The sequence below is a fragment of the Bradyrhizobium sp. 153 genome (assembly GCF_023073835.1).
Classification (GTDB): Bacteria; Pseudomonadota; Alphaproteobacteria; order Rhizobiales; family Xanthobacteraceae; genus Bradyrhizobium.
The window spans coordinates 110,462-167,866 of sequence record NZ_JADPKH010000097.1 but is presented as its reverse complement, the minus strand read 5'-3'; the positions used below and the strand labels follow the sequence as shown (position 1 = coordinate 167,866).

Annotated in this window: 49 protein-coding genes (2 of these 49 only partly in view); 38 read left to right on the top strand and 11 right to left on the bottom strand. The window is 65.3% G+C overall.

The genetic code is table 11. From position 1 onward, the window contains the following. From rimI to trmB, 11 genes are all read left to right on the top strand, one after another. Positions 1 to 313 carry the 3' portion of a ribosomal protein S18-alanine N-acetyltransferase gene (gene rimI, locus IVA91_RS25340; protein WP_247276469.1) on the top strand. 173 nt of this gene lie to the left of the window's left edge, so the window shows 313 of its 486 coding nt (coding positions 174-486); its start codon lies off the left edge, out of view; it ends in the stop codon at positions 311 to 313. Positions 314 to 350: 37 nt separating this feature from the next. Beyond that, on the top strand, positions 351 to 806 hold the full coding sequence (locus IVA91_RS25335; protein ID WP_247276470.1) for a Fur family transcriptional regulator: 456 nt from the start codon (positions 351 to 353) through the stop codon (positions 804 to 806). 4 nt (positions 807 to 810) lie between these two features. After that, positions 811 to 1,491 carry an HAD family hydrolase gene (locus tag IVA91_RS25330; protein WP_247276471.1) on the top strand — a complete coding sequence of 227 codons (681 nt, stop codon included), beginning with the start codon at positions 811 to 813 and terminating at the stop codon, positions 1,489 to 1,491. Between the two features lie 188 nt (positions 1,492 to 1,679). Next, positions 1,680 to 3,074: a tRNA (N6-isopentenyl adenosine(37)-C2)-methylthiotransferase MiaB gene (gene miaB / locus IVA91_RS25325; protein WP_247276472.1), complete on the top strand. Its 1,395-nt coding sequence runs from the start codon at positions 1,680 to 1,682 to the stop codon at positions 3,072 to 3,074. A 64-nt stretch (positions 3,075 to 3,138) separates the two neighbouring features. Next, a complete protein-coding gene (locus IVA91_RS25320; RefSeq protein ID WP_247276473.1) occupies positions 3,139 to 4,134 on the top strand; it encodes a PhoH family protein in 996 nt (331 codons plus the stop codon). Between the two features lie 58 nt (positions 4,135 to 4,192). Further along, entirely contained in the window at positions 4,193 to 4,702 is a 510-nt protein-coding gene (gene ybeY, locus IVA91_RS25315) for an rRNA maturation RNase YbeY (RefSeq protein ID WP_247276474.1), read from the top strand. 1 nt (position 4,703) lies between these two features. Then, on the top strand, positions 4,704 to 5,822 hold the full coding sequence (locus IVA91_RS25310) for a hemolysin family protein (RefSeq protein WP_247459399.1): 1,119 nt from the start codon (positions 4,704 to 4,706) through the stop codon (positions 5,820 to 5,822). Then, positions 5,819 to 7,432, top strand: a complete 1,614-nt coding sequence (gene lnt / locus IVA91_RS25305) for an apolipoprotein N-acyltransferase (RefSeq protein WP_247276476.1) — start codon at positions 5,819 to 5,821, stop codon at positions 7,430 to 7,432. Before IVA91_RS25310 ends, lnt begins: the two co-directional genes overlap by 4 nt. 217 nt (positions 7,433 to 7,649) lie before the next feature. Next, complete coding sequence (locus tag IVA91_RS25300; protein WP_018319423.1) at positions 7,650 to 8,063, top strand: helix-turn-helix transcriptional regulator; 414 nt, start codon at positions 7,650 to 7,652, stop codon at positions 8,061 to 8,063. A gap of 89 nt (positions 8,064 to 8,152) precedes the next feature. Beyond that, complete coding sequence (locus tag IVA91_RS25295) at positions 8,153 to 9,310, top strand: M20 family metallopeptidase (RefSeq protein ID WP_247276477.1); 1,158 nt, start codon at positions 8,153 to 8,155, stop codon at positions 9,308 to 9,310. Then, positions 9,307 to 10,017: a tRNA (guanosine(46)-N7)-methyltransferase TrmB gene (gene trmB / locus IVA91_RS25290; RefSeq protein WP_247276478.1), complete on the top strand. Its 711-nt coding sequence runs from the start codon at positions 9,307 to 9,309 to the stop codon at positions 10,015 to 10,017. The genes IVA91_RS25295 and trmB overlap by 4 nt, the downstream gene beginning before the upstream one ends. An 85-nt stretch (positions 10,018 to 10,102) precedes the next feature. On the opposite strand, the gene IVA91_RS25285 is transcribed toward trmB, so the two are convergent. Further along, positions 10,103 to 11,185: a DUF2336 domain-containing protein gene (locus IVA91_RS25285; protein WP_247276479.1), complete on the bottom strand. Its 1,083-nt coding sequence runs from the start codon at positions 11,183 to 11,185 to the stop codon at positions 10,103 to 10,105. A gap of 358 nt (positions 11,186 to 11,543) precedes the next feature. Between IVA91_RS25285 and rimP the strand changes: the two genes are divergently transcribed. From rimP to pnp, 8 genes are all read left to right on the top strand, one after another. Then, complete coding sequence (gene rimP, locus IVA91_RS25280; RefSeq protein WP_247276480.1) at positions 11,544 to 12,299, top strand: ribosome maturation factor RimP; 756 nt, start codon at positions 11,544 to 11,546, stop codon at positions 12,297 to 12,299. 2 nt (positions 12,300 to 12,301) lie between these two features. Next, a complete protein-coding gene (nusA, locus tag IVA91_RS25275) occupies positions 12,302 to 13,912 on the top strand; it encodes a transcription termination factor NusA (RefSeq protein ID WP_247276481.1) in 1,611 nt (536 codons plus the stop codon). Positions 13,913 to 13,935: 23 nt separating this feature from the next. Next, positions 13,936 to 14,619, top strand: coding sequence for an RNA-binding protein (locus tag IVA91_RS25270; RefSeq protein ID WP_247276482.1), 684 nt, complete (start codon positions 13,936 to 13,938; stop codon positions 14,617 to 14,619). A gap of 69 nt (positions 14,620 to 14,688) precedes the next feature. Continuing rightward, positions 14,689 to 17,373: a translation initiation factor IF-2 gene (gene infB, locus IVA91_RS25265; protein ID WP_247276483.1), complete on the top strand. Its 2,685-nt coding sequence runs from the start codon at positions 14,689 to 14,691 to the stop codon at positions 17,371 to 17,373. Positions 17,374 to 17,527: 154 nt separating this feature from the next. Then, positions 17,528 to 17,962: a 30S ribosome-binding factor RbfA gene (gene rbfA / locus IVA91_RS25260; RefSeq protein WP_247276484.1), complete on the top strand. Its 435-nt coding sequence runs from the start codon at positions 17,528 to 17,530 to the stop codon at positions 17,960 to 17,962. Next, positions 17,959 to 19,080: a tRNA pseudouridine(55) synthase TruB gene (truB, locus tag IVA91_RS25255; protein ID WP_247276485.1), complete on the top strand. Its 1,122-nt coding sequence runs from the start codon at positions 17,959 to 17,961 to the stop codon at positions 19,078 to 19,080. Before rbfA ends, truB begins: the two co-directional genes overlap by 4 nt. 2 nt (positions 19,081 to 19,082) lie before the next feature. Next, positions 19,083 to 19,352 (top strand): 30S ribosomal protein S15, encoded by a 270-nt coding sequence (gene rpsO, locus IVA91_RS25250; protein WP_008540131.1) that lies wholly within the window; start codon positions 19,083 to 19,085, stop codon positions 19,350 to 19,352. 376 nt (positions 19,353 to 19,728) lie between these two features. Further along, a complete protein-coding gene (pnp, locus tag IVA91_RS25245) occupies positions 19,729 to 21,891 on the top strand; it encodes a polyribonucleotide nucleotidyltransferase (RefSeq protein ID WP_247276486.1) in 2,163 nt (720 codons plus the stop codon). Between the two features lie 112 nt (positions 21,892 to 22,003). On the opposite strand, the gene katG is transcribed toward pnp, so the two are convergent. Next, positions 22,004 to 24,172 carry a catalase/peroxidase HPI gene (katG, locus tag IVA91_RS25240; protein ID WP_247448988.1) on the bottom strand — a complete coding sequence of 723 codons (2,169 nt, stop codon included), beginning with the start codon at positions 24,170 to 24,172 and terminating at the stop codon, positions 22,004 to 22,006. Positions 24,173 to 24,286: 114 nt separating this feature from the next. Here katG and IVA91_RS25235 point away from each other — a divergent pair, with 114 nt between their 5' ends. The 3 genes from IVA91_RS25235 to IVA91_RS25225 are packed head-to-tail and all read left to right on the top strand — an operon-like array spanning position 24,287 to position 26,279. Then, positions 24,287 to 25,213: a hydrogen peroxide-inducible genes activator gene (locus IVA91_RS25235; protein WP_247276488.1), complete on the top strand. Its 927-nt coding sequence runs from the start codon at positions 24,287 to 24,289 to the stop codon at positions 25,211 to 25,213. An 8-nt stretch (positions 25,214 to 25,221) separates the two neighbouring features. Further along, entirely contained in the window at positions 25,222 to 25,686 is a 465-nt protein-coding gene (locus tag IVA91_RS25230; RefSeq protein ID WP_247276489.1) for a GNAT family N-acetyltransferase, read from the top strand. Then, on the top strand, positions 25,683 to 26,279 hold the full coding sequence (locus IVA91_RS25225; RefSeq protein ID WP_247276490.1) for a glutathione S-transferase family protein: 597 nt from the start codon (positions 25,683 to 25,685) through the stop codon (positions 26,277 to 26,279). Before IVA91_RS25230 ends, IVA91_RS25225 begins: the two co-directional genes overlap by 4 nt. Here the strand turns inward: IVA91_RS25225 and fabI are convergent. The 3 genes from fabI to fabA all read right to left on the bottom strand — a co-directional run bounded on the left by fabI (position 26,276) and on the right by fabA (position 28,998). After that, complete coding sequence (fabI, locus tag IVA91_RS25220) at positions 26,276 to 27,076, bottom strand: enoyl-ACP reductase FabI (protein ID WP_247276491.1); 801 nt, start codon at positions 27,074 to 27,076, stop codon at positions 26,276 to 26,278. The genes IVA91_RS25225 and fabI overlap by 4 nt on opposite strands. Positions 27,077 to 27,213: 137 nt before the next feature. Next, the gene (gene fabB, locus IVA91_RS25215) at positions 27,214 to 28,437 is read right to left on the bottom strand and encodes a beta-ketoacyl-ACP synthase I (RefSeq protein WP_247276492.1); all 1,224 of its coding nucleotides are present in this window, start codon (positions 28,435 to 28,437) and stop codon (positions 27,214 to 27,216) included. A 39-nt stretch (positions 28,438 to 28,476) separates the two neighbouring features. Beyond that, positions 28,477 to 28,998, bottom strand: coding sequence for a bifunctional 3-hydroxydecanoyl-ACP dehydratase/trans-2-decenoyl-ACP isomerase (fabA, locus tag IVA91_RS25210; protein ID WP_247276493.1), 522 nt, complete (start codon positions 28,996 to 28,998; stop codon positions 28,477 to 28,479). Between the two features lie 353 nt (positions 28,999 to 29,351). Between fabA and irrA the strand changes: the two genes are divergently transcribed. Further along, a complete protein-coding gene (irrA, locus tag IVA91_RS25205) occupies positions 29,352 to 29,843 on the top strand; it encodes an iron response transcriptional regulator IrrA (protein WP_247276494.1) in 492 nt (163 codons plus the stop codon). A 90-nt stretch (positions 29,844 to 29,933) separates the two neighbouring features. On the opposite strand, the gene IVA91_RS25200 is transcribed toward irrA, so the two are convergent. After that, on the bottom strand, positions 29,934 to 30,464 hold the full coding sequence (locus IVA91_RS25200) for an SH3 domain-containing protein (protein ID WP_247276495.1): 531 nt from the start codon (positions 30,462 to 30,464) through the stop codon (positions 29,934 to 29,936). 339 nt (positions 30,465 to 30,803) lie between these two features. Here IVA91_RS25200 and IVA91_RS25195 point away from each other — a divergent pair, with 339 nt between their 5' ends. Beyond that, positions 30,804 to 31,805: a D-glycerate dehydrogenase gene (locus IVA91_RS25195; RefSeq protein WP_247419807.1), complete on the top strand. Its 1,002-nt coding sequence runs from the start codon at positions 30,804 to 30,806 to the stop codon at positions 31,803 to 31,805. Here IVA91_RS25195 and IVA91_RS25190 read toward each other — a convergent pair. After that, positions 31,802 to 32,713, bottom strand: a complete 912-nt coding sequence (locus IVA91_RS25190) for a LysR family transcriptional regulator (RefSeq protein WP_247276497.1) — start codon at positions 32,711 to 32,713, stop codon at positions 31,802 to 31,804. The genes IVA91_RS25195 and IVA91_RS25190 overlap by 4 nt on opposite strands. Positions 32,714 to 32,834: 121 nt before the next feature. On the opposite strand from IVA91_RS25190, the gene IVA91_RS25185 reads away from it, so the two are divergent. Then, entirely contained in the window at positions 32,835 to 33,842 is a 1,008-nt protein-coding gene (locus IVA91_RS25185; protein ID WP_247276498.1) for an aldo/keto reductase, read from the top strand. 6 nt (positions 33,843 to 33,848) lie between these two features. On the opposite strand, the gene moeB is transcribed toward IVA91_RS25185, so the two are convergent. Continuing rightward, positions 33,849 to 34,652 carry a molybdopterin-synthase adenylyltransferase MoeB gene (gene moeB, locus IVA91_RS25180; RefSeq protein WP_247276499.1) on the bottom strand — a complete coding sequence of 268 codons (804 nt, stop codon included), beginning with the start codon at positions 34,650 to 34,652 and terminating at the stop codon, positions 33,849 to 33,851. A gap of 249 nt (positions 34,653 to 34,901) precedes the next feature. On the opposite strand from moeB, the gene IVA91_RS25175 reads away from it, so the two are divergent. Further along, the gene (locus tag IVA91_RS25175) at positions 34,902 to 36,260 is read left to right on the top strand and encodes a serine protease (protein WP_247276500.1); all 1,359 of its coding nucleotides are present in this window, start codon (positions 34,902 to 34,904) and stop codon (positions 36,258 to 36,260) included. Positions 36,261 to 36,398: 138 nt separating this feature from the next. Here IVA91_RS25175 and mutM read toward each other — a convergent pair whose 3' ends face one another. Beyond that, positions 36,399 to 37,280, bottom strand: a complete 882-nt coding sequence (gene mutM, locus IVA91_RS25170) for a bifunctional DNA-formamidopyrimidine glycosylase/DNA-(apurinic or apyrimidinic site) lyase (protein ID WP_247276501.1) — start codon at positions 37,278 to 37,280, stop codon at positions 36,399 to 36,401. An 80-nt stretch (positions 37,281 to 37,360) separates the two neighbouring features. On the opposite strand from mutM, the gene ubiE reads away from it, so the two are divergent. The 12 genes from ubiE to IVA91_RS25110 all read left to right on the top strand — a co-directional run bounded on the left by ubiE (position 37,361) and on the right by IVA91_RS25110 (position 55,555). Further along, positions 37,361 to 38,122, top strand: coding sequence for a bifunctional demethylmenaquinone methyltransferase/2-methoxy-6-polyprenyl-1,4-benzoquinol methylase UbiE (gene ubiE, locus IVA91_RS25165; RefSeq protein ID WP_247276502.1), 762 nt, complete (start codon positions 37,361 to 37,363; stop codon positions 38,120 to 38,122). Beyond that, the gene (ubiB, locus tag IVA91_RS25160) at positions 38,119 to 39,693 is read left to right on the top strand and encodes a 2-polyprenylphenol 6-hydroxylase (RefSeq protein ID WP_247459396.1); all 1,575 of its coding nucleotides are present in this window, start codon (positions 38,119 to 38,121) and stop codon (positions 39,691 to 39,693) included. The genes ubiE and ubiB overlap by 4 nt, the downstream gene beginning before the upstream one ends. Before the next feature lie 56 nt (positions 39,694 to 39,749). Further along, on the top strand, positions 39,750 to 41,204 hold the full coding sequence (gene coaBC / locus IVA91_RS25155) for a bifunctional phosphopantothenoylcysteine decarboxylase/phosphopantothenate--cysteine ligase CoaBC (protein WP_247276504.1): 1,455 nt from the start codon (positions 39,750 to 39,752) through the stop codon (positions 41,202 to 41,204). After that, entirely contained in the window at positions 41,201 to 41,659 is a 459-nt protein-coding gene (gene dut / locus IVA91_RS25150) for a dUTP diphosphatase (protein WP_247276505.1), read from the top strand. Before coaBC ends, dut begins: the two co-directional genes overlap by 4 nt. Before the next feature lie 190 nt (positions 41,660 to 41,849). After that, the gene (locus IVA91_RS25145) at positions 41,850 to 44,354 is read left to right on the top strand and encodes a PAS domain-containing sensor histidine kinase (protein WP_247459394.1); all 2,505 of its coding nucleotides are present in this window, start codon (positions 41,850 to 41,852) and stop codon (positions 44,352 to 44,354) included. Next, entirely contained in the window at positions 44,351 to 45,871 is a 1,521-nt protein-coding gene (tsaE, locus tag IVA91_RS25140) for a tRNA (adenosine(37)-N6)-threonylcarbamoyltransferase complex ATPase subunit type 1 TsaE (RefSeq protein WP_247276507.1), read from the top strand. The genes IVA91_RS25145 and tsaE overlap by 4 nt, the downstream gene beginning before the upstream one ends. Positions 45,872 to 45,958: 87 nt before the next feature. Beyond that, positions 45,959 to 46,276, top strand: coding sequence for a PilZ domain-containing protein (locus IVA91_RS25135; protein WP_247276508.1), 318 nt, complete (start codon positions 45,959 to 45,961; stop codon positions 46,274 to 46,276). 123 nt (positions 46,277 to 46,399) lie between these two features. After that, positions 46,400 to 47,122 carry a nucleotidyltransferase family protein gene (locus tag IVA91_RS25130; RefSeq protein ID WP_247276509.1) on the top strand — a complete coding sequence of 241 codons (723 nt, stop codon included), beginning with the start codon at positions 46,400 to 46,402 and terminating at the stop codon, positions 47,120 to 47,122. 242 nt (positions 47,123 to 47,364) lie between these two features. Continuing rightward, the gene (gene addB / locus IVA91_RS25125; protein ID WP_247459392.1) at positions 47,365 to 50,511 is read left to right on the top strand and encodes a double-strand break repair protein AddB; all 3,147 of its coding nucleotides are present in this window, start codon (positions 47,365 to 47,367) and stop codon (positions 50,509 to 50,511) included. After that, positions 50,505 to 54,014 (top strand): double-strand break repair helicase AddA, encoded by a 3,510-nt coding sequence (addA, locus tag IVA91_RS25120; RefSeq protein ID WP_247276511.1) that lies wholly within the window; start codon positions 50,505 to 50,507, stop codon positions 54,012 to 54,014. The genes addB and addA overlap by 7 nt, the downstream gene beginning before the upstream one ends. 67 nt (positions 54,015 to 54,081) lie before the next feature. Then, positions 54,082 to 54,402, top strand: a complete 321-nt coding sequence (gene trxA, locus IVA91_RS25115; RefSeq protein ID WP_074121876.1) for a thioredoxin — start codon at positions 54,082 to 54,084, stop codon at positions 54,400 to 54,402. Between the two features lie 145 nt (positions 54,403 to 54,547). Further along, positions 54,548 to 55,555 (top strand): ATP-dependent DNA ligase, encoded by a 1,008-nt coding sequence (locus IVA91_RS25110; RefSeq protein WP_247419829.1) that lies wholly within the window; start codon positions 54,548 to 54,550, stop codon positions 55,553 to 55,555. A 12-nt stretch (positions 55,556 to 55,567) separates the two neighbouring features. Here the strand turns inward: IVA91_RS25110 and IVA91_RS25105 are convergent, their stop codons facing one another. Further along, positions 55,568 to 56,308 carry a metallophosphoesterase family protein gene (locus IVA91_RS25105; protein ID WP_247276512.1) on the bottom strand — a complete coding sequence of 247 codons (741 nt, stop codon included), beginning with the start codon at positions 56,306 to 56,308 and terminating at the stop codon, positions 55,568 to 55,570. 17 nt (positions 56,309 to 56,325) lie between these two features. Continuing rightward, a protein-coding gene (locus IVA91_RS25100; protein ID WP_247276513.1) for a folylpolyglutamate synthase/dihydrofolate synthase family protein crosses the window boundary here: on the bottom strand, positions 56,326 to 57,405 show its 3' portion. Its footprint extends 264 nt past the window's final position; only the last 1,080 of its 1,344 coding nucleotides appear in the window; the start codon falls outside the window, past its right edge — the gene reads right to left on this strand; it ends in the stop codon at positions 56,326 to 56,328.

The window sequence follows — 57,405 nt, the reverse complement described above, 5'->3', positions numbered from 1 at the left end:
GCGTCTCGGCCGCAAGACGATCGGCTTTGCGGTGTCGCGGATCGGCGCGGACGAAGCGGAAATCCTCTCGATCGCGGTCGATCAGGCTCATCGCGACCGGGGTCTCTCCCGCACGCTGCTGATGACCCATCTCGGCCATCTCGCGGGACGCGGCGTGCGCACAATATTTCTCGAAGTCGAGGAAAATAACCAACCGGCGCGCCGACTCTACGATCGGGCCGGATTCACGGTGGTCGGACGGCGCGAACGCTACTATAAGCAGCCGACCGGGGAACAGCTGAACGCCCTTCTGATGCGACGTGACTTGGCGTAACATTGATGGCAGAAAGCGCCCCGTCAGGCAGACAATCATGACCGCACTGAAAACTTCTTCCGCATCCAAGGCGTCCGGCATCGAGGCACGGTGCGCCGCCACCGGCATGCGCATGACCGAGCAGCGCCGCGTCATCGCCCGCGTGCTCGCGGAATCGGTCGATCATCCTGACGTCGAGGAACTGTACCGGCGCTGCGTCGCCGTCGACGACAAGATCTCGATCTCGACGGTCTACCGAACGGTGAAGCTGTTCGAGGATGCGGGCATCATCGAACGCCACGATTTCCGCGAGGGCCGCGCGCGCTATGAGACGATGCGCGACAGCCATCACGACCACCTCATCAACCTGCGCGACGGCAAGGTGATCGAGTTCACCTCGGAGGAGATCGAGAAGCTCCAGGCCGAGATCGCCCGCAAGCTCGGCTACAAGCTGGTCGATCACCGGCTCGAGCTCTATTGCGTCCCGCTCGACGACGACAAGCCGACGTCTTAGTTTAGTGCCTATCGATCTCATCATCTTCGACTGCGACGGCGTGCTCGTGGACAGCGAGGTGATCTCCTGTCGTGCGCATGCGGATGTGCTGACCAGGCACGGCTATCCGATCACGTCGGATCAGGTGTTCGAGCGCTTCCTCGGCCGCTCGACGCGGCAGGCCAATCTCGAGATTGAGACCGAGCTCGGTCGCAAGCTGCCCGAGGCCTATCACGGCGATCTGCAGGACGAGCTATTCCGCTCCTTCGAGGCCGACCTCGAAGCGATCCGCGGCATCCATGATGCGCTCGATATCGTTACCCAGCACGTCTGCGTCGCCTCGAGCGGCTCGCACCAGCGCATGCGCGTGAGCCTGGGGAGCACGGGCCTCTACGAACGCCTCGCGCCGAACATCTTCTCGGCCTCGCAGGTGAAGAACGGCAAGCCGGCGCCGGACCTGTTCCTGTTCGCGGCAAAGCAGATGGGCGTGCCGCCGGGGCGCTGTGTCGTGATCGAGGACAGCCTGGCCGGGATTGCCGGCGCCCGGGCGGCCGGGATGGCGGTGTTCGGCTTTTACGGTGGCAGCCATTGCCGCGACGGCTACGCCGAAACGCTGCGCCAAGCCGGCGCCGACCTGCTCTTTGCCGACATGCATCGGCTGCCGGAGCTGATCCGGCGGGCCGAGGCGAAGGCCCTGGCGGGCTGATTTTCGGTCTCTGACCGCCATCCGGGTCGGCGCGAGGCGCGTGAACCCGGAATCGCGCCAAAACCTCTGGATTCCGGACTTTGCGACTGCGTCGCGCCGGAATGACGGCCCAAGGGGGCGCCATTCGCTGGATTTTCGCCGCTCCAGCCTATATCTGAGGGCCGTCCTCCACCTCAATTCCGGGTTCCATGACGCCGCCGCGCAAGCTGCACATCAAATCATATGGCTGCCAGATGAATGTCTACGATGCGCAGCGCATGGTGGACACGTTGGCTCCGGAAGGATTCGTGGAGACGGCCAGCGTTGATGACGCCGACCTCGTTATCCTCAACACCTGCCATATCCGCGAGAAGGCCTCGGAAAAAGTCTATTCCGAACTCGGCCGGCTGCGCGTGGCCAAGGACGAGGCGGCGCGGGGCGGCCGCGCGATGCAGATTGCGGTCGCGGGCTGCGTGGCACAGGCCGAGGGCGAAGAAATCGTGCGCCGCGCGCCCGTCGTCGACGTCGTGGTCGGACCACAGAGCTATCATCATCTGCCCGAGCTGTTGAAGCGCGCGAGCGACGAGGGTCGCGCGATCGAGACCGAATTTCCCGCTCAGGACAAGTTCGGCTTCCTGGCGCAGCCGAAGCCCGACGCGATTCGCGCGCGCGGCATCTCCGCCTTCGTCACTGTGCAGGAAGGCTGCGACAAGTTCTGCACGTTCTGCGTCGTGCCGTATACGCGCGGCGCCGAAGTTTCCCGTCCGGTGGCAAAGATCGTGGAGGACGTGAAGCGGCTCGCCGACAACGGCGTGCGCGAGCTGACGCTGATCGGGCAGAACGTCAACGCCTATCACGGCGAGGGGCCGGACGGAAAAACCTGGCCGCTCGGCCGGTTGCTCGAGCATCTGGCGCAAATCCCGGGCATCGCGCGGCTGCGCTATTCGACCAGCCATCCCCGCGACGTCGATGACAGTTTGATTGCGGCCCATCGCGATCTCGGCCCGCTGATGCCGTTCGTGCACCTGCCGGTGCAGTCGGGCTCGGACCGGATTCTGGCCGCCATGAACCGCAAACATACCGCCGATGATTACCGGCGGGTCATCGATCGTTTCCGCACCGCACGCCAAGACATTGCTTTTTCATCAGATTTTATCGTCGGCTTCCCCGGCGAGAGCGAGCAAGATTTTCTCGCCACTCTCGCGCTCGTCACGCAAATCGGCTACGCTGCGGCTTATTCGTTCAAATACTCCGCCCGGCCGGGAACGCCGGCCGCGGATATGCAGGAGACGGTGTCCCCCGCCGAGATGGACCAGCGATTGGAGCGGCTCCAGGAACTGATCGACAGCCAGCAATCGGCCTTCAACAAGGCTGCGATTGGCTCAACGGTGGACGTGCTGTTCGAGCGTCCAGCCCGCAAGGAAGGCCAGATCGTCGGCCGCACCGCTTACCTCCAGCCCGCGCATGTGATGGCCTCGGCCGACATCATCGGACAGATCCTGTCGGTCCGGATCGACAGCCTCGAACGCTACAGCTTTCTCGGCGAGCTCGTGACGCCGCGCAACGCGCGCGAGCCCGCTTTATCGCAAGCCACTGGAGCCTGAACCCTTGCCAAAAAGCGCATCGGATTCGCCTTCGTTCGCTCCCAGCCGCAAATTTGACCGCGACATGCAAGTTCCGCCCGAGACCCAGGTCGTCATCGACTTCGACGACAACCGTGCCGCTTCCGCGCTGGTCGGCCCCTACGGCCAGCATCTCGCGCAGATCGAGCGGCGCCTCGGCGTGGTCGTGGACTCCAAGGGCAACCACATCACCATCGGCGGCACGCGCGACGGCTGCGATGCCGCACGCCGCGTGCTGGAGACGCTCTACGCGCAAGCCGTGAAGGGACAGGATCTCGACCAGGGCGAGGTCGACGGCGCGATCCGGGCCGTGATCGCCCAGGGCTCGCTCTTCGAGTTCGACGCCAAATCGGCCAAATCGACCTTCGACAGCATCAATTTGCGCAAGCGCCCGGTGCGCGCGCGCACGGCCGCGCAGGATTCCTACATTCGCGCGCTGAAGCGCCACGAGCTGGTGTTCGGCATCGGTCCCGCCGGCACCGGCAAGACCTGGCTCGCGGTCGCGCATGCCGCGCAGCTGTTCGAGCGCAAGGAGGTCGACAAGATCATCCTGTCGCGTCCGGCGGTGGAAGCCGGCGAGCGGCTCGGCTTTTTGCCCGGCGATCTTCGCGAGAAGGTCGATCCCTATCTGCGGCCGATCTACGACGCGCTCTACGATCTCATGGATGCGCGCATCGTCGAGCGGGCGCTCCAGACCGGCGAGATCGAGATCGCACCGCTCGCCTTCATGCGCGGCCGCACGCTCACCAACGCCGCCATCATCCTGGACGAGGCGCAGAACACCACGTCGATGCAGATGAAGATGTTCCTGACCCGCCTTGGCGAGAACAGCCGCATGATCGTGACGGGTGATCCCTCTCAGATCGACCTGCCGAACGGCCAGACCTCGGGACTGGCGGAAGCAACCCGGCTCCTGAACGGGGTCGAGGGGATTGCGCAAGTGCATTTCAAAGCCGAGGACGTGATCCGCCACGAGCTCGTGGCGCGGATCGTCGCCGCCTACGAAGGGTCGCCGCAGCGGCCGGCCACCGGTCAATCCTGACGAGACAACAGCCGGACCAAGCGGGCGCGGACGGCGCCTTTTCGTCCCAGACAGCACAATGTCCCATCCCAACCTTCCCATCACCGAGGTCCTCGTCGTCGCCGATTGCTGGCAGAGCGAGCCCGATTCCGAGACCGTGATCCAGCGCGCGCTTGCGGCAGCCGCCGAGAGCGTCGACGAAGACGTCGCCGACGCGGAAGTGGCTGTGATGCTGACCGATGACGCCGGCATCCGCACCCTCAACGGCAACTGGCGCGGCATCGATAAGCCAACTAATGTGCTGTCATTCCCCGCGCTCCAGCCCGAGGGCGAATGGAAGCCGGGCGATGCGCCGCGCATGCTTGGCGACATCGCGATCGCCTACGAGACCATGCGGCGCGAGGCGGACGAGGAACACAAGCCATTCGATCATCATTTGAGCCATCTCGCCGTGCACGGTTTCCTGCATCTGATCGGCTACGACCACGAGGACGACGACGACGCGGAGGAGATGGAAGCGCTGGAGACGCAGATCCTGGCGCATCTCGGCATCCCCGACCCCTATGCTGACCGCCCGGGGACGAACTGAGATGCCGGATTCCGATCCAATCCAGGACAACCCGCGCAACACGCGCAATTTGCCCGCCGTCGTGACCCAAGGTGAGGTGATGCGGCCGACCGCGGAAGGCTGGCTGCTGCGCGCCATCCGGACGCTGTTCGGCTGGAAGGCGGGATCGGTGCGCGACGATCTCCAGGTCGTGCTCAACGCGGCCACCCCTGACGACACCGGCTTCTCCGCGGTCGAGCGCACCATGCTGCGCAACATCCTCGGCCTGCACGAGCGCCGCATCGCCGACGTCATGGTCCATCGCGCCGACATCATCGCGGTGAAGCGCGACATCCCGCTCGGCGAATTGATGGACCGCTTCGAGAGCGCCGGCCATTCGCGTCTCGTCGTCTACAACGAGACGCTGGACGATCCCATCGGCATCGTCCACATCCGCGACCTGCTCGCCTTCATGACCGCCCGTGCGCGCGTGTCGGAGGCCACCAAGACCAAGCGCAAGAAACCGCTGCCGGCCGGGCTCGATTTGCGCGCCGTCGATCTCGCGCTGCCGCTTCACGATGCGCGCATCATCCGCAAGCTGCTGTACGTGCCGCCCTCGATGCGGGCGATCGACCTGCTCGCGCAGATGCAGGCCACGCGCATCCACCTCGCGCTGGTGGTCGACGAATATGGCGGCAGCGACGGGCTGGTCTCGCTCGAGGACATCGTCGAGCAGATCGTCGGCGAGATCGACGACGAGCACGACAGCGACGAGCCGCCCTCGATCGTGCGCCTGCCGGACAACGCCTTCATCGCCGATGCCCGCGCCAGCCTCGACGATGTCCGCTCGGTGATCGGCGAGGATTTCGTCACCGGCGAGGCCGGCGAGGAAGTGGAGACGCTGGGCGGCTATCTGGTCAGCTTCGTCGGGCGCCTGCCGGTGCGCGGCGAAGTGATCTCGGGCCCCGGCACGTACGAGGTCGAGGTGCTCGATGCCGATCCGCGCCGCGTCAAGCGGCTGCGCATCTCGACGCGGAAGGAACGTCCCGCGCCCCGCACCCAGCGCGAGAGCCGACGCCGCGAGGCTGCGCCGGAGAGCGGCCAACCACCGGCCAGTGACACGCCCACCCCGCCGCCAAGCGACGGGACCGGTCCGCAGTGAGCCCATTAGAACGATTTTGGCAGATTGCGCTTGCCGTCATCCTCACCTGGGGATGGAAGCGCGCCGTCATCGCCATGGCGGCCGGGGCACTGTCGGTGCTGGCGCTGGCACCGTTCAACCTGTTTCCGGTGCTGTTCCTCACCTTCCCGGTGCTGGTCTGGTTGATCGACGGCGCCGGCGCCGGACGATATGGCGGCGTTCCGGCCGCCGCGCTGACCGGCTACTGGTTCGGGCTCGGCTATTTCGTCCCCGGTCTCTACTGGATCGGCTACGCATTCTTCGTCGACGCCGACGTGTTCGCCTGGCTCACACCATTCGCCGTGCTGGGCCTGCCGGCCTATCTCTCGATCTTCACGGCAATGGGCTTTGCGCTGGCGCGCCTGCTCTGGACCAAGAACGCCACGCGCGTGCTGGCGCTCGCAGCAAGCCTCACCATCAGCGAATGGCTGCGCGGCCACGCGCTGACCGGGTTTCCCTGGAACGCGTTCGGCTACGCGCTGTCCGAGCCGCTGCCGCTGGCGCAGACGGCATCGCTGATCGGCCTGTGGGGCATGACGTTCCTGACCGTCGCGATCTTCGCGAGCCCTGCGACGCTGATCGATCGCGCGCCCGATCGCCGCCTGCAATGGCGCGCACCGGCCGCCGCAATCGCGCTTCTGATCGTCATGAGCATCTTCGGCGCGATCCGCCTGTCGCTGCATCCGACCACGATGGTTGCTGGCGCCAAGCTGCGCCTGATGCAGCCGAACCTGCAGCAGGACGCGAAATTCAACTACGCCGCCAAGGCGGAGGTGATGAAGAAATATCTGGCGCTGTCAGACCGCGCCTCTGGTCCGCAATCGACCGGCGTTCGCGATGCCACCATCCTGATCTGGCCGGAATCCGCCTTTCCCTTCTTCCTGACCCGCGAAGCCGACGCGATGGCGCAAATCGCCGATCTGCTGCCGAAGGGCACTGTGCTGATCACGGGGTCGGTCCGCGCGCCGGACCTGCCGCGGGGCACACCGATCACGCGCGCCTATAATTCGATCTACGTGATCGACCACGATGGCAGCGTGCTCGCAATGTACGATAAGCTGCATTTGGTGCCGTTCGGCGAATTTCTTCCCTATCAGGAGCTGATGGAGAAGCTCGGTTTCGAGCAGCTGACGCGCGTGCGCGGTGGCTTCATTGCCGGCACCGTGCGACATGCGCTGCCGGTCGCCAGCGCGCCGCCCGCGCTGCCGCTGATCTGTTATGAAGTCATTTTCCCCGGTGAGGTGGCTGCACGCAGCGAACCTCCGGGCTGGATCGTGAACCTCACCAATGACGGCTGGTTCGGCATCTCGACCGGCCCCTATCAGCATCTCGAGCAGGCGCGGATGCGCGCGATCGAACTCGGCCTGCCGCTGGTCCGCTCCGCCAACACCGGCATCTCCGCAGTGATCGATCCGATGGGACGCACCATCGCCAGCCTCGGTCTCGGAATCGAAGGCATTTTGGATGCAAACCTGCCCGCCGCGATCCCATCGACTGTCTATGCGCGCGTCGGCGACGTGCCCGCGGCCATGCTCGTCGCGCTCGCGGTGATTGTGGCGGTCCGCCGGCGTGTCGCCAAACGGCACCCCTGATCGCCTCGCCGCGGACGTGGCTGTATCCTTGACAACCGTAGTCCCACGGTTGACAGACTGCAGGCGGGCTCCTCAATCTGCGCCGGCTGCGAAAGACAGCGGTACATTGCTAAATTTCTCCGCAATGTTTCCCAATAAGAGGGTTCGATTTGACGGTGCTGGCACCCGAGGCAGGCCTGATGATTGCGCCGAGGGTGATGTTTGGAGGGCTGAGGAAATGTCGAAAGCGCCCAACCCTGTTGACAAATATGTCGGCAGTCGCGTGCGTATGCGCCGCATCATGTTGGGCATGAGCCAGGAAAAGCTCGGTGAAGCTTTGGGCCTGACCTTTCAGCAGATCCAGAAATACGAGAAGGGCACCAACCGGGTCGGCGCGAGCCGCATTCAGCAGATCGCCGAGATTCTCCAGGTACCTGTGTCGTTCCTGTTCGAGGGCGGGCCGAGCGGTGTGCCGGGCCCGGATGGCTTCAGCGAAGGCGCCTCGCCCTCTTACGTCTCTGACTTCCTCGCGACATCAGAGGGACTCGCCTTGACCAAGGCGTTCACCCGAATCACCGATTCCAAGATGCGCCGCTCCATCGTCGATCTCGTCGAGCAGATCGCCGCGCGCGAAGGCCCCGACAAGCGCTGACGTGCCCATCGCAATTGGCGATTTGAGACTGCGCCAAATCTGGCCTATGTCGTCATTTCCGACCGCGCCCTCGATGCGCGTTCTCTCCGATGATGCAGTTCAAGGGCATAGATGCGTTCATGGCCAGCTCCAATTGGTTCGATTCCCAAACCATTCTCGATGGCATCCGCCGCTGGGTTGAGATCGAGACGCCGACGGAAGCGCCCGAGCAGGTCAACAAGCTGATCTCCGTGGTCGCCGAGCAATACCGCGGGTTGCCCGCCACGCTCGAGCGCGTCGCTGGGGTCAATGGCTGCGGCGATCATCTCGTGGCGCGCTCGACCTGGGGCCAGGACCGGCCGGGCATCCTGGTGCTGAGCCACCTCGATACCGTTCATCCCCTGGGCTTCATCGAGCGCCTGCCCTTCAAGGTCGAAGGCGACAGCGCGTTCGGTCCCGGCATCTACGACATGAAGGGCGGCGCCTACATCGCCTACCATGCCTTTCGCGCGCTCTGCGCCGCCGGCGACCGTTCGCCGCTCGGCATCACCCACATGTTCACCTCCGACGAGGAGATCGGCAGCCCGACCTCACGTGCGCTGATCGAGCAGGAAGGTCGCCTGGCCAAATACGTGCTGGTGACGGAGCCGGCGCGCGACGGGGGCAGGATCGTCACCGGACGCAAGGGCGTCGGACGCTTCCAGGTCCTCATCAAAGGCGTGCCCGCGCATGCGGGCTCCCGGCCGGAGGACGGCCGCAGCGCCGTCCGCGAGCTCGCCAACGTGATCCTGGCGCTGGAAGGGATGAACGACCTCAAGCGTGGCGTCACCGTCAATGTCGGCGTGGTGCGCGGCGGCACGCGCCCCAACGTGACGCCGGAAGAGGCCTATGCCGAAGTCGATCTGCGCGTGTTGAGCCTCAAGGATGCGGACGAGTTCGTCGGCAAGATCCTCGCGCTCACGTCGAAGACCGACGGCGTCACCGTTGCGGTCGCCGGCGAGCTCAATCGCCCGCCTTACGAGAAGAGCAATGCCGGCGCGGCGCTCTACGAGCATGCGAAGACGCTTGCCGCCGAGATCGGCTTCGAGCTGATCGACACCCACACCGGCGGCGGCTCGGACGGCAACTTTACCGCTGCGCACACCGCGACGCTCGACGGGCTCGGCGTCGACGGCAAGGGCGCACACACGCATTATGAGCAGCTCTACGTCTCCTCGCTCGCGCCGCGCGCGCGGCTGCTCCATCGCCTGTACCAGACGCTGCGATGAGCGAGCGCAAATCAGATCCCGCGCGCGATGACAGCGAGCGCGCCTTCTTCGGACGCCGCAAGGGTCACAAGCTCAGGCAGCACCAGGCCGGGCTGATCGATCAGCTGCTGCCGCATCTTGCGCTCGACATCGCGAGCGAGGCACCGGCGAATGCCGGCGAGATCTTCGACCCCGCGGCGAGCGAGGTGCGGCTCGAGATCGGCTTCGGTGGCGGCGAGCATCTGGCGGCCGAGGCGCAAAGCTTTCCCGCTACCGGCTTCATCGGCTGCGAGCCCTATGTCAACGGCATGGCCAAAATCCTCGCGCAGATCGAGGCGGCCAACATCGGCAACATCCGCCTGTTCGCCGGAGATGCCGCCGAGCTCTTGGCCTGGCTTCCGCAGGCCTCGTTGTCGCGGATCGACCTGATCCATCCCGATCCCTGGCCGAAACGGCGGCACTGGAAGCGGCGCTTCGTCCAGGACAGGACCATTGCCGCAATGGCGCGCGTGCTGAAGCCTGGCGGCGAATTCCGTTTCGTCTGCGACATCGACGATTACTGCGCCTGGACGCTGTCGCATCTTGCCCGCTCTTCGGATTTCGTTTGGCTTGCCGAACGCGCCGACGATTTCCGGCAGCCATGGGTGGGCTACACCATGACCCGCTACGGCCGGAAGGCCGCGCGCGAAGGACGTAAGGCGGCCTATCTGCGGTTCAGGAGAGTGTAGTCCTCATTCCCGGGCGCGCGCAGCGCGAACCCGGATCTCGAGGTTGCGGGTTCGATGCTGCGCACCGCCCGGGGACGATAGGACCTCAAATCGTCTGCCGGTTGCGCCAGAAATTCACGACGCGCTCGGCGGTCGTCGGCATGAGGCGCGTGAAGTTCATGCGCGCGGCCTCGATGTCGGCATCGGCCGGGGTGCGATGCGGCCCGTACCACAGCAGGATGAGCGCGCGCACCGTGGGCCAGCCGAGATTGAGCACGCGCCCCAGGATCAGAATCGGATCGTAGCGATCGCCCGCGATCAGGCGGTCGAGAATCGCGAGGCGGACGCCGGTCATCGCCGAGAGCGAGGCGATCGATTCCTCGTATTTGAGTGCCTTGGCGAAACCGAGCAGCGCGCTCTCACCGAGATGGCCCTCGCGATGCAGGGCCGTCACCGTTCGCTGTGCCGCCGAGAAGTCACGGCGCGGCCCCGGCGGCCGCGCCGCCTCCTCGATGGCCTCCATCGCGCGCTTGATCTCGACCTGGCGCGCGGGATTGACCACGCTGGAGAGGCGGCGGCGGATGACGTCGAGCGTGCCGTTGAGAAGCTCCTTCAGGTGCTCGCCGGAGAGATCGTTGCGCTGACCGATCTTGAGCGTCAGCACGCCGTCCTGCGCGGCTCGCTTGATCAGCTCGGAATAGCTGCCGGGCGAGAAGACAGCACCTGCATTGCCGGCTGCGCGACGCACCACGTCGCGATCACCCCGCTCGACCAGCACGTCGGTGACGACGGCCGGCAAGGTGGGGCGCTCCGTTATTGCCAGCAGATGGCCCTGACCCTTCAGCCGCGCGATCTCGACCAGGGCGCCCTCGTCGAGCACGGGCGAGCGGCGCAGCACGGGGCCGGCCACCGTGATCTCGTTTTCGCGTGCGAACTGGTTCACCAGATGCGGCGGCGCGTTGCCGAGGCGCGAGAAGCGCTCGGCGAGATCGGCGCGCGAAGCGAGTTCGGCATGCGGGACGAGATCGATCAGGAGATTGTCGAACAGATCGATCAGCTCGGGACGGAGTTTTTCGGCATCCCGGAAAAATAATGCGGAGATGGCCCGCGCGATCTCGCCGCGACGTCGGGGGTCGCCGCGTTTGACGATATCGTCCAATCCAGGAATCAGCGAGGTGGCAACGGTCATGGAACGCAACTCGGGGATCTGGCACGCCGTGGGCGCGCCATAGCTCAAGCCGCCCCACAATCGGGGAATCTAGGCCTGCTTGATGAAGGAAGCGTTGCGGGGCGAGCCGCCCAAAGGACGCAAAAAGCGTCCTCTGCCCTGCAATGGGCCTTGTCCGGGAGGGGCGAAAGGGCTATATCAGCGGCAATTCATCTTCTCATACGATCCGCGTAGTGAGAGTGGGCCCGAAAGGACCCGCTCTTTTTTATTACCTGAACGCGGCTTGGCGGAGGATGCGGCCCGACGCGTTGTCGGGAGAGTTCCGAAGCGGGCTTTGACATTAACCCAGCCTTAACCAATCGAGCGCCTGACCCCTGCTATGACCGAACCGAACTCTGGTTCCACGGATGCCGAATTGCTGTCCGAGCCGCGGCTCGTGGTCGAGCCGGGCGTCGCGGCCCGGGTGTCCGCGGTCGCAGCTCCCGTGCTCCAGGGCATGGGCTATCGCCTGGTGCGTATCCGTATCTCCGGAGAGGCCGGCTGCACGGTGCAGATCATGGCCGAGCGGCCGGACGGCTCGATGCAGATTGAGGATTGCGAGGCGATCTCGCGGGCGCTGTCGCCTGTGCTCGACGTCGCCGACCCCATCGATCGCGCGTACCGGCTGGAAATCTCCTCGCCGGGAATCGACCGGCCGCTGGTGCGCCGCTCCGATTTCGAGCGCTATGCTGGACATCTGGTGAAGGTCGAGATGGCGGTCGCCCATGAGGGGCGGAAGCGGTTCCGCGGCACGCTCGGTGCTGTCGAAGGCGATCGCGTGCATCTGCATCGCGACGACGTCAAGGCTGGCGATGACGCCGACGTTCTCCTGACCATGGAGGATATTGGCGAGGCGCGGCTGGTGCTGACTGACGAGCTGATTGCGGAGTCCATGCGCCGCGGCAAGGCCGAGGCGCGCGAGATGCGTCGCAATCTTGGCCTCGAGCCGCCTCCGGCGCCGCACGCCCAGATTAGCGAGAAGATCACCAAGAACACCAAGCCGAAAAAAAAGCCGGCACCGACCAATACAAAGAAACATCGCCTGGCCGCCGAACGCGCGCGACGGGGCGAGATCGAGCCTGACGAAGGAGACTAGCCATGGCAGTCAGCGCCAATCGACTTGAATTGCTCCAGATCGCGGACGCCGTTGCGCGCGAGAAATCGATCGACCGCGGCATCGTCATCGCCGCGATGGAGGACGCCATCGCCAAGGCGGCGCGGGCCCGTTACGGCAGCGAGACTGACGTTCACGCCGAGATCGACCCGAAGAAGGGCGAGCTGCGGCTGTCGCGCCACATGCTTGTGGTCGAGAAGGTCGAAAACCCTTCAAACCAGATCTCGCTGGTGGATGCACAGCGCGCCAATCCCGGTGCCCAGGTCGGCGACACTATCGCCGACACGCTGCCGCCGCTGGAATATGGCCGCATCGCCGCCCAGTCGGCCAAGCAGGTGATCGTGCAGAAGGTGCGCGAGGCCGAGCGCGACCGGCAATATCAGGAATTCAAAGACCGCATCGGCGACATCGTCAACGGCGTCGTCAAGCGCGTCGAATATGGCAGCGTGATCGTCGATCTCGGCCGTGGTGAAGCCATCATCCGTCGCGACGAGATGCTGCCGCGCGAAGTCTTCCGCAACGGCGACCGTGTCCGCGCCTATATCTTCGACGTCCGCCGCGAGACGAGAGGCCCGCAGATCTTCCTCTCCCGCACCCATCCTCAATTCATGGCGAAGCTGTTCGCGCAGGAGGTGCCGGAGATCTATGATGGCATCGTCGAGATCAAGGCGGTCGCCCGCGATCCCGGCTCGCGCGCGAAAATCGGCGTGATTTCCCGAGATTCCTCGGTCGATCCGGTCGGCGCCTGCGTCGGCATGCGCGGCTCGCGCGTGCAGGCGGTGGTGAACGAATTGCAGGGCGAGAAGATCGACATCATTCCCTGGTCGCCCGACATCGCGACCTTCGTGGTCAACGCGCTGGCACCGGCCGAAGTCTCGAAGGTCGTCATCGACGAAGACCGCGAGCGCATCGAGGTCGTCGTGCCCGACACCAACAACCAGCTCTCGCTGGCGATCGGCCGCCGCGGCCAGAACGTGCGTCTGGCTTCGCAGCTCACCGGCTGGGACATCGACATCCTGACCGAGCAGGAGGAATCGGAGCGTCGCCAGGCCGACTTTGAAAACTCCACCCGCGTCTTCATGGAATCGCTCAACGTCGACGAGGTTGTCGGCCAGTTGCTGGCGTCCGAAGGCTTCACCTCGGTCGAGGAACTCGCGATGGTGGACGTCAAGGAACTCGCCAGCATCGAGGGCTTCGACGAGGAGACCGCGCAGGAGCTGCAGAACCGCGCCCGCGAATATCTTGAGCAGCAGGAAGCCGAGCTCGAGGCCAAACGCAAGGAACTCGGCGTCGAGGACGCCCTCAAGGACGTGCCCGGCGTGACCTCGAAAATGCTGGTGAAGTTCGGCGAGAACGACATCAAGACCGTCGACGATCTCGCCGGCTGCGCCACCGACGATCTGGTCGGCTGGACCGAGCGCAAGGAAGGCAGCGAGCCAACCAAGCACGCTGGTGCGCTCGACGGCATCGACATCTCCCGCGACGATGCCGAAGCGATGATCATGCAGGCCCGCGTCAAGGCCGGCTGGATCACCGAGGCCGATCTTGCCAAGCCCGCTGAGGAGGCTGAGGCGACCGAAGATCAGCCGGCTTAAGGGCGAAGGAGAATGTCACCCGGATGCTCGCCAGCACTGACAGCGAACTCGACCATGGGCCGCGGACCGAAAGGTCCGCGACCATGCGCATGTGCGCGGTCAGCCGCAAGGTCCGGCCGATCGACGAGCTGATCCGCTTCGTCGTCTCGCCGCAAGGCGACATAGTTCCCGACCTCAAGCGCAAGCTGCCCGGACGCGGCATGTGGATCACCGCCTCGCGGCAGGTGGTTGCGGAAGCCGTGCGGCGTCACCAATTTAACAAGGCCTTCAAGCGCGAGCTGCGCGCCCCTCAGACGCTTCCCGCCGACATCGAAGCGCTCCTGGTTCGGAGCGTGACGGAAGCCCTTGGGATCGCCGCCAAGGCGGGCCAGGTCGTGGCCGGCTTCGGCAAGGTCGAGAGCGCCCTTCGGGAAGGTACGGTCGAGGTCCTGATCCACGCCAGCGACGGGGCCGCGGACGGAATCCGCAAATTGGACATGCTGGCGCGTCAAAATGCCGGAAATCGCGGCGCCAAGCCGCAGATTCCCGTCGTCACCGCGCTGAAATCGATAGAATTGGATTTGGCACTGACCCGGTCAAATGTGATACATGCTGCGCTGCTCGCGGGCCCGGCGAGCAGGTCATTCCTGTCACGTAGCCAGATGCTGGTCCGATACCGGATGGCGGACGATGACAAGACGGCCGAAAAACACGGCCAGGATTTCTGAGAGACAAGACGAACCGATATGACGGTGCGGCAACGCACAACGACAACAGATCAGGATTAGGACTGCTGAATGGTTGATACCAAGACCCCTGGCGACAAGAAGCTGAGCGTTCCGAGCAAGACGCTATCGCTCAAGCCGCGCGTCGAAACGGGCACCGTGCGCCAGAGCTTCAGCCACGGCCGGAGCAAGCAGGTCGTGGTCGAGAAGCGCGGCAAGCGCCGCATTGGCGACGGCCCCGAGCCGCACACGCCTGAGGTGACGGCGAAACCGGCCCCGGCCGCACCCGCGCCGTCGCGCCCTGCCCCGCCGCCCGCCCCACCGCGCAACGCCGGTTCCGGGGTGGTGCTGCGTACCCTGACCGAAGACGAGCGTTCGGCCCGCGCCAGCGCGCTGGCCGATGCCAAGCTGCGCGAGGTCGAGGAACGCCGTCAGGCCGAGGAAGAGGCGCAGCGCCGCGCTGCCCGCGAGGCTGCCGAACGCGCCGAGCGCGAAGCCGCCGAAGCCCGTCGCAAGGCCGAGGATGAGCGTCATCGCCACGAGGACGAAGCCAAGCGGAAGGCCGAGACCGAGGCCAAGAAGCGTTTTGGCGAAGGCGAACAGCCTTCTGCCGCACGTCCCGCAACGGCAGCTCCGGCGACTAGCGCTCCCCGCTCCGCGCCAGGTACGGCGCGACCTGCGGCGACCACCACTGCGCGCCCGACAACGACCACTCAGCGGCCGGCCGGCCCGGCGGGGCGCGCTCCCGCGGTTGCGGCCGGACCCGACGAGGACGATGGTCCGCGCCAGATCCGTCGCGGTCCCGGCGGTGTTGCGCGTCCTGCGGCCGCCCCCAAGACCACCCACAAGCCCGGTCCACAGAAGGAGCGCGGCCGCCTCACCGTCGTCACCGCGCTCAATGCCGATGAGGTGCGCGAGCGTTCGATCGCCTCGTTCCGCCGCCGCACCCAGCGCCTCAAGGGCCACGCCTCGAACGAGCCCAAGGAAAAGCTCGTCCGCGAGGTGACGATTCCGGAAGCGATCACCATCCAGGAGCTCGCCAACCGCATGTCCGAGCGCGCGGTCGACGTCATCCGCATGCTGATGAAGCAGGGCGCGATGCACAAGATCACCGACGTGATCGACGCCGACACCGCGCAGCTGATCGCGGAAGAGCTCGGCCACACCGTCAAGCGCGTTGCCGCCTCGGACGTGGAAGAGGGCCTGTTCGACCAGGTCGACGATTCCACCGACACCGAACCGCGTTCGCCTGTCGTGACCGTGATGGGTCACGTCGACCACGGCAAGACCTCGCTGCTCGATGCGCTGCGCCATGCCAACGTGGTTTCCGGCGAAGCCGGCGGCATCACCCAGCATATCGGCGCCTATCAGGTGCTGTCGCCGGAGAGCGGCAAGAAGATCACCTTCATCGACACGCCCGGCCACGCTGCGTTCACTGCGATGCGCGCCCGCGGCGCCAAGGTCACCGACATCGTCGTGCTGGTGGTCGCGGCCGATGACGGCGTGATGCCGCAAACGGTCGAAGCCATCAACCACGCCAAGGCGGCAGGCGTGCCGATCATCGTTGCCATCAACAAGATCGACAAGCCTGATGCCAAGCCCGAGCGCGTCCGCACCGAGCTGCTCCAGCACGAGGTTCAGGTCGAATCCTTCGGCGGCGAAGTCGTCGACGTCGAGGTGTCCGCCAAGAACAAGACCAATCTCGACAAGCTGCTCGAGATGATCGCGCTGCAGGCCGAAATCCTCGACCTCAAGACCAATTCGGAGCGTCCGGCCGAAGGCACCGTGATCGAGGCCAAGCTCGATCGCGGCCGTGGTCCGGTCGCGACCGTGCTGGTCCAGCGCGGCACGCTCCGTGTCGGTGATATCATCGTCGCAGGCGCCGAGATGGGCCGCGTCCGCGCGCTGATCTCCGATCAGGGCGAGACGGTGCAGGAGGCCGGTCCTTCGGTGCCGGTCGAGGTGCTCGGCTTCAACGGTCCGCCGGAAGCCGGCGATCGTCTCGCGGTGGTCGAGAACGAAGCCCGCGCCCGCCAGATCACCAGCTACCGCGCGCATCAGAAGCGCGAGAACGCGGCTGCCTCGATCTCCGGCATGCGCGGCTCGCTCGAGCAGATGATGTCCCAATTGAAGACCGCGGGCCGCAAGGAATTCCCGCTGATCATCAAGGCCGACGTGCAGGGCTCGCTGGAAGCGATCCTCGGCTCACTGGAGAAGCTCGGCACCGACGAAGTCGCAGCCCGCATCCTGCATGCCGGCGTCGGCGGCATTTCGGAATCCGACGTGACGCTCGCGGAAGGCTTCAACGCCGCGATCATCGGCTTCTCGGTTCGAGCCAACAAGGAAGCGGCCGCGGCGGCCAAGCGCAACGGCATCGAGATCCGCTACTACAACATCATCTACGACCTCGTGGACGACGTGAAGAAGGCGATGAGCGGCCTGCTCGCGCCGACCTTGCGCGAAACCATGCTGGGCAATGCCGCGATCCTGGAGATCTTCAACATCTCCAAGGTCGGCAAGGTCGCCGGCTGCCGGGTCACCGACGGCACCGTGGAACGCGGCGCCAATGTGCGCCTGATCCGCGACAACGTGGTCGTGCACGAAGGCAAGCTCTCGACGCTGAAGCGCTTCAAGGACGAAGTGAAGGAAGTCCAGTCGGGCCAGGAATGCGGCATGGCCTTCGAGAACTATCACGACATGCGAGCCGGTGACGTAATCGAGTGTTATCGCGTGGAGACGATCCAGCGCTCCCTGTAAGTCCAAATCTTACCGAAGCGTTCGGATCTTTTTGAACTGAGATTGCGGGAGTGCGATGGCCGGATTTTTCCGGCCCTCCACCCCTCTTCGTTTCAACAAGACAAACGACAATGCCCGTGTCCCAAACACGGGCATGACGAGGTGATTTTCGAGAATGCCACGCCATCATCAGAAGAAGAGTTCCGCGCCCGGCGGAGGCTCGCAACGCCAGTTGCGCGTCGGCGAGCAGGTTCGCCATGCGATGGCCGAGATTCTGGCGCAAGGCAACGTGCATGATGCGGATCTCGAAGGTCACAACATCACCGTGCCGGAGGTGCGGATGTCGCCCGACCTGAAGCTCGCAACGATCTACGTGATGCCGCTCGGTGGCCGCGACACCGAGATCGTCATCAGCGCACTCGAGCGCAACAAGAAGTTCCTGCGTGGCGAAGTCGCGCGGCGCGTTAACCTGAAATTTGCACCTGACATTCGCTTCCGCGTCGATGAGCGATTCGATGAAGCGGAACGGATCGAGAAGCTTTTGCGAACACCTGCGGTGCAGAAGGACCTGGAACAGGATCCGGATTCGGATCGGGAAGAAGAACGATGACGATGGACCCGGCTCACGACACGATCAGCGGCGAACAGGCCGATCAACGCGACGTGCAGACAAATAATTTTGCGGATCTGGGCAGCAATTCTCAGCCGCACCAGGAGCCGCGCCGCGTCAACAATGATCCCCGCGCCAAGCAGCAGCAGAAGGGCAACCAGCCGCGCCGCGACCGGCGCGACGTCCACGGCTGGGTCGTGCTCGACAAGCCGATCGGCATGACCTCGACGCAAGCGGTCGCGGTGCTGAAGCGCCTGTTCAACGCCAAGCGCGCGGGACACGCCGGCACGCTCGATCCGCTCGCCTCGGGCGGCCTGCCAATCGCACTCGGCGAAGCCACCAAGACCGTCCCCTTCGTGATGGACGGCCGCAAACGCTATCAGTTCACCGTGTGCTGGGGCGAGGAGCGCGATACCGACGACATCGAAGGGCGGGTGACCGCGACCTCCGACCAGCGCCCGACCCGGGAAGCCATCATGGCCCTGTTGCCCCGGTTTACCGGGGTGATCGAGCAGATCCCGCCGCGCTATTCCGCGATCAAGGTCCAGGGCGAGCGCGCCTATGACCTCGCGCGCGACGGCGAGGTCGTAGAGCTGGCGCCCCGCCCCGTCGAGATTCATCATTTAACCCTTGTCGATCAACTGGATACCGACCGGGCCGTGTTCGAGGCGGAGTGCGGCAAGGGCACGTATGTGCGGGCGCTGGCCCGCGATATGGGTCGGATTCTCGGCACTTTTGGCCATATCTGCGCGCTGCGGCGGACCCTGGTCGGCCCATTTGGCGAAAACGACATGATTCCGCTGGATCAGTTGGAGGCTTTGTGCCATAGAGCCGCGTCCGGCGAGGGCAGCCTCGCCGACGCGCTTTTGCCCGTTGAGACCGCGCTGGACGACATCCCGGCACTGGCCGTCACTCGGGCTGATGCGGCAAGGCTCCACCGGGGCCAGGCCGTTTTGTTGCGCGGACGGGATGCGCCCACTTGTAGCGGCACAGTCTATGTCACGGTGGCAGGCCGTCTTTTGGCGCTTGCCGAAGTTGGCAATGGCGAAATCATCCCCAAGCGTGTGTTCAACCTGACCGGCCTGACTGCCAGCCCCGGTCGCAACGAGAGAAATTGACGATGTCGATTGCCGCAGAACGCAAAGCGGAAGTCATCAAGACGAATGCCACCAAAGCCGGTGACACCGGCTCGCCTGAGGTTCAGGTCGCGATCCTGTCGGAACGCATCAACAACCTCACCAACCATTTCAAGACCCACGTGAAGGATAACCATTCGCGTCGCGGCCTCTTGAAGCTGGTCTCGACCCGCCGCTCGCTCCTCGACTACCTCAAGAAGAAGGACGAGGCGCGGTACAAGGCGCTGCTCGAGAAGCACAACATTCGTCGCTAAAGAGTTCCTGCGCGCGCCACTGGCGCGCGTTTTCGCGCGTGGTTTCGAACGAAAGCGCTTCTTTAAAGGTTTTTGATTGAGGCTGCGTGCGCGTCGGATGCGAGCCGTTGACGGTTGGCATCCGGGCATGATGGCGAAGACCACGGTTCGGTGTTCGCGTTCGTACCGACTGACAGTCCAGCAGCAATCCGGCGGCTGGGCACAACGGGCAAGGCGCCCGTATGACCCGAAAGGATGGACGCCATCCGAAATTCAAAAACCATGGCAGGATCGCAGGCCGCTGGTCATCACGCCGATCAGCGTCCCGCAATCTTGCGCATGGTTTTTGTTTTTCGAAGCGTCCCTTCTTTCGAGAACCCATGAAAGAAGACCTCCTATGTTCAATAAGCATTCAGTCGAGATCGACTGGGGCGGACGCCCTCTCAAGCTTGAAACCGGCAAGATCGCCCGCCAGGCCGACGGCGCCGTCGTCGCCACCTATGGCGAGACCGTGGTGCTTGCCACCGTCGTCGCGGCGAAGACACCGCGCGAAGGCGTCGACTTCCTGCCGCTCACCGTCGATTACCAGGAGAAGACCTACGCTGCGGGCCGCATTCCCGGCGGCTATTTCAAGCGCGAGGGCCGTCCGACCGAGAAGGAGACACTGGTCTCCCGCCTGATCGACCGTCCGATCCGCCCGCTGTTCGTCGACGGCTGGCGCAACGAGACCCAGGTGATCGTCACCGTGCTCTCGCACGACATGGAAAACGATCCCGATATCGTGGCGATGGTCGCGGCCTCCGCCGCGCTGACGCTGTCCGGCGCGCCCTTCAAGGGCCCGATCGGCGCAGCCCGCGTCGGGTTTGCCAATGACGAATTCGTCCTCAACCCGACCCTGGACGAGATGGTCGACACCCAGCTCGACCTTGTCGTCGCCGGCACCGCCGACGCCGTGCTGATGGTGGAATCGGAAGCCAAGGAGCTCAACGAAGACATCATGCTCGGCGCGGTGATGTTCGGTCACCGCCACTTCCAGCCGGTGATCAACGCGATCATCGAGCTCGCCGAGAAGGCCGCGAAGGAGCCGCGCGAAGTCACCGTGATCGACAATTCGGCGATCGAAAAGGAAATGCTCGGCTTGATCGAGCAGGAGCTGCGCGCCGCCTACGCGATCCCCGTGAAGCAGGAGCGCTATGCCGCCGTCGGCCTCGCCAAGGAAAAGGTGATGGCCCACTACTTCCCGGAAGGGCAGGAGGCGAAATACGACAAGCTCCGCATCGCCGGCGTGTTCAAGGAGCTCGAGGCCAAGATCGTCCGCTGGAACATCCTCGACACCGGCAAGCGCATCGACGGCCGCGACTCCAAGACCGTGCGCAACATCGTCGCCGAAGTCGGCGTGCTGCCCCGCGCCCACGGCTCGGCGCTGTTCACCCGCGGCGAGACCCAGGCGATGGTCGTGACCACGCTCGGCACCGGTGAGGACGAGCAGTACATCGACGCGCTGTCGGGGACGTACAAGGAAACGTTCCTGCTGCACTACAACTTCCCGCCCTACTCAGTCGGCGAGACCGGCCGCCTCGGCGGCACCAAGCGCCGCGAGATCGGCCACGGCAAGCTCGCCTGGCGCGCGATCCACCCGGTGCTGCCGCCGCATCACGAGTTCCCCTACACCATCCGCGTGGTGTCGGAGATCACCGAATCCAACGGCTCCTCGTCGATGGCATCGGTCTGCGGCGCCTCGCTGGCGCTGATGGACGCCGGCGTGCCGTTGAAGCGGCCGACCGCGGGCATCGCGATGGGCTTGATCCTCGAAGACAAGCGCTTTGCGGTTCTCTCGGACATCCTCGGTGACGAGGACCATCTCGGCGACATGGACTTCAAGGTGGCCGGCACCGAGCTGGGCATCACCTCGCTCCAGATGGACATCAAGATCGAGGGCATCACCGAGGAGATCATGCGCGTCGCCCTCGGCCAGGCCAAGGATGGGCGTATCCACATCCTCGGCGAAATGGCCAAGGCGCTCACCAATGCCCGCGCCGAACTCGGCGAATACGCGCCGCGTATCGAGACCTTCAAGATCCCGACCGACAAGATTCGCGAAGTGATCGGCACCGGCGGCAAGGTAATCCGCGAGATCGTCGAGAAGACCGGCGCCAAGGTCAACATCGAGGACGACGGCACCGTGAAGGTCGCCTCCAGCGACGGCGAGGCGATGAAGGCCGCGATCAAGTGGATCAAGTCGATCGCGTCCGAGCCGGAAGTCGGCCAGATCTATGACGGCACCGTCGTCAAGGTGATGGAATTCGGCGCCTTCGTGAACTTCTTCGGCTCCAAGGACGGCCTCGTCCACATCAGCCAGCTCGCGTCCAACCGCGTGCAGAAGACCTCCGATGTGGTGAAGGAAGGCGACAAGGTTAAGGTCAAGCTGCTCGGCTTCGACGACCGCGGCAAGACCCGCCTGTCGATGAAGGTGGTCGACCAGACCACCGGCGAGGACCTCGAGGCCAAGGAGAAGGCTGCCGAGGGCGAGAAGGCCCCGCGCGAAGCGGCGGGCGAGTAAGTCTCGCCACACGGACAAAAACACGAAGGGCGGCCGAGAGGCCGCCCTTTTTCTCGCCCCTGGGGAGCGCTGCGCTCCCTCTCCCGCAAGCAAGCGGGAGAGGTGCAGAGCCTCAAGCCGTGAGATCGAACCGGTCGAGATTCATCACCTTGGTCCAGGCCTTGGCGAAGTCCTTGACGAACTTCTCCTTGGAATCCGACGTGGCGTAGACCTCGGCGAAGGCGCGGAGCTGCGAGTGCGCGCCGAAGATGAGATCGACGCGCGTGCCGGTCCACTTGACCGCGTTGGTCTTGCGGTCGCGGGCCTCATAGGTGCCGTCAGCGCCGGCCGGCGTCCACTGCGTGCTCATGTCGAGCAGGTTGACGAAGAAGTCGTTGCTTAGCGTTCCCACCTTGGCGGTGAAGACGCCGTGCTTCGAACCGTTCGCATTGGCGCCGAGCACGCGCAGGCCGCCGACGAGCACCGTCATCTCCGGGCCGGTGAGCCGAAGCAGCTGCGCACGATCGACGAGCGCCTCCTCGGGCATCATAAACTGATGCCGCTTGCCGATATAGTTGCGGAAACCATCGGCCCGCGGCTCCAGCGGCGCGAAGGAAGCAGCATCCGTCTGCTCCTGCGAGGCATCCATACGGCCCGGCGTGAAGCCGACCTTGACCTCGACGCCGGCATCCTGGGCGGCCTTCTCGACCGCGGCGGTGCCGCCGAGCACGATCAGGTCTGCGAGCGAGACCTTCTTCGCGCCGGACGAGGCGTTGAAGTCCTTCTGAATCGCTTCGAGCTTGCCGAGCACCTTGGAGAGCTGAGCGGGCTGGTTCACCTCCCAGTCCTTCTGCGGGGCGAGACGGATGCGCGCGCCGTTGGCGCCGCCGCGCTTGTCCGAGCCGCGGAACGTCGAGGCCGACGCCCAGGCGGTCGAGACCAGCTCCGATACGGACAGACCCGAGGCGAGGATCTTCGTCTTCAGCGAGGCGATGTCCTGCTCGCCGACCAGCTCGTGATTCACGGCCGGAATCGGGTCCTGCCAGATCAGCGTCTCCTTCGGCACCAGCGGGCCGAGATAGCGCTGGATCGGACCCATGTCGCGGTGCGTGAGCTTGAACCAGGCGCGGGCGAAGGCGTCCGCGAACTGATCGGGATGCTCGAGAAAGCGTCGCGAGATCTTCTCATAGGCCGGATCGAAGCGGAGCGAGAGGTCCGTGGTCAGCATCGTCGGCCGATGCTTCTTCGACTTGTCGAAGGCATCAGGAATGATCGCCTCGGCATTCTTGGCCGTCCACTGGTGCGCGCCGCCGGGGCTCTTCGTCAGCTCCCATTCGTACTTGAACAGGTTCTCGAAGAAGTTGTTGCTCCACTTTGTCGGCGTGGTCGTCCATGTCACCTCGAGACCACTGGTGATGGAATCGCCCGCGAGGCCCGTACCGTGCTTGCTCTTCCAGCCGAGGCCCTGATCTTCCAGCGCGCCCGCTTCCGGCTCCGGACCGACCAGCGACGGATCGCCCGCGCCGTGGGTCTTGCCGAAAGTATGGCCGCCGGCGATCAGCGCGACGGTTTCCTCGTCGTTCATCGCCATGCGGAAGAAGGTCTCACGGATATCCTTGGCCGCGGCGATCGGATCCGGCTTGCCGTTCGGACCTTCCGGATTGACGTAGATGAGGCCCATCTGCACTGCGCCCAGCGGCTCGGCGAGCTGACGCTCACCGCTGTAGCGCTCATCGCCCAGCCAGGTCCCTTCGGGACCCCAATAGAGCTCTTCCGGCTCCCAAACGTCGGCGCGGCCACCCGCAAAACCAAACGTCTTGAAGCCCATCGATTCCAGCGCGACGTTGCCCGCGAGCACCATCAGGTCGGCCCACGAAAGCTTGCGGCCGTATTTCTGCTTGATCGGCCACAGCAGCCGGCGCGCCTTGTCGAGGTTGGCGTTGTCGGGCCAGCTGTTGAGCGGCGCGAAGCGCTGCTGACCGGCGCCGGCGCCACCGCGGCCGTCGGTGATGCGGTAAGTGCCCGCGCTGTGCCAGGCCATGCGGATCATCAGGCCGCCGTAATGACCGAAGTCGGCCGGCCACCACTCCTGCGAGTCCGTCATCAGAGCGGTCAGGTCCTTGATGACCGCGTTCAGGTCGAGCGACTTGAACTCCTTGGCATAGTCGAATTCTTTGCCCATCGGATCGGACAGGTCGGAATTCTTGTGCAGCACCTCGATGTTGAGCTGCGTCGGCCACCAGTCGCGGTTTGAGCGCGCGGGTTTTCCGCCCGAAAACGGGCATTTCGAAGTGTCGTCCATGAATACCTCCTCTGGCGGCGGCGAACTCGCGCCCTTGACCAGGTAGAACCACTCTAAGCATCGCCTCCTATCAGGGGAAGTTGACTTTAATGATCGCTGCGATAGGATTTTCTGATGATAAACCTGACGCTGCGTCAGCTTCGCTATTTCGATGCGCTGGCGCGCCACGGCCATTTCGGCCGCGCCGCCGAGGCCTGCTCGATCTCGCAGCCAGCCTTGTCGATGCAGATCAAGGAGTTGGAAGGGACCCTCGGCGGCCTGCTGCTGGAGCGTAGCGCGCGGCAGGTGGCGCTGACCCGGTTCGGCGAGGAGCTCGCGCAACGCGTCCGCGAGATTTTGCGCTCGGTCGATGAGCTCGGCGATTTCGCCCGGGCTTCACAGGATCGCTTCGCCGGCCGCCTGCGCATTGGCATGATCCCGACCATCGCACCGTATCTCCTGCCCAAGATCACCAAGAATCTCACGCGCATGCATCCCGAGCTCGACATCCGCGTGCGCGAAACCATGACGCCGCGGCTGATCCAGGAGCTGGTCGAAGGCCGGCTCGACACCGCCATCGTCGCGCTGCCGGTGTCCGAACCCTCGCTCACCGAGGTCGCGCTGTTCGACGAGAAATTCCTGCTGGTGCGGCCGGGCGCGGACGAGGGCACCCCGGTGCCGTCGCGCGAGATGATGCGCGAGATGCGGCTATTGCTGCTCGAAGAGGGGCACTGCTTCCGCGAACAGGCGCTGTCCTTCTGCAACATGCAATCGGCGCCGCCGCGCGAGATGCTGGATGCGAATTCGCTCTCGACGCTGGTCCAGATGGTCAGTGCCGGCATCGGCGTCACCCTGATTCCGGAGATGGCGGTGCCGGTGGAGACGCGATCGGCCTCGGTCTCGCTGGCGCGCTTCCGCGACCCCGAGCCCTCCCGCACCATCGGCATGGTCTGGCGCAAGACCAGCCCGCTGGCGCGACAGCTGCTGCAAATCTCCGAGGTGGTGTGCCTGTCGGCCGGCAAGGCGCGCCCACGTCAGGCGGCGCGCAGCCTCAGAGCCTGAGTTGCCGGATGTCGCAACCGATCATCCGCATCGCGCGCGCAGACGAATATGACGAGATCGCCCGCGTCTGGATGCTGAGCTGGGTCTCGACCGGCCTCGCCGAGGTCAGCGATTTCCTGCTGGCAAATCTCCGCGTCCGGATCCGACGCGAGATCGAGGACGGCTGGAGCCTGTTCGTCGCCGACGACAACGGCACGATCGCCGCGATGCTGGCGCTGCATCTGCCGAAGCGCTATCTCGACATGCTTTTCGTCGCGCCCGCTTATCAGGGCCAATCGCTCGGCCGGCGATTGCTCGCCTTCACACGCACGCAACTGCCTGACGAGATGTACCTGCGTTGCGTGCGCGAGAACGAAAAGGCCTGGCGCTGGTATGAGCGCGAAGGTTTCGTGTTCGAGACGGAAGAGATCGAACCGTCGAACGGGTTCGTGATGAAATATTATCGATGGAAGAATAAAGGAGACGCGTCATGATCAAGCTTTATTGGTCACCCCGGTCGCGCTCGTTCACGACGCTCTGGTTGATGGAGGAGAGCGGTCTGCCCTACGAGCGCGTGCTGACCGACATCTCGACCGGCGCGCAGAAGGCGCCGGATTATTTGAAGATCAACCCGATGGGCAAAGTGCCGGCGTTGACTGACGGCGACGCCGCGCTCGGCGAGGCCGCTGCGATCTGCGCCTATATCGGCGATCGCTATCCCGAGACCAAGCTCGCGCCCGCTGTGATCGATCCGCGCCGCGCGCGCTATCTGCAATGGCTGTTCTTCTCGCCGAGCTGCATCGAGCCCGCCATCATCCAGATCTTCACCAAGATCGAGATCCCGACCTCGACCGCGGCCTGGGGCAGCGCGACGCAGGTCTTCGACGTGCTGGAAGCGGCGCTCGAGAAGGGACCGTGGATCTTGGGCGACAATTTTTCCGCTGCTGACATCACAATCGGCTCGGGCCTGAACTTCGCGGTGCGTCTGTTCAAGATGGTGCCGTCGCGTCCGGTCTTCGACACCTATCTCGCGCGCTGCATGGCCCGGCCGGCGTTCCAGCGCGCAGAGAAGATCGCGGCCGGCTAGTCCGGCGACTTCAAGTCGTCCGGCTTCGGCATCAGGATGATGTTGTACCCGGAATCGACGTAGTGAATCTCGCCGGTCACGCCGCCCGACAGATCCGACAGCAGATACAGCGCCGAGCCGCCGAGCTCGTCGAGCGTGACGCCGCGGCGCAGCGGCGCATGTTTCTGCTGGAATGCGAACATCGCCCGCGCTTCACCGATGCCGGAGCCGGCGAGCGTACGGATGGGGCCTGCGGAGATCGCGTTGACGCGGATGCCGCGCGGCCCGAAATCCGCGGCGAGATAGCGCACTGAGGCTTCCAGCGCCGCCTTGGCCACACCCATCACGTTGTAATTCGGCATCGCCCGCATCGAGGCGCCGAAGGTCAGCGTGATCATGCTGCCGCCCTCTGTCATCAGCTCGGCGGCGCGCTTGGCGACTTCAGTGAAAGAGAAGCAGGAGATCACCATGGTGCGCGAGAAATTCTCGCGGGTGGTGTCGGCGTAGCGGCCCTTCAGCTCGTTCTTGTCGGCGAAGCCGATCGCGTGGATCACGAAGTCGAGCTGGCCCCACTTGTCGCGGAGCGCTGCGAAGGTCGCATCGACGCTGGTGATGTCCTCGACGTCGCAAGGCAGCACCAGATCGACGCCGAGCTGCTCCGCCAACGGCTTGACGCGCTTGCCCAAGGCCTCGCCCTGAAAGGTGAAGGCCAGCTCGGCGCCCTGGGCATGCAGCGTCCTCGCCATGCCCCAGGCGATCGAATGATCATTGGCGATGCCCATGATCAGACCGCGCTTGCCTTTCATCAAACCTTCCATTGCTTCTTTGCTCCCACTATTCCGGGGTCATCGCCCGCGCAGGCGGGCGATCCAGTATTCCAGAGCCGTATGTGATAGATCGAGAAGCCACGGCACACTGGATGCCCGCCTTCGCGGGCATGACAGCATCGCTAAAATCACACATCCAGCCGGCTGAACACCAGAGTGGCGTTGGTGCCGCCGAAGCCGAAGGAGTTCGACAGCACGGTGCCGATCTTGACGTTGTCGATGCGCTTGCGCACGATCGGCATATCCGCGAACACGGGATCGAGCTCCTGGATGTGCGCGCTCTCGCAGATGAAACCATTGTTCATCATCAGCAGCGAATAGATCGCCTCCTGCACGCCGGTAGCGCCCAGGGAGTGGCCGGTCAGCGCCTTGGTCGCGGAGATCGGCGGGCACTTCTCGCCGACGCCGAACACCCTTCGGATCGCCTCGATCTCCGGCGGATCGCCGGCAGGCGTCGAGGTCGCGTGCGGATTGATGTAGTCGACTTTGGTCTTCACCGTCGACATCGCCATGCGCATGCAGCGCTCGGCGCCTTCGCCTGATGGTGCGACCATGTCGTGACCGTCCGAGGTCGCGCCATAACCGACGATCTCGCCATAGATGCGCGCACCGCGCGCGTTGGCATGCTCGAGCTCTTCCAGCACCAGCACGCCGGCGCCGCCGGCGATGACGAAACCATCGCGATTGACGTCGTAGGGACGCGAGGCCGTGGCGGGCGTGTCATTGTACTTCGAGGACATCGCACCCATGGCATCGAACAGCACCGATAGCGACCAGTCCAGCTCCTCGCAGCCGCCTGCAAAGATGACGTCCTGCTTGCCGATCTGGATCGTCTCGTAGGCATTGCCGACGCAATGGTTCGAGGTCGCGCAGGCCGAGGAGATCGAGTAGTTCACGCCCTTGATCTTGAACCAGGTCGCCAGCGTCGCGGAGGCCGTGGAGGACATCGCCTTCGGCACCGCAAACGGGCCGACGCGCTTCGGCCCCTTGGTGCGGGTGATGTCGGCGGACTCGACGATGGTTCGCGCCGAGGGGCCGCCGGAGCCCATGATGATGCCGGTGCGGACGTTGGAGACTTCGTCGGGCGACAGACCGGAATCCTGGATCGCCTGCTCCATCGCGACGTGATTCCACGCCGCGCCCTGACCGAGGAAACGCATGGCGCGGCGGTCGACCACCGTCGATGGATCGAGTGTGGGCTCGCCTTGTACCTGCGAACGGAAGCCGAGCTCGGCATATTTCTCAGCCCGCGAAATGCCCGACTTCGCCTCGTGAAGGCTCGCAAGCACTTCCTGGGTGTTGTTTCCGATCGACGAGACGATGCCCATCCCGGTGACCACAACCCGCCTCATGACAGCCTCGCCTCAATCGTTGCCTTCTTGGTGATGCGCTCAGCCCAGGCTCGTGCCCTGCTTGAACAGGCCGACCTTCAGATCCTTGGCGCGATAAATAATCTGGTCATCGACCGAAAGCCACCCGTCGGCGATACCGAGCACGAGCTTTGCGCGCATCACGCGTTTGATATCGACGTTGTACACAACCTTGCGCGCGTCGGTCAGCACCTGGCCGCCGAACTTCAGCTCGCTGAGGCCGAGCGCGCGGCCGCGACCTTCGCCGCCGCTCCAGCCGAGATAAAAGCCGACCATCTGCCACAGCGCATCAAGACCGAGGCAGCCGGGCATCACCGGATCGTTCTTGAAGTGGCAGCCGAAGAACCAGAGGTCGGGCTTCACGTCGAGTTCGGCGCGCACTAGGCCCTTGCCGAACTCCCCGCCATTGTCGGTAATTTCCGTAATGCGGTCGAACATCAGCATCGGCGGCAGCGGCAACTGGGCATTGCCCGGGCCGAACATTTCGCCGCGGGCACACGCCAGCAGATCTTCGTATTCGTAACCGTTGCGCCTGTTCAGCATGCACGAGCCTCTGTTCTAATCCCGATTGAGCGGCGTTTTTTGGCGAAAATGGGCCCCGTCTCGGTCGGAGAGCAACGCCAATTGCCATCGTCAGGGGCACCTCCCGCAAGCCCGGATGGACTGCGGACCGGGCCACCATGCTTGGCTGCGCCAAATCGGCTAGGCGGAACCGCGCGCTCTCTAACACAGGCCATTTCGAGTGGCAAAGCGCGTCTATGAAGGTAAAATGACCGGCGCTTCGCGCGGTTCCAAGCTTGATTAGAACCTCTCTACTTGCGAGAAACTTGCACCTGCATCTTTCTGTCCTTATATTGCAAGAGACATATAGTTCACGCGCGCCCGAAATCTGGATAATGAGCGAGAATACCGCGCCCCCTCACGACGACGACGTCCATTCCGCAGCCCTCTTGTCCGGCCGCCAGCCGGCCCTGACCGGTTGCCCGTGGCACGACGTCAACGAAATGCTCCAGTCCGCCGGGCTCCGTCCGACGCGCCAGCGCATGGCGCTCGGCTGGCTCCTGTTCGGCAAGGGTGCGCGCCACCTCACGGCTGAAATGCTCTACGAGGAAGCGACGTTGGCCAAGGTTCCGGTGTCGCTGGCGACCGTCTACAACACGCTGAACCAGCTCACCGATGCCGGCCTGCTCCGTCAGGTCAGCGTCGACGGCACCAAGACCTATTTCGACACCAACGTCACCACCCACCACCACTATTACCTCGAGAACAGCCATGAGCTGGTGGATATCGAGGATCCGCATCTGGCGCTGTCCAAGATGCCCGAGGTGCCCGAGGGTTACGAGATCTCGCGCATCGACATGGTCGTGCGCCTGCGCAAGAAGCGCTGAGATTTGCTGAGATAAATCTGAGATCGTCGTGGCCGGGCTTGTCCCGGCCATTTTTCGTTTGCCCAGCCGTCCTGGACGACGCCTGCGGCGTCAATTCACCTGCTCGTCCGAGTACACGCCCCAGAGGCGCTCCTGCTGGATCCAGCCGTCAAAGCCGCTGCCGGTGACGTGACACCAGCCTGCGCTGCACTTCTTCACTTGCGTGACGACGCCGGCCTGGAGCTTGGCTGCGACCGCGCTGTCGGGATCGGGACGGTCGTAGATCGGCGCGAGGTCGTCCTTGTGCTTCATGGTGACGACCGCGGTACGGCGGCCCGACAGCAGCGAGTGATAGACCCAGCCCTCGGCGCCTTCGGAATCACGCACCCGGCGCCAGTTCTCGAATTCAGCAGTGATTTCCACCGGCAGGCCGGCGCGGGTATAGACCCAGGCCACGTCATTGTCCTTGGTCGGGCCGGCGCGAACGTTGACGTGATCCGACTTGAGGCTGACATAGCGCGGCACCGGCAGTCCGCTGGCGGTCTGGGGGGTGGTGTCCTTCGCCGAATGCGAGGGGCTGACCGAGGCGCTCAACCAGGTGCAAACGAGCGCCATCACCGAACAAAAACGCCCCAACGCCATCAACCCGTCTCCTGTCGAAGACCCGCCCGAGGCGGGTCCTCACCCCAAAATCCAAAACCCTGCCGCGTCAGCCCCTGTCCCGCCCCACGCGGGTGTTCCCCAGAACGAGGTCCGCAAGCCCTGACCCGTGGTTCTTGTCTTGGCCCGGCCTTCTGCTAGAGAGGACGGACGCTTGAACAACCAGTTTGCCCCGATTTTCCGGCCGGAAATATCGGGAGAGCTTGAAGGAAACGCCGGGGACGACACGGCTAGGGCAGTGTCGAACAACCGGGTTAATGAGGCCTCAACGGCCAGCTTTTGGTGACAGAGGCGGGCTGCGACGCCTCATGAGGGCAGGACATGTCGGTGAAGAAAAAGCCCCTCGTCGTTGTGACGCGCAAGCTGCCGGACTCGGTCGAGACGCGCATGCGCGAGCTGTTCGACGCGCGGATCAATCTCGACGATACGCCGATGTCGGCCGAGCAGATCGCGGAAGCCGCGCGCACCGCCGACGTGCTGGTTCCGACCGTGACCGACCACATCAGTGCCGATGTCATCAATCAGCCAGACTGCAAGCTCCGCCTGATCGCCAATTTCGGCAATGGCGTGGACAATATCGACGTCGAAGCCGCGCATGCCCGCGGCATCACCGTCACCAACACGCCAAAAGTTCTGACCGAAGACACCGCCGATATGACCATGGCGCTGATCCTCGCCGTACCCAGGCGGATGATAGAAGGCGCTTCGATCCTGACGGAAGGAAAGCCCTGGGCAGGCTGGTCGCCGACCTGGATGCTCGGCCATCGCATCGGGGGAAAACGGCTCGGCATCATCGGCATGGGCCGCATCGGCCAGGCGGTGGCGCGCCGCGCCCGCGCCTTCGGCCTGCAGATCCACTATCACAACCGCCGCCCGGTCGCGCCGAAGATCGCCGAAGAGCTGGGCGCGACCTATTGGGAGAGCCTCGACCAGATGCTGGCGCGGATGGACATCATCTCGGTGAACTGTCCGCACACGCCGGCGACCTATCATTTGCTCTCGGCGCGGCGACTGAAGCTGATCCGGAAAGACGCCTACATCGTCAACACCGCTCGCGGCGAAGTGACCGACGAGGACACGCTGATAAAGCTGATCGAAGGCGGCGAGATCGGCGGCGCCGGCCTCGATGTCTACGAGCATGAGCCTGCGGTCAACCCAAAACTGGTGCGGCTCGCCAAGGCGGGCAAGGTGACACTGATGCCGCATATGGGCTCCGCCACCATCGAAGGCCGCGTCGAGATGGGCGAGAAGGTCATCATCAACATCCGCACCTTCCTCGATGCCCACAAGCCGCCGGATCGCGTGCTGCCGAGCATGCTCTAGGATCGATCCGTCTTGCGCTTCCGCCAACCTGCGACGAAATCGATGAAGGCCCGCAGCGCCGGCGGCACCTGGCGGCGGCTCGGATAGTAGAGGAACGGTCCGGGAAACGGCTCGCACCAGTCCTCCATGAGGCTGACCAGCGCGCCGGACTTCACGGCGTCATGGACGTAGCCATCGAGCGTTGCCCAGATGCCGGCGCCGTCGAGTACAGCGCGCATGGAAAGATTCATATTGGTCGAAATCAGCTTGGCCGGCGGATCCACCTTCACGATTTGGCCGGCCTTCTCGAATTCCCAATCGTGCATGACGCCGCTTGAGTAGCGTGCGCGGATGCAATCATGGTCGAGCAGGTCCCTCGGATGTTTCGGCCTGCCGCGGCGCGCGACGTAGTCGGGCGATGCGACGACAATATAGCGCTGCGAGCCGCTTAGCGGAATCGCCACCATGTCCTGCGCGAGATGTTCGCCATAGCGCACGCCGGCATCGTAGCCGGCGCTGACGATGTCGACGAAACCGCTCTCGGAGACGATGTCGAGATCGATTTGCGGATATGCTGCGAGGAACGGCCCCGCCATCGGCGCCAGCACGAGGTCGACCGCCGGCGGCGGCGCATTGATACGCAGGCGGCCCGAGGCGACCTCGCGCAGGCCCCGCACCAGATCCAAGGCATCGCCGACGTCGCGCAAGGCCGGTGCGACGCGCGATAGCAGCAGTTCGCCCGCCTCGGTCAGCGCGACACTGCGGGTGGTGCGGTTCATCAGGCGGACGCCGAGGCGCTCCTCCAGGTCCCGTAGTCGCTGGCTAAGGCTCGACACCGACACGCGAATATCCTGCGCCGCACGCCGGAAATTGCGGGTGCGGGCGACCGCCACGAAGACATCGAGATCGCGCAGGTCAGGCTCGGCCATTATTCGCCAGAATGAACAAGCTATTCTGGATTGTCCAGCTTATCGGGGCAATGGACCAAGGGCATATCTGGCCTCGTCACGCGGCGCATTCAGCCTGCCGCACCTTTCGAGGAGAGCCATCATGGAACAGCGCAAACTCGGTTCAACCGGCCCCACGGTTTCCGCCTTTGGGCTCGGCTGTATGGGCATGTCAGAGGTCTACGGCCCCGCCGATCGCGGCGAGGCCATCGCCACGGTCCATGCGGCACTCGATGCCGGCATCACGCTGCTGGATACCGGCGACTTCTACGCGATGGGCCACAACGAGATGTTGGTCCGCGAGGCGCTGAAGGATACTTCGCGCGACAAGGTCCAGATCAGCGTCAAATTCGGCGCGCTGCGCGGCCCGGCCGGCGAATTCGCCGGCATGGATTGCCGCCCCATAGCGATCAAGAATTTCCTGGCCTATTCGCTGCAACGTCTCGGCACCGAGTATATCGACATCTACCGCCCGGCCCGGCTCGATCCGAACGTACCGATCGAGGAGACGATCGGCGGCCTCGCCGAACTGGTGAAGGCCGGCTACATCAGGCATATCGGCCTGTCCGAGGTCGGCTCCGACACCATCCGCCGCGCGCATGCCGTGCACCCGATCGCCGACCTCCAGATCGAATACTCGCTGATCGAGCGCGGCATCGAACGCGATATCCTCAAGACCTGCCGCGAGCTCGGCATTGGCATCACGGCCTATGGCGTGCTGGCGCGTGGACTGATCAGCGGCCATTGGACGAAGGACAGCGGCAAGGCCGGCAAGGACTACCGGCTGATGACACCACGTTTCCAGGGCGCGAACCTCGACGCCAATCTCGCGCTGGTGGAGCAGCTTCGCGCGGTCGCGAACGACATCCGCGCAACGCCGGCACTGGTTGCGATCGCCTGGGTGGCGGCGCAGGGCCAGGAGATCGTACCGCTGGTCGGCGCGAGAACCCGCACCCGTCTGGCCGAAGCACTCGGCGCAACCAAGGTGACGCTGACACAGGCTCATCTCGCAGCGCTGGCAAAGGCATTTCCGCCGGATGTCGCCGCCGGCACGCGCTATGCGGCCGAACAGATGGCGCATCTCGACAGCGAGAAGCCGGCCACGCGGTAGCGGCGATCAGGTGCGATGAGCGCTGAGATCAGTGATGACGGGCCCATCGCCGTTGAGCGGATTGGCGGGATCGCGCCCATAGCGCAGCGTTTCGAAGCGCATCGCGCGCGCATCGATCATCAGGAGGCGGCCGATGAGGCCGTCGCCAAAGCCGACGATCTCGCGGATCGCCTCCAGCGCCATCATCGAGCCGAGCACGCCCGCCAGCGCCCCCATGACGCCGGCCTCCGCACAGGCCGGCACCGTGCCAGGCGGCGGCGCCTCGGGAAACAGGCAGCGATAGGTCGGATTGAATTCGCCCTGCTCGTTCATCTCATGTGCACGGATGGTGGTGAGCGAGCCGTCAAAGGTTCCGAGCGCCGCGGTGATCAGCGGCCGCTTTGCAAAGAAGCAGGCGTCCGAGACCAGATAGCGCGTTGAGAAATTATCGGAGCCGTCGAGCACGAGATCGTAATCGCCGATCAGGCCGAGTGCATTGTCGGCGTTGAGCCAGGTGGCGTGGCCGACGAACCGGACATGTGGATTGAGTGCCGCGATCCGCTCGGCCGCGCTTTCGACCTTGTGCCGGCCGATGTCGGGCGTCGTATGGATCACCTGTCGCTGGAGGTTGGACAGCGACACCACGTCGTCATCGACCACGCCGAGCGTGCCCACGCCGGCGGCGGCCAGATACATCAAGGCGGGCGCGCCGAGCCCGCCGGCGCCGATCACCAGCACCGAGGCCCGCTTCAGCGCAGCCTGTCCGGGACCGCCGACGTCGCGCAGCACGATATGACGGGCATAGCGTTCGAGTTCGTCCGGGCTCAGCATCGTCGTACGCCTCTCTACACCCTCGCTATCGACCCTCGCGGTGCGGAGCGCGGAACGCGCTCTCCGGACGATGCTTCGCATCGCCCGGCGAACCATGAAGGCCCGGATCTCGCCTGCGGCCATCCTTCGAGACGCCGCTTGCGCGGCTCCTTCAGGATGAGCGGCACCGTCTGAACCACCGCGAGATTGTTCGCGACCAACGAGATGTGCTTCAATGACATGGCGTTCAATGGGCTGGCTGGATTTGTCATGAGATCGATGCTTGCGGCAACACTGATGTTTGCGGCCGCCACAGGCGCGAACGCCCAGATGACGGCGCCACAGGTCCCCGGTACCAAGCCGAAGACGGTCCAGACCGTACCGACCCGGCCTCCCGCGATGCAGACTCCGTCGGCCACAATGGATGCCATGGCAAGAGCTGAGCGGCTGGCGCTTCAGTCAGACCTCGCCTGGGTCGGCCAGTATAATGGCGCCATCACCGGCGACGCCAGTGAGCGCATGGTCAATGCCATCAAGGAGTACCAGAAGGCCAAGGGCAGCAAGCCGACCGGCGTGCTCAATGCGCAGGAGCGCGCCGCGCTGGCTGAGGCGGCACGAAAGAAACAGGAGAGCGTCGGCTGGAAGATCGTGACCGAGCCGACCACCGGCGCCCGGCTCGGCATCCCCGGCAAGCTGGTGCCGCAGCAGGCGAGCGACGCCAGCGGCGCGAAATGGACTTCCCCGACCGGCACGGTTCAGGTGCTGCTCAGCCGCCGCCAGGAGGTGAATCCGACATCGGCGAGGCTCGCCGATCTGGAGAAGGAGCCGTCTGGGCGCAAGGTCGATTACACTGTGGTGAAGCCCGACTTCTTCGTGCTGTCGGGATTGCAGGGTCTGAAGAAGTTCTACGTCCGCGGCACCTTCAAAGGCGACGAGGTTCGCACCATGACGATCCTCTACGACCAGGCAGCCGAGAACGTTGTCGAGCCGGTCGTGATCGCGATGTCGAGCGCCTTCAATGCGTTTCCGTCGGGGCCGCAAGCCGCGCCGCCGCCGCGCAAGACCGTCGACTACGGCACCGGAATTGTCGTCAGCGATGATGGCGCGATCGTCGCCGACCGCCTCGTCACCGATGGCTGTCTCACCATCACGATCGGCGGCTATGGCAGTGCCGACCGTCTCGCCGAGGACAAGGAGCACGATCTGGCGCTCCTGCACGTCTACGGCGCACGCGGCCTGAAGCCGCTCAGCCTCGCCGGCGACGCAGCGAAGGCGAGTGCGGATGTCATCGGCATCGCCGATCCACAGAGCCAGGGCGGCGCCACCGGCGTGTCGAGCCTCAAGGCTGCGCTGGCACCGGTGACAAACAGCAATTCCGCGCTGTCGCCTCCGCCGGCGCTCGGCTTCTCCGGCAGCCCGGCCATCGGCGCCGACGGCAGGTTTGCGGGCATCGCGCTGCTGAAGCCGGCGACGGTCGCGGGTCCCGCCACATCGGTGCCGGCGTCACAGGGGGTGATGATCGCCGCCGAGACGGTGCGCGATTTCCTCAAGGCGAACGGTGTTGCGGCGAATGGCACATCGACGGATGCGAAAGCCGCGGTCGTACGCGTGATCTGCGTGCGGAAGTAGGGTGCTGCAAGCATCTCCATTCTCGTGTCCCAGGCGTTGATGGCAGTTGGTGAGACCGATGTAGCCGCGAGCTCCCGACCCTCTCCCGCAAAGCTTGCAGGAGAGGGAGCGCACCACACCTCGATCAGCATGGCCGAGTTATTTCTGACATTTCGGGCACCAGAAGGTCGACCGGCCATTCTGCGTAAACCGCTTGATCGTGCCGCCGCAGCGAGGCATCGTGCATTTCTCGCCTTCGCGGTCGTAGACCTTGAAGGAGTGCTGGAAATAGCCGAGCTCGCCCGAGGTCTGGCGATGGTCCCGCAAGCTCGAGCCCCCGGCCTTGATCGCATCGTTCAGCACGGTGTGGATCGCGCCGACCAGGCGCTTGGCATGGTCCGTCGGCTCACCCTTCTTGGTCGATAGCGTCGCGGCGATCCGGCGCGGCGAAAGGTGCGAGCGATGCAGCGCTTCGCAGACATAGATGTTGCCGAGCCCCGCCACCACACGCTGGTCGAGCAGCGCCGCCTTCAAGCTCGTGGTCTTGCCGGCACAGGACTGCGCCAGCATCGCGGCATCGAACTCGTTGCCGAGCGGCTCGGGACCGAGTCCGCGCAGCAGCGGCTCTTCATCAAGCGCATCGCGCGCGATCACTTTCATGTAACCGAAGCGGCGCGGGTCGTTGAAGACGATGTCCGCTCCGGAGGACATCCGAAACAGCACGTGGTCGTGCGCGGAATCCTTGGCTCGCGGATAGTGAAACTCGCCAGGCTGCGCGTCGTTGTCCGGTCTGATGACACGAAACGAACCCGACATGCCCAGATGCATCAAGAGCACGTCGCCGGAGGCGAGATCGGCCATGAGATATTTTGCGCGGCGGCCGAGGCCGGTGACGACCTGCCCCTTGAGCCGCGCGACGAAGTCCGGCTGGAACGGAAAGCGCAAATCCGCCCGCCGGGCCTCCGCCTTGAGGATTTTCGCTCCCTCCATGACGGGCTGAAGGCCGCGGCGGACGGTCTCGACTTCGGGCAATTCAGGCATGGTCGGGCATTCACCTTATGAGAGCGGTGTGATAGCGCCATTGCGGCGGGCGCGCTATGGTCCGCCAGTGGAGTAGAGTAATGGATCGGCCGGGCGAAACCACGCATTTTGGCTTCAGGGACGTGCCCTTAGGGGACAAGCAGACGCTGGTGAACGACGTGTTTCACAGCGTGGCCGCGCGCTATGATCTGATGAACGATCTGATGTCCGGTGGCCTGCACCGGGTCTGGAAGGACATCATGATCAACGCGCTCGACCCGCCGAGGAGCGATCGGCCGTTCGCGCTGCTCGACGTCGCCGGCGGCACCGGCGACATCTCGTTCCGCGCCGCCAAGGCGGCAGGCGCTGGCTTCCACGCCACTGTCTGCGACATCAACACCGACATGCTGGCCGTCGGCCGCGAGCGCGCCGCCAAGCGGCATCTCGAGACTCAGGTCGATTTTGTTGAGGGCAACGCCGAAGCACTCGCCTTTGCCGATCGCAGCTTCGACGCATACACGATCGCTTTCGGCATCCGCAACGTGCCGCGGATCGATCTGGCGCTGCGCGAGGCCTATCGGGTGCTGAAGCCGGGCAGCCGCTTCCTATGCCTGGAATTCTCGACCGTCGAAATGCCCGGGCTCGATCGTCTCTATGACTTGTTCTCGTTCAAGGTGATCCCGCCGCTTGGCCGCATGGTCACGGGCGACGCCGAGTCCTACCAGTACCTGGTCGAATCGATCCGCAAGTTTCCAAAGCCCGGCGCCTTCGCCGACATGATCCGCGACGCCGGCTTTTCTCGCGTCAGCTGGCAGACACTCACCGGGGGTATCGTCGCACTGCATTCAGGCTGGCGTTTGTGATCTCTGCCATCACCCACATTTCGCGCCTGATCCGCGCCGCGTTCGTGTTCGCGCGCGAGGGCGTGTTCGGTTCGGTCGATCCGAGCCTGGTGCCGCCGCCCGGGCAACTCGCGCTGAAGCTTGCGCGCCTGATCGAGCGGCGCGGCGTCAAGCACGGCCCGCGAATATCGCGCGCCCTCACCCGAATGGGCCCGGCCTATCTCAAGCTCGGGCAGTTCCTGGCAACGCGCCCCGACGTCGTCGGCGTCATCATCGCGCGCGACCTCGAAAGCCTCCAGGACCGCCTGCCGCCGTTTTCGCAAGCCGAAGCGGAAGCCACGATCACGATATCGCTGGAACGGCCGCTGAAGGATGTGTTTGCAAGCTTCGGCCCGCCGGTCGCGGCCGCCTCGATCGCACAGGTGCATCGCGGCGAGGTCTTGCGGGGCGGCATCCGTAGGCCGGTGGCGATCAAGGTGCTCCGGCCCAATGTCGCCGCACGTTTCCGCCGCGACCTCTCCGACTTTTTCTTCGTCGCGCACAAGGCCGAAGCCTATTCGGCCGAGGCGCGGCGCCTGCGCCTCGTCGAAGTCATCAACACCATGTCGCGCTCGGTCGCGATGGAGATGGACCTCCGGCTCGAAGCCGCCGCGCTGTCGGAGATGGCGGAGAACACGCGCGACGATCCTGATTTTCGCGTGCCGGCCGTCGACTGGCACCGCACCACACACAACGTGCTGACGCTGGAGTGGATCGACGGTATCGCGCTGAACGATCACAAGCGCCTTGCGGAGGCGCAGGTCGACCTGCCCGATCTCGGCCGCAAGGTGATCCAAAGCTTTTTGCGGCACGCGCTGCGCGACGGCTTCTTCCACGCCGACATGCATCCGGGCAATCTGTTCCTGGACGATGCCGGCCGTCTCGTCGCAGTCGATTTCGGCATCATGGGCCGGCTCGGCATGAAGGAGCGGCGCTTCCTCGCCGAGATCCTGCTCGGCTTCATCACCCGCGATTATCGCCGCGTCGCCGAGGTGCATTTCGAGGCCGGCTATGTGCCCGCGCATCATTCGGTCGAGAACTTCGCGCAAGCGATCCGCGCCATCGGTGAGCCGATCCACAACCGCACCGCCGAGGAAATCTCGATGGCGCGGCTGCTGACGCTGCTGCTCGAGGTCACCGGCCTGTTCGACATGACGACGCGGCCCGAGCTGATCCTGCTTCAGAAGACCATGGTCGTGGTCGAGGGGGTGGCGCGGGCTTTCGATCCCAAGCTGGATATCTGGAAGATTGCCGACCCCGTGGTGCGCGAATGGATCGAGCGCAACCTCGGTCCGATCGGCCGGGTCCAGGGCGCGCTGGCGGGCACCGGGGACATTGCGCGGGTGCTGATGCGGCTGCCGGAGATCGCCGAGCGGTCGGTGAAGGTGCTGGAGCAGCTCGAGACCATGACGCGGGACGGCATAAGGCTGTCGCCGGAGAGCATCGCGGCGATGGGCCGCAGCGAGGGCCGCAAGAACCGCTGGCGCACCGTGGCGCTCTGGATCATCGCCGCGACCTTCATCGGCATCCTGATCGCCGTCCGGAATCTATGATTGCACTGCAATCACACGAATGATAGCATCGCGATCATTCCGTGTTGGAGGGCGTCATGGCAAGCCTGACCATCCGCAAGCTCGACGATGCCGTCAAAACCTATCTCCGGCTGCGCTCGGCCAAGAACCGCAGGTCGGTCGAGGAAGAGGTCCGGGTCATCCTGCGGGAGCTGATCGAGGGCCGCGAGGAGCCGCTGACGCCGTTTGCGGTCCCACCTGCGGCATCCTCCTCAGCTCCGACACAACAACGTACCAGCGCCGTTCCCGAAGCCAGCGTCACCCTGATCATCGGCGGCGGTATCGCGGCCTATAAATCGCTCGACCTGATCCGCCGGCTGAAGGAACGCCGCGTCGAGGTTCGCTGCGTGCTGACCAAGGCGGCGCAGCAATTCGTCACGCCGCTGGCGGTGAGCGCGCTGTCGCATGAGCGCGTCTACACCGACCTGTTCGACCCGCAGAGCGAGTTCGACGCCGGCCATATACGGCTGGCGCGCGACTGCGACCTGATCGTGGTGGCGCCGGCAACCGCCGATCTCCTGGCCAAGCTGGCAAACGGTCATGCCGATGATCTCGCCAGCGCCATCCTGCTCGCCACCAATCGCAAGGTGTTGCTGGCGCCGGCGATGAATCCGCTGATGTGGAACAACGCGGCGACACGCCGCAACGTCGCGCAGCTTCAGCGCGACGGTGCGGTGTTGATCGGACCCAATTCCGGCGAGATGGCGGAAGCCGGCGAGGCTGGCATCGGCCGCATGTCGGAAGCCATCGAGATCGCCAATGCCGCCGAGCGGCTGCTGCGGCCGCCGGTGCCGCGCCCGCTCGCCGGCAAGCGCGTGCTCATCACCGCAGGTCCCACGCATGAGCCGATCGATCCGGTGCGCTACATCGCCAACCGCTCCTCCGGCAAGCAGGGCTTTGCCATTGCCGCCGCCGCGCAGGCCGCGGGCGCCGAGGTGATCTTGGTCAGCGGTCCGGTCGACCTCGACGATCCCCAGGGCGTGACGGTGAAGCATGTGGAATCGGCACGGCAGATGCTGGAGCAGGTGCAGGCGGCGCTTCCCGTCGACGTCGCGATCTTCGCCGCCGCGGTCGCCGACTGGCGCGTCGCCAACGAGGGCGAACAGAAGCTGAAGAAGACCTCGGCCGGCATGCCACCGCTTCAGCTCGTCGAAAACCCCGACATTCTCGCCACCATCGCCAAGCTGGCCGACAAGCGCCCGCCGCTGGTGATCGGCTTTGCCGCCGAGACCGAGCATCTCATCGACAACGCCAAATCAAAACTTGCCCGCAAGGGTTGCGACTGGATCGTCGCCAACGACGTCTCGCCGGCCACCGGCGTGATGGGCGGCGATCGCAACACCGTGCACCTGATCAGCCGCAAGAATGGCGCGAAGGACGGCGAGTTTGCAGTTGATTCCTGGCCGGTGATGACCAAGGAACAGGTCGCCATCGAACTGGTCGCGCATGTCGCAAGGACCGTGACCGACAAATCCCGGGAGCCGGCATCTTGAGCACGAAAGTCACGGTCGAACTGCAACGCCTCGCGCATGCCGATGGCCTGCCGCTGCCCGCCTATCAGACCGCCGAGGCCGCCGGCCTCGACCTGATGGCTGCGGTTCCGGACAGCGAGCCCTTGACGCTCGCGCCCGGTCAATATGCGCCGGTACCGACGGGCCTCGCGATCGCCTTGCCGGCCGGGCACGAGGCGCAGGTGCGGCCGCGCTCGGGGCTTGCGGCCAAGCACGGCGTCACCGTGCTGAACTCGCCCGGCACGATCGACGCGGACTATCGCGGCGAGATCAAGGTGATCCTGATCAATCATGGCCAGGCGCCCTTCGTGATCAAGCGCGGCGAGCGCATCGCACAGATGGTGATCGCGCCCGTGGTGCAGGCCGCGCTGGTTCCCGTGGCGACCTTGTCGACGACCGATCGCGGCGCCGGCGGCTTCGGCTCGACCGGCCGCTAAGGCACGATAGCTCCGGCCGAATCACCCGAAGAACTACGTGCGTTGGAACAACGTGCCCGGCATTTTTGGGGGGCCGCCTTTGCGTTCACGATCTGGACTCTTACCGGCGGAGTCACGGTGAGGGTATTGTCTTTTGATTCGCGCGCGACGGGGGTCGCCGCGCGCAAATCCGTGCGATCTTGGGGCAACTATGTCAGGCGTGATCGTGTCGATGCGTCGGACGCTGCTGTCGTGCACATCGTTGGTGCGCAACGGCTTGTTGGGAGGCGCTTTGGCGGCGCTGCTGCCGGCTGCGCCGGCTGAGGCCGCCGACCTCGTCGACACTCTCTCCATCATGCTGGATTTCAACCGGCAGGAACTCGCGGTGCTCGCCACTGCGCTGGCCCTGCTCGGCTTCTCGGTGATGGCCGCGATCCTGTTGATGCGCACGCGCGTGCGCACGGCGAAGAACGAGGCGCGGCTGCGCGCGCGAATCGGGGAACTGCAACTTCAGGCCGATCGCTTCGGCGCCCTGCTGTTCGCCGAGCCGCAGATCCTGATCTCCTGGGCGGCCGGCGACAATCGCGCGCAGATTTCCGGTGACCTCTCCATGGTGCTGCCGCGCGATTCCTCGCCGCAACGCGTGCTCGCATTCGGAACCTGGCTGCCGCCGGAACCCGCGCTCCAGATGGATCATGCGGTCGATGCGCTGCGCGAGCGCGGCGATGGGTTCCAGCTGACGCTGACGACTGCGCATGGCCACACGCTCGAGGCCATCGGCCGCGCCATCGGCGGCCAGGCCATTGTGCGGATTCGCGAACTCTCCGGGCTCCGGCGCGATCTGGCCGAGACCAATCTGCGTTACAAGGCGCTCTCCGACGAGACCGAGATGCTGCGCGGCTTCGCCGCCGCAGCACCCTGGCCGATCTGGGCCAAGGGGGAGAATGGCGCACTGACCTACGCCAACCCCGCCTATGTCCGAGCGACTGAGGCGAACAGCATCATCGATGCCCAGGAGCGCAAGCTCGAGCTGCTCGACAGCGCCAACCGCACCGCGATGGACCGAGGGCTGAAGGACGCCGCCAATTTCACCTCGCGGCTGCCGATCGTGATCGGTGGTGAGCGGCGCATGTATGACGTGCGCGCGGTCAATGTCGGCAGCGGCAGTGTCGGCGTCGCCATCGATGCCAGCGAGGCAGACGCGCTGAGCTCGGCCCTCGTACGCATGGCGGAAGCGCATCGCCGCACACTGGACCAGCTCTCCTCGGGCGTTGCCGTGTTCGATGGCCAGCGGCGCCTCGCCTTCTACAACGATTCCTATCGGCGGCTGTGGGACCTCGACCGCACCTTCCTCGACGCCAACCCTGATGATTCCGGTGTGCTCGACCAGCTCCGCGCCGCGCGCAAATTGCCGGAGCAGCCGGACTTCCGCGCCTGGAAGGCCAAGCTGCACGAAGCCTATCGCGCGGTCGAGACCGCCAAGGACACCTGGTACCTTCCCGACGGCCGCGCGCTTTCCGTCGTCACCACGCCGAATCCCGAAGGCGGCGTCACCTATCTGTTCGACGATGTCACCGAGAGCCTCGAGCTCGCCCGCCGCTTCGACGGCATGATCCGGGTTCAGCGCGAGACGCTGGACAGCCTCGCGGAAGGCGTCGCGGTGTTCGGCAGCAACGGCAAGGCGCAGCTGTTCAACCCGGCCTTTGTCCGGATGTGGAAGCTGTCCAGCGATGCCATGCGCGACGAACCGCACATCCAGACGGTCGAAGGCTGGTGTCATCAGCTCTACGATGATCCCGTGGTCTGGCGCCAGATCCGCGAAGCCATCACCTCGATCGAGAACCGCGCCGACGTGCCGCTGAAGCTGGAACGCAAGGACGGCAGCGTGCTCGATGGCATGATCCGCCCGCTGCATGACGGCGCGACCATGTTGACGTTCCAGGACATCACCGACACCGAGAATGTCGAACGCGCGCTGCGCGAGCGCAACGAGGCGTTGGAGGCCGCCGACCAGATGAAGGTGGATTTCGTCCACCACGTCTCCTACGAGCTGCGCTCTCCCCTTACCACCATCATCGGCTTCGCGCATTTCCTCAGCGATCCCTCGACCGGACCGCTGACGCCGAAGCAGGCCGAATATCTCGACTACGTCACCAAATCGACCAATGCGCTGCTGGCGCTGACCAACAACATCCTCGATCTCGCCACCATCGACGCCGGCGCGATGAAGCTGGAACTCGGCCCGGTCGACGTCAGCAAGGCCATCGAGCTCGCGGCCGAGGGTATCCAGGACCGCCTCGCCACTGACCGCATCCGCCTCAAGGTCGAGATCGCGCCCGACATCGGCAGCTTCATCGGCGACGAGAAGCGCGTGGTGCAGGTGCTCTATAACCTCCTTGCCAACGCAGTCGGGTTTTCTCCACAGGATTCCACCGTCGGCATCAGCGCACGCCGCACCGAGCGCAGCGTGGTCTTCACCGTGACAGATTCAGGGCCTGGAATACCTGCCGACATGAAGGACAAGGTGTTCAACTGGTTCGAAAGCCGCTCGCAGGGCTCGCGTCACCGCGGCGCCGGGCTCGGCCTGTCGCTGGTGCGCTCCTTCGTCGAGCTGCATGGCGGCAAAGTACGGGTGGACTCGATCGTCGGCCGGGGCACGATCGTGATCTGCGACTTCCCGACCGACCAGGCGGCGCATCGCGACGCCGCCGAATGACCGAAGCAACCACATTCTCCGTCGCGCTCCACAACGAGACGGCTACCGCGCAATTGATGGCCGACCTCGCGCTGCTGGTCGGCCCCGGCGACGCCGTCACGCTCACTGGCGATCTCGGGGCCGGCAAGACCGCAGCCGCGCGCGCCCTGATCCGCTATCTCGCCGGTGACGAGACGCTGGAAGTTCCGAGCCCGACCTTCACGCTGGTGCAGGGCTACGAGCTGCCACCCTTCCCGGTGATGCATGCTGACCTCTACCGCGTCGAGGACGAGAGCGAGCTCGAGGAGATCGGGCTGTCGCCGCTGCCGGACGCAACCCTCGTTCTGATCGAATGGCCAGAGCGTGCGCCGTCGGCGATGCCCGAAGACCGCATCGACATCGCGCTGACGCACCGGCCGGCGCTGGGCTCGAATGCGCGCGCGGCCGACATCACCGGTTACGGCAAGGGCGCCGCGCAAGTCGTGCGACTGAAGGCCCTGCGCGAATTCCTCGACGCCTCCGGCTATCTCGACGCGACGCGTCGGCGCATGGCCGGCGATGCCTCGACCCGCTCCTATGCGCGGCTGCTGCGCGACGGCGAGACCGTCATTCTCATGAACTTTCCGCAGCGCCCCGACGGCGCCGCCCTTTATGACGGAAAGTCCTACAGCGCCGCAGTGCATCTCGCCGAAAATGTAAAGCCCTTCGTCGCCATCGACGAAGGCCTGCGTGCACAGGGAATCTCTGCGCCCGCGATCCACCATTCGGATCTCGACCACGGCTTTCTGATCACCGAAGATTTCGGCAGCGAAGGCGTGATCGAAGGCGATCCGCCGCGCCCGATTCCCGAACGCTATGAGGCTGCGATCGATGTGCTGGCCATGCTGCACGGCAGGACGCTGCCGGAAACCTTACCGCTCGCCGGCCAGAGCTACGAGATACCGGTCTTCGACGCCGAGGCGCTGCTGATCGAGATCGGCCTGATGCCGGAATGGTATCTGCCCGATCGCAATGCTCCGCTCAGCCAAGAGGCGCGCGCCGAGTTTCTCGCGATGTGGCGCGAGCTGCTGAAGAAGCCCTTGGCGGCGCCGCGGACGTGGATCATCCGGGACTACCACTCGCCCAATCTGATCTGGCTTGGGAATCGCAGCGGCATCGAACGCGTCGGCGTGATCGATTTCCAGGACACCGTGCTTGGACCGAAATCCTACGATGTGGTGTCGTTGCTCCAGGACGCCCGCATCGACGTGCCCGAAAGCCTCGAGCTGACGCTGCTGTCGCGCTATATCAAGGCACGCCGCGCCAGCGACGCAAGCTTCGACGCCGCCGGCTTCGCCGAGCTCTACGCCATCATGTCGGCGCAGCGGAATACCCGCCTGCTCGGCACCTTCGCCCGGCTGAATCGCCGCGATGGCAAGCCGCATTATCTGCGTCACCAGCCGCGGATCTGGACCTATCTCCAACGCTCGCTGGCGCATCCCGCGCTCGGCTCTTTGCGCGACTGGTATCTCGCCAACGTCCCGCCGCCGCAACCCTGATCCGGGCCCGATTTACCAGCCGTTAGCCAAGATGTCGCTATTCTGGCCGCGAGGCAGCCGGATCGTTACGGGGCTGGAGCAAGGGTGATGACGGCGAAAGCGGATCAGCGCGGCAATAACCGGGTCGTTTTCGAGCGCGGGGTTCCGGCCCAGATGATGGGCATCGACGGCACCTGGCGGCGTGACTGCACCATGGAGGACGTTTCCGATACCGGCGCCAAGCTGACCATCGACGGCTCGGTCGAAGGCCTCCATCTGAAGGAATTTTTTCTCCTGCTGTCGTCCACCGGACTTGCGTACCGGCGCTGCGAGCTGGCCTGGGTCAATGGCGACCAGATCGGCGTCAATTTCCTCAAGCTCGGCGACAAGAAGAAAAAGGTGCGCTCCACCGCCATCGGGGCGTGACGGCAACACCCGTCGTACAACCGTCACGGCGGGCGATTAAGGCGGTTGGGATGCGGTGCGGCTGGCCGAGGCTCATGCTAGGATTGCCGCGAAAGCGAAATCAAGGGATTTGAGAAAGCGAGAATGTCCGTCAAACCGACCAAAGCCATGGTGCTTGCCGCAGGGTTCGGCCTGCGCATGCGTCCGCTGACGGACAAGATGCCGAAGCCGATGGTGCCGGTGGCCGGCCAGCCGCTGCTCGACCACGTGCTCGACAAGCTCGGCCATGCCGGCGTGACCGAGGCGGTGGTCAACGTGCACTATCTGCCGGACCAGATCATCAATCACACCGCATCGCGCCAGCATCCGCGCGTGACCATCTCCGACGAACGCGACCAAGTGCTCGGCACCGGCGGCGGCGTCGTGAAGGCGCTGCCGCTGCTCGGCGACGCGCCGTTCTTCCACGTCAATTCCGACACGCTGTGGATCGACGGCGTGCGCTCGAACCTGACGCGGCTTGCGGAAAACTTCGACCCCGCGCGCATGGACATTCTGCTGCTGATGGCGCCGACCGCGACCAGCATCGGCTATAGCGGCCGCGGCGATTACGGCATGCTGCCCGACGGGGCCTTGCGCAAGCGCAAGGAAAAGGAGGTCGTTCCGTTCGTCTATGCCGGCGCCGCGATCATGTCGCCCGCGATCTTTGCCGATGCGCCCAGGGGCGAGTTCTCGCTGACAAAAATGTTCGATCGCGCCAACGAGCAGGAGCGGCTGTTCGGCCTGCGGCTCGACGGCGTCTGGATGCATGTCGGCACGCCTGATGCGGTGCATGCGGCTGAAGAGGCGTTTCTGGAGAGCGTGGCCTAGGGCTGCTTCCATGTCCCGGACGCGGTGCAGCGCGTAGCGGTGCGCCGCTGAGCCGGGATCCAGAAAGCTACAGGCAAGGCGGCGAGATGGGCCCCGGCTCTGCAGCGCATCGAAGGAGCGCTGCGCTGCGTCCGGGGCACGAGAACGGTGATGCCGCGCAAACGGCGGGGAAGACGTCACCTCGGCCCATGACCATTTGACCTTGTCTCCCTATATTGGCGCCTGATCGAATCAGGCAGCCCATGCGCGTTTTCAGCGTTCCCATCTCAGTTCCGTTCCTGCGCACGGTCGTCGCGAGCCTGCTCGACGGCCGGCTGGCCGATGGCTTCGAGGCGCGCAAGGAACCGGCGCGGCTTGCGGATGCGACTCTGTACCTGCCGACCCGACGCGCGATGCGCGTGGTCCGCGAGATCTTCCTCGACGAGATGAAGGCGGATGCTGTGGTGCTGCCGCGCATCGTCGCACTCGGCGACATCGACGAGGACGAGCTCGCCTTTGCCGACGAGGGCGAACAGTTCTCCGGCGCGACGCCGCTCGACATTCCGCCCCGGCTCGGCGAGCTCGAACGGCGGCTGACACTTGCGCAACTGGTGGCGGCCTGGGCCAAGCGCCCGGTGCTGTCCCCGCTGGTGGTCGGCGGCCCCGCCTCGACGCTTGCATTGGCGTCCGATCTTGCACGGCTGATCGACGACATGGTGACGCGCGGTGTCGACTGGAGCGCGCTCGATGGGCTCGTGCCTGATAATCTCGACCGCTACTGGCAGCACTCGCTCGAATTCTTGCGCATCGCGCGCGTTGCCTGGCCCGGCCACCTCGCCGAGATCAAACGGATCGAGCCGGCGGCACGGCGCGATCTCCTCATCGCGGCGGAAGCCAGGCGGCTGACCGCGCATCCGAACGGGCCGGTGATCGCGGCCGGTTCAACCGGCTCGATGCCGGCCACCGCTAAATTCCTCCATGCGGTCGCATTGCTGCCGCATGGCGCCGTGGTTCTGCCGGGCCTCGACACCGATCTCGACGAGGACGCCTGGCGCACCATCGGCGGCGTGCGCGATGCGCTCGGCAAGTTCGCGGAGCATCCGGCGTCGAACCATCCGCAATATGCCATGCATGCGCTGTTGCAGCGTTTTGGCATCAAGCGCAGCGACGTCGACATTCTCCAGCCGCCGGCAGAAGGCGGGCGCGATCTGCTCGCATCGGAATCGATGCGGCCCTCGGCCAAGACGGAAGTTTGGCATGACCGGCTGAAGCAGCCGGATGTCGCCGCAAAGATCGCTGGCGGCATGAAGAACCTGGCGGTCGTGGAAGCCCCCAACCCCGAAATGGAAGCCCTCGCGATCGCCATCGCGATGCGCGAGGCGCGGCATCTCGACAAATCGGCGGCGCTGGTGACGCCCGATCGCGCGCTGGCGCGGCGGGTAATGGCTGCGCTGACCCGATGGGACCTCGCCTTCGACGATTCCGGCGGCGACGTGTTGATGGAAACGTCGGCCGGTGTCTTTGCCCGCCTCGCAGCAGAGGTCGCGACCAAGGGCCTGGAGCCGCCGACGCTCCTGGCGATGCTGAAACATCCGCTGTGCCGGCTCGGCCGGCTACCTGGCGCATGGAAGGCGGCGATCGAGGGACTCGAGCTCGCGGTCTTGCGCGGCACACGCCCACCCGCCGGCACGGCCGGCCTGTTGCGCGAATTCAACCGCTTTCGCGACGAGCTGGCAAAGCTGTGGCGCAGCGAAGTCTCCGCGCTCCATCGCGCGGAGCCCCGCGCGCGGCTCAAGGCGGAGGATCTCGATCGCATCCAGGCGCTGATCGATGCTTTGCGACACGCATTGGCGCCGATCGAGAGCCTGGCCTCATCAAAACCTTATGACTTCGCCGAGCTCGCGCACCGGCATCGCGAAATCCTGATCGAGCTGTCGCGCGACGAGCAAGGCATTCCGCTCGCCTTCGAGGATCGCGAGGGCCTCGCCCTCGCCAGCGCCTTCGACGATCTGCTGCGCGGCGGAACGACCAGCGGGTTGATGGTGCCGTTGCCTGACTATCCCGATGTCTTCCAGACCGCGTTCGGCGACCGCGCGGTGCGGCGGCGGGATAGGCCCGGCGCGCGGCTGCAGATCTACGGCCCCCTGGAATCGCGCCTGATGCAGGCCGACCGCATCATCGTCGGCGGTCTGATCGAGGGCGTCTGGCCACCGGCACCACGCACCGATCCCTGGCTGAGCCGGCCGATGCGGCACGAGCTCGGTCTCGATCTGCCGGAGCGCCGCATCGGCCTCTCCGCGCATGACTTCGCACAGCTGCTCGGCGCCGACGAGGTGATCCTCACCCATTCCGCCAAGGCCGGCGGCGCGCCGGCGGTGGCGTCGCGCTTCCTGCACCGGTTAGAGGCGGTTGCGGGCGACCATCATTGGAACGCGGCAGTTCGCGCCGGCGAGAAATACGTGCAGTTCGCCGGCGCAATGGACCAGCCCGACGAGGTCAGGCCGATCAAGCAGCCGGAGCCGCGACCGCCGCGCGCGACGCGGCCGCTCAAGATGTCGGTCACCGAAATCGAAGACTGGCTGCGCGATCCCTACACGATCTACGCCAAACGCATCTTGCGATTGGATGCACTCGATCCGGTCGACATGCCGCTCTCGGCTGCCGACCGCGGCTCGGCGATCCATGGCGCGCTCGGCGAGTTCACGGAAACCTATGCGGCACGCCTGCCCGACGATCCCGCGCGCGTGCTGCGCGCGATTGGCGAAAAACATTTTGCCCCGCTGATGGAGCGGCCCGAGGCGCGGGCGCTGTGGTGGCCGCGTTTCCAGCGCATCGCGCGCTGGTTCGGCGAATGGGAGACGGCGCGGCGCGACGCGATCGAGGCCATCACGGCAGAGACCCACGGCGAGATCTCGATCGCGCTCGACAACGCGCGCAGCTTCCGCCTCTCCGCGCGCGCGGACCGCATCGAACGGCGCCAGGGCGGCCGCTATGCCATCCTCGATTACAAGACCGGGCAGCCGCCCACCGGCAAGCAGGTCCGCATGGGCCTGTCGCCCCAGCTCACGCTGGAAGCTGCGATCCTGCGCGAGGGAGGCTTCCCAGACATCGAGGCCGGCGCGTCCGTGAGCCAGCTCGTCTATGTCCGCCTCAGCGGCAACAATCCACCGGGCGAGGAGCGCGTTCTCGAACTCAAGTTCAAGCCAGGCGACGAGCCGCAACCACCGGACACCGCGGCGGCCGAGGCGCGCGCCAAATTGGAGGCGCTGATCCGCGCCTTCGAGGACGAGAACCAGGCCTATACCTCGCTGAACCTGCCGATGTGGGCGAACCGCTACGGCACCTATGACGATCTCGCCCGGATCAAGGAATGGTCGGCGGCCGGCGGATTGGGGATCGAGGAATGGTGAAGGCACCGCGCCCCATCCCCGACGAGGTGCGCGCGCGGCAGGCGCGTGCATCCGATCCGACCGCATCGGCTTTCGTGTCGGCCAACGCCGGCTCGGGCAAGACGCATGTGCTGGTGCAGCGGGTCATCCGTCTGCTGCTCGCGGGCGTCCCGCCGGAAAAGATCCTCTGCATCACCTTCACCAAGGCCGCGGCCGCCAACATGGCCGAGCGCGTGTTCACCACGCTCGGTCATTGGGTGACGCTGGACGACGCTGCGCTCGACGCAGCCATTCGCGCGGTCGGCATCCCGCATCCCAGTGCAAAGCTGCGGCGCGAGGCGCGAAAGCTGTTCGCCTGCGCGCTGGAAACGCCGGGCGGGCTGAAGGTGCAAACGATTCACGCGCTGTGCACGCGCCTGCTCCAGCAGTTCCCGTTCGAAGCCAACGTGCCGGCACGCTTCGCCGTGATCGACGAGCGCGACCAGACCGACATGATGGAACGCGCCAATCTGAGGGTGCTGCTGGAGGCCGCGCGTGATCCCGAGAGCCTCACCGGCCGCGCACTGTTGACGGCAATGGCGAGCGCCGCCGACGTCACCTTCAAGGAGGTCGTACGCGAGGCGTGCCTCAGCCGCGATCATTTCATGGCCTGGACCGACCAAGCTGGCGATGCCGGAGCGGCGGTCGAACAGATGGCGGCTGTGCTGGGAGTCGACGCGGGCGACCAGATCGAGGATGTCGAGACGGAGATTCTCGACGGCCCTTTCCTGCCGCGGTCGCGCTGGGACGATATCGCGCTTGCGCTGGAGGACGGCAGCAAGTCGGACAAGGACCAGGCCGGCCGGCTCCGCGAAGCAAAAGTCTTTTCCGGCAGCGCGCAGGTCGATGCCTATCTCTGCGTCTTCCTTACCGACGACAAGCTGCCGCGCAAGGTGGTGCTGACCAAGAAGCTTTGCGATCACAACCCGTCCGTGGCCCGCCTGTTCGAGGCCGAGGCGCAGCGGCTCGGTGGGCTGATCGAGAAGCGCCGCGCGGTGACCATGCGCGACCGCACCGCGGCCCTGCTACATATCGCGACCGCTGCTGCCCAAAACTACCGCCGCGAGAAGCAGGAGCGCGGACTGCTCGACTACGACGACCTCATCGACAAGACCCTGGCGATGCTGGACCGCGTCTCCGCGGGCTGGGTGCATTACAAGCTCGATCGCGGCGTCGATCACGTCTTGATCGACGAGGCCCAGGACACCAGCCCGCGGCAATGGGACATTGTCGCGCACATCATCTCCGAGTTCACCGCAGGCGAAGGCGCGCGCGAGGGGCTGAACCGCACCATCTTCGCCGTCGGCGACGAGAAGCAATCGATCTTCTCGTTCCAGGGCGCGGCTCCCCACGAATTCGATGCCCGACGGCGCGAGCTGCACCGCAAGTTCACCGCGGCCGGGCTGAAATTCGACCCGGTCGCCTTCACCTATTCGTTTCGCTCGGGCGCCACGATCCTGCACTCGGTCGATCACGTCTTCCGCGATCCCCAGATCTACAAGAGCATCCATTCGGTCGAGATCGGCCACCCCCTGCACAACGCCCTCGCCGATGCAGGGCCGAGCGTGATCGAGCTGTGGGATCTCGCGGAGGCCGACGATCGGCAGGATATCGAAGGCTGGCGCGCCCCCTTCGACGGCGTCGCCGTCACCAGCCCCGAAGTAAAGCTCGCTCACCGCATCCAGGCCGAAATCAAGCGGCTGGTCGAGAGCGGCACGCTGACGGGGCACGAAGGCGAACGCCGGCCGCTGCGCTATGGCGACATGCTGATCCTGGTGCGGCGACGCGGCAACGCATTCGATGCCGTGATCCAGGCGCTGAAGCATGCCAACGTGCCGGTCGCCGGCGCCGATCGACTCAAGCTCACCGAGCACATCGCCATCATCGATCTGATGAATCTCGCCGATGCGCTGCTGCTGCCGCAGGACGATCTCGCGCTCGCGGTGGCGCTGAAGAGCCCGCTGTTCGGGCTCGACGACGACGACCTCTTTACCCTCGCCTGGGATCGCAAGGCATCGCTGCGCCGTGCGCTTCGCGAGCATGCAGCCACACGCGAGAAGTTCGCCACGGCATTGCGGCGCCTGGAAGCCTGCGAGGCACGCGCGCGCGAGGAGACGCCGTTCGCGTTCTACGCCTGGCTGCTCGGCGGCGATGGCGGCCGTGCGCGCATCCTGCGCCGGCTCGGCTTTGAGGCCAACGATGCGCTCGACGAATTTCTTGAGCTGGCACTGAACTACGAGCGCAAGGCGCCGGCCTCGCTGCAAGGCTTCATGGCCTGGCTGCGTTCGGCCGACACCGAGGTGAAGCGCGACATGGAAATCTCGCGCGACGAGGTGCGGGTGATGACGGTGCACGGCGCCAAGGGCCTGGAGGCTTCGGTCGTGTTCATGGTGGACACCACGTCCTCGCCCGCGGACTCGCAGCGGCTGCGGCTGATCCATGTGCCGCGCGGCAATGGCGGCGAGGTGGTGGTCTGGGCCGGCCGCAAGGCGGACGACCCGAAGCCGGTCGCCGAGGCGCGCAAGGCGATGCTGGAGGAGACCGAGGACGAGTATCGCCGCCTGCTCTATGTCGCGATGACGCGCGCGGCCGACCGCCTGATCGTCGGCGGCTGCATGCCCGGCAACATGAAGACCGTCCGCAAGCTGAGCTGGTACGATCTGGTCGACACCGGTCTCGCCGGCTCGGGCCTGGACAAGCAGGTCATCGAGACGCCGCTCGGCAAGGTGACGCGGTTCTCGCGGCCGGAGGATATCGTGGCACTGGGCGCACCGGCGGCATCGGTCCGCCAGACGATCACGCTGCCGGGCTGGCTGCGGGCGCCGGCTCCGCGCGAGATCGTCGACGATGATGCCCTGCGCCCCTCGGGCCAGTCGGCCGAAGAGGGCCGCAGCGTACGATCAGGCGAATCGGTGCAGTCGCGCGCGCTGGCGCTGCAGCGCGGCACGCTGGTGCACCGCCTGCTGCAATCGCTGCCCGACATTGCCGCCGAGCGCCGGCGCGAGGCCGCACGCGACTTCATGGCCCGCAACGCCTCGGACTGGCCGGAGGCCGACCGCGCCGCGCTGGCCGACAAGGTGCTCGCCTTGATCACTGAGCCGCGCTTCGCCCCGGTATTTGCCGCCGGCAGCAGGGCCGAGGTTGCCATCGCCGGCAAATTGGAGCGGCCGGGCCGCGCCCCGGCGCTGGTGTCGGGGCAGATCGACCGGCTGGTCGTTCGCCCCGAGGAGGTCCTGATCGTCGACTTCAAGACCAACCGGGCGGCGCCCGGAAGCGCGGCCGAGGCACCCGCCGCCTATGTCCGGCAGCTCGCGCTGTACCGGGCGGTGCTATCGCGGCTTTATCCCCAAAAGCTGGTCCGCGCCGTCCTGCTCTGGACCGAGGCCCTTGAATATATGGAGATTTCGGCCCCCGCGCTGGACGCGGCGCTGGCATCCCTTCATCTCGGTGTGAGCGTCCTTGACCCGGCAAGGGGCCGTTCATAGGTTGACCTCATGATCCCAAGCGCGATTCCAGGTCGCGCCGATTCTTTCAACCGAGTGAGGTACTCCAATGGCCGTTAGCAAGGTTTCCGACGCCGATTTCGAAACCGAAGTGCTCAAGGCGAACGGCCCCGTGGTCGTCGATTTCTGGGCCGAATGGTGCGGCCCCTGCCGCATGATCGCGCCCGCGCTCGACGAGATCGCCGGCGCGATGGGCGACAAGGTCAAGATCGTGAAGCTCAACGTCGACGAGAGTCCGAAGACCGCGTCCAAGTACGGCGTCATGTCGATCCCGACCCTGATGATCTTCAAGGGCGGTGAGATGGCTTCCCGCCAAGTGGGCGCGGCGCCGAAGGCGAAGCTTCAGCAGTGGATCACCTCCGCGGTCTGATCCGCCTCGCGCAGGATTATTTTCGAAAGCGGCCGGCGAAAGCCGGCCGCTTTGCGTTGACGGGACATGTTCAGCGTAGGACGAGTCCCAGCCCTTGCCAGCCCCTCCCGCAAAACGCGCCCGAAAATCGGCCTCTCTCGTAGCAATGGAGGCGAGGTCGGTCGAGGCGATCCCGCGCGGCAAGGAATGGCAGTACGAGCCGAAATGGGATGGCTTCCGCTGCTTGCTGGCGCGCAGTGGCAGCAACGTCGATCTTCGCTCGAAGTCCGGCGAGGATCTCGCGCGCTATTTTCCTGAGATCGTCGCCGCCGCGCTGAGCCTGAAAGCGGATCGTTTCACGCTCGACGGCGAGATCGTCGTGCCGCACGGTAAAGGCTTTTCCTTCGACGCATTGCTGCAACGAATCCATCCTGCCGCAAGCCGCGTGAAGAAACTCTCGCAGGATACGCCGGCGCTCTACCTCGTCTTCGACCTGCTCGAAACGGCCAAGGAGAAGCAGCTTGCCGGAAAATCGCTGAGCGAGCGGCGCCCGCTCCTGGAAGCATTTGCGAAAGACCATTTGAAGAACAGCCTTTTCCATCTCTCGCCGGCGACGACGAGCTACGCCACCGCCCAAAAATGGCTGGCGCAGTCGGGCGGCGGCTCGGACGGCGTCATCGCCAAGCGCATCGACCTGCCCTACCAGGCGGGAACGCGCGAGGGCATGCAGAAGATCAAGAAGTTTCGCAGCGCCGATTGCGTGGTCGGCGGCTTCCGCTATGCCAGCAATAAGATCGGCGGACGCAACGTGGTCGGCTCGCTGCTGCTCGGGCTCTATGACGACAATGGCTTGCTGCACCATGTCGGCTTCACCTCGGCCATCAAGGCGCAGGAGAAGCCGGCGCTGACCGATCGCCTGGAGGCATTGATTGGCGAGCCCGGTTTCACCGGCAACGCCCCGGGCGGACCGAGCCGCTGGTCCACCGAGCGCTCGGCCAAATGGTGTCCGCTCAAGCCGAAGCTGGTGATCGAGGTCTGCTACGACCATTTCAGCGGAGAACGCTTTCGCCACGGCACCTCGATCCTGCGCTGGCGTCCCGACAAGGCACCACGGCAATGCACATTCGAGCAGTTGATGCAGAAAGTGGCCGATCCGATGAAATTATTGAAGTGAACGTAGCCGCAGCTACTTGATCCACCCCGTCGCCAGCGCATTCGCCAGTTCGGGCTGATTGTTGCGTCGCGCCAGCGCGGCCATGGCCTCGTGATCATAAGCGACGTGGCGGAACGTCACCTGCCAAGCGCCGTCAGCGAGTTCGAGAACGGCATAACGCGCGTGCGGCGTGCCGGCTTCGACGGCATGCGGGAATGGATGCTTGTCCCGAAAGCCGGGACTGCCGACGCTGCCGGGATTGACGATCAGCCGCCCGTCGGGCAGGCGCACGGCCCGCGCAAGGTGGGTGTGGGCGCAGAGGATCAAGGATTGCGTGATGCCTTGCGCGAATGGTTCGATGCGATCGAGCGGCGATAGCGCGACCGTGCCGTCGGGACGCACGGTATCGAGCCAGTACACCTCGTCGCTGCCGGGCGTCGCATGGCAAAGGAACACCTGTTCTCGGAAGACCCGTGTCATCGGCTGCGCGCGCAGCCAGTCGAGCTGCGCGGCGTCGATCTGCGCATGGGCGGGGCGATCCCACGAGCCCATCTTTTCCGGAGCGCGGTCGAGCAGATAGCGATCGTGATTGCCAAGCACGTGCACGGCGTCGATCCTCATCAGGATCTCGATCGTCCTGCGAGCATCGAGTGGCCCGCTCAGCATGTCGCCGAGATTGACGATGTCGGCAATGCCGAGTGTGCGGATGTCGGCGAGCACCGCTTCGAGCGCGAGGTAGTTTCCGTGGACGTCGGCAATCGCAGCAAAACGCATCGTGGTCACCGTAGTCGCTATGCAGGAGGCGTGCCGTTGATTGCGAGCACGTGGCCGGCCAGATACAGCGAGCCGGTGATCAGGATGCGCGGCGGCACCTCGTAGGCGAGCTTCGCCAATGCGCGCAGCGCAGCTTCGATGCCGGGCGCGGGCTCCACACGCATGCCGAGGCTGCGCGCGGCGTCCGCTAGGCGGTCGACCGGCATCGCGTTCTCGGTATCAGGGATCGGCACCGCGATGATGTGACGGGTAAGCCCGGCGAAATTGGCAAGAAAACCCTGCGCATCCTTGTTGGCCATCATGCCGGCGATGACGACCAGCGGCCGCGACACCCGCTCTTCGAGATCACCGAGCGCGGCGGCGGCCACGCGGCCGCCTTCAGCATTGTGCCCACCATCGAGCCAGATGTCCGAGCCCTGCGGTCCCCAAGAGAGCAGCTCCCCCGAGGTGATGCGCTGCATTCGTGCCGGCCATTCCGCCCCGACGATACCGGCCTCGAACGCCGTCTGGCTGACCTTGAACGCCGGGACGGCGCGCAGCGTCGCGATTGCAAGGCCGGCATTGTCGAACTGGTGGCGGCCGAACAGGCGCGGCGCCGCAAGATCCATCAGGCCGCGATCGTCAGAATAGACCAGACGTCCGCGCTCGACATTGACGTGCCAACTTTCGTTCGCCGCAAACAGCGGCGCACGCATGCGCCTGGCCTGTGCTTCGATCACGGTCATCGCCTCGGCAGCCTGCTCGGCACAAATCACGGGCGCGCCACGCTTGATGATCGCGGCCTTCTCGCCGGCGATGGATGCCAGGGTGTCGCCGAGGAAGTCCATGTGGTCCATGCTGACAGGCGTGATCACGCAGGCCGCCGGCGCATCGACCACATTGGTCGAATCGAGCCGGCCGCCGAGACCAACCTCGAGCAGCACCACGTCGGCCGCATTTTGCGCGAACAGATGAAAGGCCGCGGCGGTCTTCAGCTCGAACAATGTCGCAGCCTCGCCGGCATTGGCGCGCTCGATCTCTTCCAGAGCGGTGCGCAGTTCATCATCGCTGACGAGCACGCCGCCGCCGACGCGACCGAGCCGGAAGCATTCGTTGAT

What these genes read in the sequence shown, in the direction of transcription:
- rpsO (WP_008540131.1), top strand. Translation starts at nt 19,083, where the DNA reads ATGTCGATTGCCGCAGAACGCAAAGCGGAAGTCATCAAGACGAATGCC.
- irrA (WP_247276494.1), top strand. Translation starts at nt 29,352, where the DNA reads ATGAGCGAGAATACCGCGCCCCCTCACGACGACGACGTCCATTCCGCA.
- miaB (WP_247276472.1), top strand. Translation starts at nt 1,680, where the DNA reads ATGACGCCGCCGCGCAAGCTGCACATCAAATCATATGGCTGCCAGATG.
- IVA91_RS25135 (WP_247276508.1), top strand. Translation starts at nt 45,959, where the DNA reads ATGACGGCGAAAGCGGATCAGCGCGGCAATAACCGGGTCGTTTTCGAG.
- mutM (WP_247276501.1), bottom strand. Translation starts at nt 37,280, where the DNA reads ATGCCTGAATTGCCCGAAGTCGAGACCGTCCGCCGCGGCCTTCAGCCC.
- truB (WP_247276485.1), top strand. Translation starts at nt 17,959, where the DNA reads ATGACGATGGACCCGGCTCACGACACGATCAGCGGCGAACAGGCCGAT.
- infB (WP_247276483.1), top strand. Translation starts at nt 14,689, where the DNA reads ATGGTTGATACCAAGACCCCTGGCGACAAGAAGCTGAGCGTTCCGAGC.
- IVA91_RS25300 (WP_018319423.1), top strand. Translation starts at nt 7,650, where the DNA reads ATGTCGAAAGCGCCCAACCCTGTTGACAAATATGTCGGCAGTCGCGTG.
- rimP (WP_247276480.1), top strand. Translation starts at nt 11,544, where the DNA reads ATGACCGAACCGAACTCTGGTTCCACGGATGCCGAATTGCTGTCCGAG.
- IVA91_RS25235 (WP_247276488.1), top strand. Translation starts at nt 24,287, where the DNA reads ATGATAAACCTGACGCTGCGTCAGCTTCGCTATTTCGATGCGCTGGCG.
- IVA91_RS25190 (WP_247276497.1), bottom strand. Translation starts at nt 32,713, where the DNA reads ATGGCCGAGCCTGACCTGCGCGATCTCGATGTCTTCGTGGCGGTCGCC.
- addA (WP_247276511.1), top strand. Translation starts at nt 50,505, where the DNA reads ATGGTGAAGGCACCGCGCCCCATCCCCGACGAGGTGCGCGCGCGGCAG.
- IVA91_RS25130 (WP_247276509.1), top strand. Translation starts at nt 46,400, where the DNA reads ATGTCCGTCAAACCGACCAAAGCCATGGTGCTTGCCGCAGGGTTCGGC.
- IVA91_RS25310 (WP_247459399.1), top strand. Translation starts at nt 4,704, where the DNA reads ATGCCGGATTCCGATCCAATCCAGGACAACCCGCGCAACACGCGCAAT.
- IVA91_RS25285 (WP_247276479.1), bottom strand. Translation starts at nt 11,185, where the DNA reads ATGACCGTTGCCACCTCGCTGATTCCTGGATTGGACGATATCGTCAAA.
- IVA91_RS25175 (WP_247276500.1), top strand. Translation starts at nt 34,902, where the DNA reads ATGAGATCGATGCTTGCGGCAACACTGATGTTTGCGGCCGCCACAGGC.
- IVA91_RS25335 (WP_247276470.1), top strand. Translation starts at nt 351, where the DNA reads ATGACCGCACTGAAAACTTCTTCCGCATCCAAGGCGTCCGGCATCGAG.
- IVA91_RS25270 (WP_247276482.1), top strand. Translation starts at nt 13,936, where the DNA reads ATGCTCGCCAGCACTGACAGCGAACTCGACCATGGGCCGCGGACCGAA.
- IVA91_RS25185 (WP_247276498.1), top strand. Translation starts at nt 32,835, where the DNA reads ATGGAACAGCGCAAACTCGGTTCAACCGGCCCCACGGTTTCCGCCTTT.
- trmB (WP_247276478.1), top strand. Translation starts at nt 9,307, where the DNA reads ATGAGCGAGCGCAAATCAGATCCCGCGCGCGATGACAGCGAGCGCGCC.
- fabB (WP_247276492.1), bottom strand. Translation starts at nt 28,437, where the DNA reads ATGAGGCGGGTTGTGGTCACCGGGATGGGCATCGTCTCGTCGATCGGA.
- moeB (WP_247276499.1), bottom strand. Translation starts at nt 34,652, where the DNA reads ATGCTGAGCCCGGACGAACTCGAACGCTATGCCCGTCATATCGTGCTG.
- fabA (WP_247276493.1), bottom strand. Translation starts at nt 28,998, where the DNA reads ATGCTGAACAGGCGCAACGGTTACGAATACGAAGATCTGCTGGCGTGT.
- IVA91_RS25110 (WP_247419829.1), top strand. Translation starts at nt 54,548, where the DNA reads ATGGAGGCGAGGTCGGTCGAGGCGATCCCGCGCGGCAAGGAATGGCAG.
- katG (WP_247448988.1), bottom strand. Translation starts at nt 24,172, where the DNA reads ATGGACGACACTTCGAAATGCCCGTTTTCGGGCGGAAAACCCGCGCGC.
- IVA91_RS25195 (WP_247419807.1), top strand. Translation starts at nt 30,804, where the DNA reads ATGTCGGTGAAGAAAAAGCCCCTCGTCGTTGTGACGCGCAAGCTGCCG.
- tsaE (WP_247276507.1), top strand. Translation starts at nt 44,351, where the DNA reads ATGACCGAAGCAACCACATTCTCCGTCGCGCTCCACAACGAGACGGCT.
- rbfA (WP_247276484.1), top strand. Translation starts at nt 17,528, where the DNA reads ATGCCACGCCATCATCAGAAGAAGAGTTCCGCGCCCGGCGGAGGCTCG.
- IVA91_RS25230 (WP_247276489.1), top strand. Translation starts at nt 25,222, where the DNA reads ATGTCGCAACCGATCATCCGCATCGCGCGCGCAGACGAATATGACGAG.
- pnp (WP_247276486.1), top strand. Translation starts at nt 19,729, where the DNA reads ATGTTCAATAAGCATTCAGTCGAGATCGACTGGGGCGGACGCCCTCTC.
- IVA91_RS25295 (WP_247276477.1), top strand. Translation starts at nt 8,153, where the DNA reads ATGATGCAGTTCAAGGGCATAGATGCGTTCATGGCCAGCTCCAATTGG.
- trxA (WP_074121876.1), top strand. Translation starts at nt 54,082, where the DNA reads ATGGCCGTTAGCAAGGTTTCCGACGCCGATTTCGAAACCGAAGTGCTC.
- IVA91_RS25320 (WP_247276473.1), top strand. Translation starts at nt 3,139, where the DNA reads ATGCAAGTTCCGCCCGAGACCCAGGTCGTCATCGACTTCGACGACAAC.
- coaBC (WP_247276504.1), top strand. Translation starts at nt 39,750, where the DNA reads ATGGCAAGCCTGACCATCCGCAAGCTCGACGATGCCGTCAAAACCTAT.
- ubiE (WP_247276502.1), top strand. Translation starts at nt 37,361, where the DNA reads ATGGATCGGCCGGGCGAAACCACGCATTTTGGCTTCAGGGACGTGCCC.
- IVA91_RS25105 (WP_247276512.1), bottom strand. Translation starts at nt 56,308, where the DNA reads ATGCGTTTTGCTGCGATTGCCGACGTCCACGGAAACTACCTCGCGCTC.
- addB (WP_247459392.1), top strand. Translation starts at nt 47,365, where the DNA reads ATGCGCGTTTTCAGCGTTCCCATCTCAGTTCCGTTCCTGCGCACGGTC.
- nusA (WP_247276481.1), top strand. Translation starts at nt 12,302, where the DNA reads ATGGCAGTCAGCGCCAATCGACTTGAATTGCTCCAGATCGCGGACGCC.
- IVA91_RS25225 (WP_247276490.1), top strand. Translation starts at nt 25,683, where the DNA reads ATGATCAAGCTTTATTGGTCACCCCGGTCGCGCTCGTTCACGACGCTC.
- IVA91_RS25145 (WP_247459394.1), top strand. Translation starts at nt 41,850, where the DNA reads ATGTCAGGCGTGATCGTGTCGATGCGTCGGACGCTGCTGTCGTGCACA.
- ybeY (WP_247276474.1), top strand. Translation starts at nt 4,193, where the DNA reads ATGTCCCATCCCAACCTTCCCATCACCGAGGTCCTCGTCGTCGCCGAT.
- fabI (WP_247276491.1), bottom strand. Translation starts at nt 27,076, where the DNA reads ATGGAAGGTTTGATGAAAGGCAAGCGCGGTCTGATCATGGGCATCGCC.
- IVA91_RS25200 (WP_247276495.1), bottom strand. Translation starts at nt 30,464, where the DNA reads ATGGCGTTGGGGCGTTTTTGTTCGGTGATGGCGCTCGTTTGCACCTGG.